Annotated in this window: 54 protein-coding genes, 1 tRNA gene and 1 pseudogene (1 of these 56 cut by a window edge); 32 read left to right on the top strand and 24 right to left on the bottom strand. The window is 63.5% G+C overall.

Annotation, left to right across the window (positions count from 1 at the left end; translation table 11 throughout):
- Positions 1–61: 61 nt before the first annotated feature.
- From UB31_RS07280 to UB31_RS07235, 10 genes are all read left to right on the top strand, one after another.
- Entirely contained in the window at positions 62–1,225 is a 1,164-nt protein-coding gene (locus UB31_RS07280; protein ID WP_045010373.1) for a PspA/IM30 family protein, read from the top strand.
- A gap of 10 nt (positions 1,226–1,235) precedes the next feature.
- A complete protein-coding gene (locus UB31_RS07275) occupies positions 1,236–1,895 on the top strand; it encodes an OB-fold-containig protein (RefSeq protein WP_045007278.1) in 660 nt (219 codons plus the stop codon).
- A gap of 22 nt (positions 1,896–1,917) precedes the next feature.
- A complete protein-coding gene (locus UB31_RS07270; protein ID WP_045010372.1) occupies positions 1,918–3,621 on the top strand; it encodes a flotillin family protein in 1,704 nt (567 codons plus the stop codon).
- Between the two features lie 212 nt (positions 3,622–3,833).
- Complete coding sequence (locus UB31_RS07265) at positions 3,834–4,202, top strand: hypothetical protein (protein WP_045007280.1); 369 nt, start codon at positions 3,834–3,836, stop codon at positions 4,200–4,202.
- 135 nt (positions 4,203–4,337) lie between these two features.
- Positions 4,338–4,412: transfer RNA gene (locus UB31_RS07260), tRNA-Asn, on the top strand.
- Between the two features lie 190 nt (positions 4,413–4,602).
- A complete protein-coding gene (locus tag UB31_RS07255; RefSeq protein ID WP_045007281.1) occupies positions 4,603–4,782 on the top strand; it encodes a hypothetical protein in 180 nt (59 codons plus the stop codon).
- A 140-nt stretch (positions 4,783–4,922) separates the two neighbouring features.
- Positions 4,923–5,585 (top strand): protein-L-isoaspartate O-methyltransferase family protein, encoded by a 663-nt coding sequence (locus UB31_RS07250; protein WP_045010371.1) that lies wholly within the window; start codon positions 4,923–4,925, stop codon positions 5,583–5,585.
- 205 nt (positions 5,586–5,790) lie between these two features.
- The gene (locus tag UB31_RS07245; protein WP_045010370.1) at positions 5,791–7,176 is read left to right on the top strand and encodes a TolC family outer membrane protein; all 1,386 of its coding nucleotides are present in this window, start codon (positions 5,791–5,793) and stop codon (positions 7,174–7,176) included.
- Positions 7,177–7,479: 303 nt separating this feature from the next.
- The gene (locus UB31_RS07240) at positions 7,480–8,268 is read left to right on the top strand and encodes a PopZ family protein (RefSeq protein WP_045010369.1); all 789 of its coding nucleotides are present in this window, start codon (positions 7,480–7,482) and stop codon (positions 8,266–8,268) included.
- A 130-nt stretch (positions 8,269–8,398) separates the two neighbouring features.
- Entirely contained in the window at positions 8,399–11,275 is a 2,877-nt protein-coding gene (locus UB31_RS07235) for a valine--tRNA ligase (RefSeq protein ID WP_045010368.1), read from the top strand.
- 2 nt (positions 11,276–11,277) lie between these two features.
- Here the strand turns inward: UB31_RS07235 and UB31_RS07230 are convergent, their stop codons facing one another.
- Entirely contained in the window at positions 11,278–11,880 is a 603-nt protein-coding gene (locus tag UB31_RS07230; RefSeq protein WP_045010367.1) for a DNA-3-methyladenine glycosylase, read from the bottom strand.
- A 130-nt stretch (positions 11,881–12,010) separates the two neighbouring features.
- Here UB31_RS07230 and lipA point away from each other — a divergent pair, with 130 nt between their 5' ends.
- Together lipA and UB31_RS07220 are read left to right on the top strand one after the other, a co-directional pair.
- Positions 12,011–12,967, top strand: a complete 957-nt coding sequence (gene lipA / locus UB31_RS07225; protein WP_045007287.1) for a lipoyl synthase — start codon at positions 12,011–12,013, stop codon at positions 12,965–12,967.
- 6 nt (positions 12,968–12,973) lie between these two features.
- Positions 12,974–13,444 carry a type II toxin-antitoxin system RatA family toxin gene (locus UB31_RS07220; protein ID WP_045010366.1) on the top strand — a complete coding sequence of 157 codons (471 nt, stop codon included), beginning with the start codon at positions 12,974–12,976 and terminating at the stop codon, positions 13,442–13,444.
- Here the strand turns inward: UB31_RS07220 and UB31_RS07215 are convergent, their stop codons facing one another.
- From UB31_RS07215 to UB31_RS07190, 6 genes are read right to left on the bottom strand one after another with little or no spacing between them, the layout of a single operon-like run.
- Complete coding sequence (locus UB31_RS07215) at positions 13,445–14,260, bottom strand: c-type cytochrome (RefSeq protein WP_045010365.1); 816 nt, start codon at positions 14,258–14,260, stop codon at positions 13,445–13,447.
- Positions 14,260–15,882, bottom strand: coding sequence for a b(o/a)3-type cytochrome-c oxidase subunit 1 (locus tag UB31_RS07210; protein ID WP_045010364.1), 1,623 nt, complete (start codon positions 15,880–15,882; stop codon positions 14,260–14,262). The genes UB31_RS07215 and UB31_RS07210 overlap by 1 nt, the downstream gene beginning before the upstream one ends.
- Complete coding sequence (locus tag UB31_RS07205) at positions 15,869–16,435, bottom strand: cupredoxin domain-containing protein (protein ID WP_045010363.1); 567 nt, start codon at positions 16,433–16,435, stop codon at positions 15,869–15,871. The genes UB31_RS07210 and UB31_RS07205 overlap by 14 nt, the downstream gene beginning before the upstream one ends.
- Complete coding sequence (locus UB31_RS42065; RefSeq protein WP_045007292.1) at positions 16,432–16,608, bottom strand: hypothetical protein; 177 nt, start codon at positions 16,606–16,608, stop codon at positions 16,432–16,434. Before UB31_RS42065 ends, UB31_RS07205 begins: the two co-directional genes overlap by 4 nt.
- A gap of 8 nt (positions 16,609–16,616) precedes the next feature.
- The gene (locus tag UB31_RS07195) at positions 16,617–17,867 is read right to left on the bottom strand and encodes a cytochrome c (protein WP_082078436.1); all 1,251 of its coding nucleotides are present in this window, start codon (positions 17,865–17,867) and stop codon (positions 16,617–16,619) included.
- Between the two features lie 11 nt (positions 17,868–17,878).
- Positions 17,879–18,586, bottom strand: a complete 708-nt coding sequence (locus tag UB31_RS07190) for a c-type cytochrome (protein WP_045010361.1) — start codon at positions 18,584–18,586, stop codon at positions 17,879–17,881.
- 435 nt (positions 18,587–19,021) lie between these two features.
- On the opposite strand from UB31_RS07190, the gene UB31_RS07185 reads away from it, so the two are divergent.
- Positions 19,022–19,201, top strand: a complete 180-nt coding sequence (locus UB31_RS07185; protein ID WP_045007612.1) for a hypothetical protein — start codon at positions 19,022–19,024, stop codon at positions 19,199–19,201.
- Between the two features lie 79 nt (positions 19,202–19,280).
- Here UB31_RS07185 and UB31_RS07180 read toward each other — a convergent pair whose 3' ends face one another.
- Positions 19,281–19,892 carry a CinA family protein gene (locus UB31_RS07180; protein ID WP_045007294.1) on the bottom strand — a complete coding sequence of 204 codons (612 nt, stop codon included), beginning with the start codon at positions 19,890–19,892 and terminating at the stop codon, positions 19,281–19,283.
- 3 nt (positions 19,893–19,895) lie between these two features.
- Positions 19,896–21,077, bottom strand: a complete 1,182-nt coding sequence (locus tag UB31_RS07175) for a bifunctional 2-C-methyl-D-erythritol 4-phosphate cytidylyltransferase/2-C-methyl-D-erythritol 2,4-cyclodiphosphate synthase (protein WP_045010360.1) — start codon at positions 21,075–21,077, stop codon at positions 19,896–19,898.
- A 279-nt stretch (positions 21,078–21,356) separates the two neighbouring features.
- On the opposite strand from UB31_RS07175, the gene dusB reads away from it, so the two are divergent.
- From dusB to ntrC, 3 genes are read left to right on the top strand one after another with little or no spacing between them, the layout of a single operon-like run.
- A complete protein-coding gene (gene dusB, locus UB31_RS07170; RefSeq protein WP_197090778.1) occupies positions 21,357–22,358 on the top strand; it encodes a tRNA dihydrouridine synthase DusB in 1,002 nt (333 codons plus the stop codon).
- Positions 22,355–23,530 (top strand): two-component system sensor histidine kinase NtrB, encoded by a 1,176-nt coding sequence (locus UB31_RS07165; protein WP_045007613.1) that lies wholly within the window; start codon positions 22,355–22,357, stop codon positions 23,528–23,530. The genes dusB and UB31_RS07165 overlap by 4 nt, the downstream gene beginning before the upstream one ends.
- A gap of 9 nt (positions 23,531–23,539) precedes the next feature.
- Positions 23,540–24,982, top strand: coding sequence for a nitrogen regulation protein NR(I) (ntrC, locus tag UB31_RS07160; RefSeq protein ID WP_045007297.1), 1,443 nt, complete (start codon positions 23,540–23,542; stop codon positions 24,980–24,982).
- A gap of 163 nt (positions 24,983–25,145) precedes the next feature.
- On the opposite strand, the gene UB31_RS41240 is transcribed toward ntrC, so the two are convergent.
- From UB31_RS41240 to UB31_RS40255, 7 genes are all read right to left on the bottom strand, one after another.
- The gene (locus UB31_RS41240; RefSeq protein WP_156175219.1) at positions 25,146–25,292 is read right to left on the bottom strand and encodes a hypothetical protein; all 147 of its coding nucleotides are present in this window, start codon (positions 25,290–25,292) and stop codon (positions 25,146–25,148) included.
- Positions 25,293–25,466: 174 nt separating this feature from the next.
- A complete protein-coding gene (locus UB31_RS07150) occupies positions 25,467–27,044 on the bottom strand; it encodes an adenylate/guanylate cyclase domain-containing protein (RefSeq protein ID WP_045010359.1) in 1,578 nt (525 codons plus the stop codon).
- A 135-nt stretch (positions 27,045–27,179) separates the two neighbouring features.
- Positions 27,180–27,620 carry a hypothetical protein gene (locus UB31_RS07145; RefSeq protein WP_045010358.1) on the bottom strand — a complete coding sequence of 147 codons (441 nt, stop codon included), beginning with the start codon at positions 27,618–27,620 and terminating at the stop codon, positions 27,180–27,182.
- A 12-nt stretch (positions 27,621–27,632) separates the two neighbouring features.
- On the bottom strand, positions 27,633–27,986 hold the full coding sequence (locus tag UB31_RS07140) for a cyclic nucleotide-binding domain-containing protein (protein ID WP_050032227.1): 354 nt from the start codon (positions 27,984–27,986) through the stop codon (positions 27,633–27,635).
- 85 nt (positions 27,987–28,071) lie between these two features.
- The gene (locus tag UB31_RS07135) at positions 28,072–28,494 is read right to left on the bottom strand and encodes a response regulator transcription factor (protein ID WP_045010357.1); all 423 of its coding nucleotides are present in this window, start codon (positions 28,492–28,494) and stop codon (positions 28,072–28,074) included.
- 71 nt (positions 28,495–28,565) lie between these two features.
- Positions 28,566–29,192 carry a response regulator transcription factor gene (locus UB31_RS07130; protein ID WP_045010356.1) on the bottom strand — a complete coding sequence of 209 codons (627 nt, stop codon included), beginning with the start codon at positions 29,190–29,192 and terminating at the stop codon, positions 28,566–28,568.
- A gap of 10 nt (positions 29,193–29,202) precedes the next feature.
- Complete coding sequence (locus tag UB31_RS40255) at positions 29,203–31,476, bottom strand: sensor histidine kinase (RefSeq protein WP_197090777.1); 2,274 nt, start codon at positions 31,474–31,476, stop codon at positions 29,203–29,205.
- Between the two features lie 296 nt (positions 31,477–31,772).
- Between UB31_RS40255 and UB31_RS41235 the strand changes: the two genes are divergently transcribed.
- The 7 genes and pseudogenes from UB31_RS41235 (at position 31,773) to hflX (ending at position 40,724) form a co-directional block, all read left to right on the top strand.
- Complete coding sequence (locus UB31_RS41235; protein WP_156163316.1) at positions 31,773–31,946, top strand: hypothetical protein; 174 nt, start codon at positions 31,773–31,775, stop codon at positions 31,944–31,946.
- Positions 31,947–31,974: 28 nt separating this feature from the next.
- Positions 31,975–32,949 carry a formylglycine-generating enzyme family protein gene (locus UB31_RS07115; RefSeq protein WP_045007304.1) on the top strand — a complete coding sequence of 325 codons (975 nt, stop codon included), beginning with the start codon at positions 31,975–31,977 and terminating at the stop codon, positions 32,947–32,949.
- Positions 32,949–34,654: pseudogene (locus UB31_RS07110) on the top strand (arylsulfatase). The gene UB31_RS07115 and the pseudogene UB31_RS07110 overlap by 1 nt, the downstream one beginning before the upstream one ends.
- Positions 34,655–35,057: 403 nt before the next feature.
- Complete coding sequence (locus tag UB31_RS07105; RefSeq protein ID WP_045007306.1) at positions 35,058–37,454, top strand: sensor histidine kinase; 2,397 nt, start codon at positions 35,058–35,060, stop codon at positions 37,452–37,454.
- 17 nt (positions 37,455–37,471) lie between these two features.
- On the top strand, positions 37,472–38,842 hold the full coding sequence (ntrX, locus tag UB31_RS07100) for a nitrogen assimilation response regulator NtrX (protein ID WP_045010354.1): 1,371 nt from the start codon (positions 37,472–37,474) through the stop codon (positions 38,840–38,842).
- Positions 38,843–39,081: 239 nt separating this feature from the next.
- Positions 39,082–39,330 carry an RNA chaperone Hfq gene (gene hfq, locus UB31_RS07095; RefSeq protein WP_007591126.1) on the top strand — a complete coding sequence of 83 codons (249 nt, stop codon included), beginning with the start codon at positions 39,082–39,084 and terminating at the stop codon, positions 39,328–39,330.
- 11 nt (positions 39,331–39,341) lie between these two features.
- Positions 39,342–40,724 carry a GTPase HflX gene (gene hflX / locus UB31_RS07090; RefSeq protein ID WP_045010353.1) on the top strand — a complete coding sequence of 461 codons (1,383 nt, stop codon included), beginning with the start codon at positions 39,342–39,344 and terminating at the stop codon, positions 40,722–40,724.
- 139 nt (positions 40,725–40,863) lie between these two features.
- On the opposite strand, the gene mazG is transcribed toward hflX, so the two are convergent.
- Positions 40,864–41,718 (bottom strand): nucleoside triphosphate pyrophosphohydrolase, encoded by an 855-nt coding sequence (gene mazG, locus UB31_RS07085; RefSeq protein ID WP_045010352.1) that lies wholly within the window; start codon positions 41,716–41,718, stop codon positions 40,864–40,866.
- 125 nt (positions 41,719–41,843) lie between these two features.
- On the opposite strand from mazG, the gene queC reads away from it, so the two are divergent.
- On the top strand, positions 41,844–42,560 hold the full coding sequence (gene queC / locus UB31_RS07080) for a 7-cyano-7-deazaguanine synthase QueC (RefSeq protein WP_045010351.1): 717 nt from the start codon (positions 41,844–41,846) through the stop codon (positions 42,558–42,560).
- Positions 42,561–42,691: 131 nt separating this feature from the next.
- On the opposite strand, the gene UB31_RS07075 is transcribed toward queC, so the two are convergent.
- From UB31_RS07075 to nthA, 3 genes are read right to left on the bottom strand one after another with little or no spacing between them, the layout of a single operon-like run.
- Positions 42,692–43,072, bottom strand: coding sequence for a nitrile hydratase accessory protein (locus UB31_RS07075; protein ID WP_045010350.1), 381 nt, complete (start codon positions 43,070–43,072; stop codon positions 42,692–42,694).
- A complete protein-coding gene (gene nthB, locus UB31_RS07070) occupies positions 43,072–43,731 on the bottom strand; it encodes a nitrile hydratase subunit beta (protein WP_045010349.1) in 660 nt (219 codons plus the stop codon). Before nthB ends, UB31_RS07075 begins: the two co-directional genes overlap by 1 nt.
- Positions 43,728–44,360, bottom strand: coding sequence for a nitrile hydratase subunit alpha (gene nthA, locus UB31_RS07065; RefSeq protein WP_045010348.1), 633 nt, complete (start codon positions 44,358–44,360; stop codon positions 43,728–43,730). Before nthA ends, nthB begins: the two co-directional genes overlap by 4 nt.
- Positions 44,361–44,498: 138 nt before the next feature.
- Between nthA and UB31_RS07060 the strand changes: the two genes are divergently transcribed.
- The 4 genes from UB31_RS07060 to UB31_RS07045 all read left to right on the top strand — a co-directional run bounded on the left by UB31_RS07060 (position 44,499) and on the right by UB31_RS07045 (position 48,920).
- Positions 44,499–45,305: an enoyl-CoA hydratase/isomerase family protein gene (locus UB31_RS07060; RefSeq protein WP_045007314.1), complete on the top strand. Its 807-nt coding sequence runs from the start codon at positions 44,499–44,501 to the stop codon at positions 45,303–45,305.
- A 114-nt stretch (positions 45,306–45,419) separates the two neighbouring features.
- The gene (locus tag UB31_RS07055) at positions 45,420–46,895 is read left to right on the top strand and encodes a DASS family sodium-coupled anion symporter (RefSeq protein WP_045010347.1); all 1,476 of its coding nucleotides are present in this window, start codon (positions 45,420–45,422) and stop codon (positions 46,893–46,895) included.
- 251 nt (positions 46,896–47,146) lie between these two features.
- The gene (locus UB31_RS07050) at positions 47,147–48,265 is read left to right on the top strand and encodes a methionine ABC transporter ATP-binding protein (RefSeq protein WP_045010346.1); all 1,119 of its coding nucleotides are present in this window, start codon (positions 47,147–47,149) and stop codon (positions 48,263–48,265) included.
- Positions 48,255–48,920 (top strand): methionine ABC transporter permease, encoded by a 666-nt coding sequence (locus tag UB31_RS07045; RefSeq protein ID WP_045010345.1) that lies wholly within the window; start codon positions 48,255–48,257, stop codon positions 48,918–48,920. The genes UB31_RS07050 and UB31_RS07045 overlap by 11 nt, the downstream gene beginning before the upstream one ends.
- 6 nt (positions 48,921–48,926) lie before the next feature.
- Here the strand turns inward: UB31_RS07045 and UB31_RS07040 are convergent, their stop codons facing one another.
- Positions 48,927–49,916: a helix-turn-helix domain-containing protein gene (locus tag UB31_RS07040; RefSeq protein ID WP_050044726.1), complete on the bottom strand. Its 990-nt coding sequence runs from the start codon at positions 49,914–49,916 to the stop codon at positions 48,927–48,929.
- 173 nt (positions 49,917–50,089) lie between these two features.
- Between UB31_RS07040 and UB31_RS07035 the strand changes: the two genes are divergently transcribed.
- Positions 50,090–51,280, top strand: a complete 1,191-nt coding sequence (locus UB31_RS07035) for a serine hydrolase domain-containing protein (RefSeq protein WP_045010431.1) — start codon at positions 50,090–50,092, stop codon at positions 51,278–51,280.
- 21 nt (positions 51,281–51,301) lie between these two features.
- Positions 51,302–53,296, top strand: coding sequence for a primary-amine oxidase (locus tag UB31_RS07030; protein ID WP_045010344.1), 1,995 nt, complete (start codon positions 51,302–51,304; stop codon positions 53,294–53,296).
- Between the two features lie 118 nt (positions 53,297–53,414).
- Here UB31_RS07030 and UB31_RS07025 read toward each other — a convergent pair whose 3' ends face one another.
- Entirely contained in the window at positions 53,415–53,972 is a 558-nt protein-coding gene (locus tag UB31_RS07025; RefSeq protein ID WP_045007618.1) for a helix-turn-helix domain-containing protein, read from the bottom strand.
- 228 nt (positions 53,973–54,200) lie between these two features.
- Here UB31_RS07025 and UB31_RS07020 point away from each other — a divergent pair, with 228 nt between their 5' ends.
- Both UB31_RS07020 and UB31_RS07015 read left to right on the top strand, forming a co-directional pair.
- On the top strand, positions 54,201–55,028 hold the full coding sequence (locus UB31_RS07020; RefSeq protein WP_045010343.1) for a hypothetical protein: 828 nt from the start codon (positions 54,201–54,203) through the stop codon (positions 55,026–55,028).
- A gap of 125 nt (positions 55,029–55,153) precedes the next feature.
- The gene (locus tag UB31_RS07015; protein ID WP_045007320.1) at positions 55,154–55,624 is read left to right on the top strand and encodes a hypothetical protein; all 471 of its coding nucleotides are present in this window, start codon (positions 55,154–55,156) and stop codon (positions 55,622–55,624) included.
- Between the two features lie 28 nt (positions 55,625–55,652).
- Here UB31_RS07015 and UB31_RS07010 read toward each other — a convergent pair whose 3' ends face one another.
- On the bottom strand, positions 55,653–56,852 hold the full coding sequence (locus UB31_RS07010; protein WP_045010342.1) for a M24 family metallopeptidase: 1,200 nt from the start codon (positions 56,850–56,852) through the stop codon (positions 55,653–55,655).
- Positions 56,853–57,007: 155 nt separating this feature from the next.
- Positions 57,008–57,120, bottom strand: the 3' portion of a protein-coding gene (locus UB31_RS07005) for a LysR family transcriptional regulator (RefSeq protein ID WP_045010341.1). The gene runs 850 nt beyond the window's last position; only the last 113 of its 963 coding nucleotides appear in the window; its start codon lies off the right edge, out of view; the stop codon is at positions 57,008–57,010.

Raw genomic sequence — 57,120 nt, 5'->3', positions numbered from 1 at the left:
CATAAGGATCAGTGGAATGTGATCGACCTTCCCCCTTGTAAAGCACCAAAATGGTGCTTTAGTGCTTTCCATGAGCCCGTCGCCCCGAAATGCGCCATCGGCGCTTCGATACAGGCTTGCCCCTGACCCGGCCGCCAAGGCCGCGATGGAGGCGACGTTTAGGGCTTATGACCGCATGATGGAGATTCTGGACGAGGTCGCGCGGAGCCATAACGTCGGCTCCAACGTCGTCCTGCTGCATGCCCATGCCTATGAGCCGATCCGGAGAGAAACCGCGCTGCCCTCGCGCCTGGTGACCCTGGGCCTGCGGGACCGCGCCGACTATCGCGCCGCGCAAGGCCGCCGTCTGCCGCTCGACGACAAGCTCGCCAAGATCAAGGGGCCCGCCACCATTTCGATTGCGACCGTGCAAGGGCGCTTCAGCGTGCCCTTCGACTATGCCGGCTACGCGGAGGGCTGGGGGCAGAGCGCGCCCGCGCACCTCATCCGCACCGACGACGGTTTCGAGGTTCACTACGGCGTAACGCCGAACAGTCTGCCAGAGGAGGAGAACGCCATGGATACCATCGCTGCCGCTCCCGAAAACTTCCTGTCACGGGTCGGACGTCTGATCGCCGGGATCGCCTATGACGCGATCGAGCAGGCGGAGGGCAAGAACAAGCTTGGAGTGGTCGGACAGGCCATCCGCGAGATCGAACGTGCGGAAGGCGAGGCGCGTGACGCGCTCGCGTCTGCGCGGGCCGAAGAATACCGTCTCAACGCCAGGCGCACCGAGATCGAGCGCGAGATGACGGATCTCGCACCCAAGATCGAAGGTGCTGTCGCTGATAGCCGCGACGATCTCGCGCGCGCCGGAATCGCACGGCAGATGGACCTGGAGGCGCAGTTCGAGGTGCTCTCCCGCGCCATCGACGAGAACAACGAGAAGATCGAGAATAGTGTCACCTCGCTGCGCGCCGTATTGTCGGCGCTCCAGGACGCCGAGCAGCGCCGCGCCGATCTCGAAAAGAGCGAGGCTGCCGCAAGCCACCAGGCCTCGACGTCACCCCGGAAGCCCGGCGGTGCATCGGCCGCGGCGAAGGCGCTGCGCGCGGGCAGGGCGGTGGCACGCGCCACCGGCGTTCCCGCAGCTATCCCGTTTTCAAGCGACATCGACGAGCTCAGCACGTTGCATCGCGACAAGGAGATTGCAGCGAGGCTGGCCCGGTTGAAGTCGCGCTCCTGAGTCATGTGTCATGAGCGCAATGCTCGAACACGTCATGTCGCCGGAGGTCAGGCCGTTCGCGATCGCAGCGGCCATGATCCTCATCGTCGGCTCCGTCGAGGTGGTCTCGATGCTGGTCGGGGCCTCGCTGAGCGAGCTGCTCGGCACCAACATCGATTTCGGCCACCCCAGCGACAACGGCGTCATCAACGCCATTTCCTGGATCAATGTGGGTGGCGTGCCGCTTCTGATCTTCCTGTTGCTGGTGCTCGGCGCCTTCTCCATCACCGGCTTCCTGATCCAGGACATCGCACGGATGGTCGCCGGTCCGTTGCCGGCAACCATCGCCTCGGTCGGGGCGATCGTGGTGTCGGTTCCGCTGGTCCGTGCCGCCAGCGGCGCCATCGCGCGGGTCATTCCCAAGGATGAAAGCTATGCGGTCGGCCTCGGCGATCTCGTCGGCCGCGTCGGCGAGGTCGTCATCGGTCCGCTCGACCAGGGTCCGCCGGGCCGGGTCAGTGTCGCCGATGTCCACGGTAACAGGCACTTCGTCTGGGCGGTCGCGGCGCCCGCATCGGGACCATTGCCGCAAGGAACCCTGGTCCTTCTGGTCGATCGCGTCGGCACCCGCTTCGTGGCGGTCAAGGCCGACGATGAACTCAAGCCGTCCAAGCCCACTCTAAGCAGTTAGCAAGTCATTATTGGAGAAAGTCATGTTCGACATCGCAGTCCCGGCCATGATCGGCGTCGCGCTGATCGTCGTCCTCGGGATCGTCTTCACCATCCTCTACAAGCGCGCCACGCGCGACGAGGCCTTCGTGCGCACCGGCCTCGGCGGCAAGAAGGTCGTGCTCGACGGCGGCGCCATGATTCTGCCGATCTTCCACTCCTACGCCAGCGTCAATTTGAAGACGCTGCGGCTCACCGTCGAGCGCAAGGAGCGGGAATCCCTGATTACCAAGGACCGCCTCCGCGTCGACATCGTCGCCGAGTTCTACGTGCGCGTCCGTCCCGACGATGAGAGCATTGCGCTCGCGAGCCAGACGCTGGGCGCGCTGACGAATGACGCCGAAGCCCTGCGTAACCAGGTCGAAGCAAAATTCGTCGACGGCCTGCGTTCGGTGGCGGCCACCATGAGCATCCTGGAGCTTCAGGAAAAGCGTAGCGATTTCGTCAAGCACGTGCAGGCGACCGTGGAGTCCGACGTGAAATCCAATGGTCTCGAGCTTGAATCGGTGTCGCTCACCAAGCTCGACCAGACGGATGTCAAATTCTTCAATCCGGAAAATTTCTTCGACGCCGAAGGCCTGACCCAGCTCAAGACCGTCACCGAGACGCGCCGGCGCGACCGCAACTCGATCGTGCGCGACAACGAAGTGGCGATCGCGCAGAAGGACCTCGAGGCACGGCAGCAGACCCTGACCATCGAGCGCACCAAGAAGGAGGCCGAGCTGTCGCAGGAGCGCGACATCGCCAACAAGACCGCGAGCACGCGCGCCGAAGTCGCGACTGCGACGCAGACCGCCCGCCTCACCGAGGAGAACGCCCGCATCGATACCGACCGGGCGGTCGCCGAGAAGGAGGCCGGCGCCAAGCAAGTCAAGGAAACGGCCGTCATCGAGTCGGATCTGGCGATCAACAAGCGCAAGACCGACGCCCAGCGCGAGATCCAGATCGCGACGCAAGAGAACGAAATCCAGATCGCCTCCAAGAGCAAGCAGACCTCGGAGGCCGTCGCCGAAGCCAAGACCGCGGAAGCCATCGCTGTCTCCGCGGAGGAAAAGGTCGTGACAGCCCGCGCCGTCGAGGTCGCCGATCGTGCCCGTCTCACGCAGGTGCTGGCCGCGCGAACCGAGGCCGAACGCAAATCCACTGAGGTGATCGTCGCGGCCGAAGCCGAGAAGAAGGCGGCGCTCGACCGCGCCGAGGCCACCAAGACAGCGGCCACCGCGGAGGCCGAGTCCAACAAGATCAAGGCGGTCGGCGTCAGGAACATCGGCGAGGCCGAGGCTGCAATCATCACGCTCAAGAATGAGGCGCAGAACAAGCTTGGCGCCAACGTCATCGACTTCGAGCTCGCCAAGAAGCGGATCGAGACCATGCCCTCGGCGCTGGCTGAGATGGTCAGGCCGATCGGAAACCTCAAGGACGTCCGCATCCTGCACACCGGCGGCGCATTCGGCGGCAATGGCGGGGCGGGCGGCAATGTCGGCTTCGGCGAAGGGCTCGCCGGCGAGCTTCTCAAGGTGCACGCGCTGCGTCCGATGATCGACGAGATCCTGCGCCAGAGCGGCTTCGCACCGGGCGAGGATCCCGTGAAGACACTGGTCGGCGCCGTCACCGGCAAGGGCAACGGTGCCGCGGTAACGCCGGTGGCTGCACCTGCTCCGGAGAAAACAAACGCCGCCGATCTATGAATGCCCATTCATTGCTGCGGAGAATTCGAATCGGTAAGAACTGGCTTGTTGCGCGTCTCGCGTCGCGCAACGAGCCGGAGTGCAGGTCGATCGCGTGTTGAACCTTTCGATCGCGCTCCGGACGAATCTCTGAGGCAACGCCATTTGTTGTCGCGGCGCCGGCGTAGATCGACGTCAGCCGCCGGAAGCCGTTTTCGATCGGGGGAATTTACATGAAGTATTTTCTGTCTGGACTGATCGCCGTGGGTCTTTCACTCGCCGCCACGGCGTCCTTCGCGGCTGACGCCCGCAACGTCACCGTCGTCAACGAGACCGGCTATGCCATCAAATTCCTGGGCTTCAACGCACCGGACGATGGCCTGGACGAATGGGACAACGAGCTCGACAAGGTCTTGCAGAACCAGGCCTCGACCTATGTCGAGTTCGACGATGATGGCGAGGGCTGCGTCTGGAACATCCGCGTCGACTGGCAGAACTATGACGAGACCGTGCTGTGGAAGAACGTCAACCTCTGCAAGTTTACGGCTCTGCGGCTGCGCTACGACTCCGGCACCAAGACCACGTCGTTCATCGCCGAGTAATCTTGCCTTCGATGGCCGGGAGGAGGGGCCGCACAGGCCCTTCCTCGATGCGTTGCGGAAGATGACGAATTCGTCCTTTGCAAGCGCAAGCGGCTTTGTTATACGCAGCCGCGCGCGAACGACTAGTTCGCCTTTTCCTCGGTAGCTCAGCGGTAGAGCATCCGACTGTTAATCGGATGGTCGCTGGTTCGAATCCAGCCCGGGGAGCCAACTTTCACCGTATTTTCAATGGCTTGCATTTAGACTCTGATCTGACGCGCGATCTCGTTGCGGCAAGTTCTCAAGCGCAAGTTCTCAAGCGGATGTGTACGGTGGGGCTATCGCTGCCGCCGGGGTGACGCCAAATCGACTCAATTCGAATCGAGCTTCGCAGCGCCGGGCCTTCACGGAGCTGATTCCCATGCGAGACATCCAGGTCGACCGTTCCCAATTGGCCCCCTCTATTCTGCCGGCCGACATTCCCGAGCTCAGCGACGATCAATGCCTGGCCTGTCTCGCGCGGGCCGTCGAGGCACCCGATTCGGCGCGGCTGGATGAAGTCGCTGCATTGATCGGCCGCCTTGCGGTCGCGATCGAATAGGCCCATCTCGCTTCCGATGCCGTAACTTGCGGAGCCCGTAGGCCCGCCCGGGCCAACGGACGTGTTGCGTTTTCGCGGAGCCTGCTCCAAAGATGCCGCAACTTTCGTCCGCGGCGTCGTCCGCATTGCAGGGTTCGCAAATGTCCGGTTTCTCGACCGCGCGCCAAAAAATGGTCGATGGCCAGGTGCGCACCACTGACGTCACCGATCGCCGCATTCTCGACGCCATGCTCACGGTTCCGCGCGAGGCCTTTGTGCCCGCGACCAGGCAGGCCCTGGCCTATCTCGACCTCGACCTCGACGTGAGCGAGGGGGCCGCCAAGCGGTACCTCATCAAGCCGGCGCTGACTGGCAAGCTGCTCCAGGCCGCCGAGATCGGTGAGGGCGACAACGTGCTGGTCGTCGGCTGCGCCACCGGCTACCTCGCGGCGCTGACCGCGAAGCTGGCGCGCCATGTCACTGCGACGGAATGCGATTCGGCACTGGCGGCGAAAGCCAAGGATGCCTGCGCCGCGATCGGGCTCACCAACGTGACCTGCAAGGCCGCCGCCTGCGCCGACGGCGATTCGGCTGCCGCTCCCTATGACGTGATCGTCCTCAACGGCGCCACCGAGGTGACGCCGGAAGGGTTGTTCGACCAGCTCAGGGAGGGCGGTCGTCTGGTGGGGGTCTCCGCCGAATCCAGGCCGTCGCGGGCCATGATCGTGACCCGGTCCCATGGCGAATTCGGCTATCGGCCGCTGTTCGATGCCGCAGCCCCGGTGCTTCCGGGGCTGGAACGGGCCGCCGCCTTCGTCTTCTGACGGCCGAAACCCTGTTAAAATACCGTTCTGAATCAGAAGTGTGGCCGGGATGCTGCACGTGAAGAGTTTCCACTGAGAACCACTCAGAGGTAGTTCCGTCGCGCTTGACCGCGTCCTATGTTGCGGCGGGGCAACGACTCCACTTGGATACGGTAACCAGGCTCGCGGGCACGAGCCTGACGTGAGAATGAACGGAATTTCAGGGATGCATGGGGTGAAGCTCTTCACCGGAGTTGCGGTTTCGGTCCTGCTGACGGCGCTTGCCGGGCCGACGCCTGCCTTGGCGGACACGATCGAGGCTGCGCTGGTGCGCTCCTATCAAAATAATCCGCAGCTCAACGCGCAGCGCGCCCAGGTGCGCTCGACGGACGAGAACGTGCCGCAGGCGCTGTCGGGCTACCGCCCCAAGGTCAATGTGACCCTCGGCACCGGGTATCAATATCAGGATATCCAAGCAGCGCAGAAGGCCTCGCCGATCAATGGCGTCCCCCAGTCCAACAGCGCCAGCCTGAACGTGACCCAGACGCTGTACAACGGCAATCAGACTGCCAACAAGACGCGTGCGGCGGAGAGCCAGGTCTCGGGCTCCCGCGAGGCGTTGCGCGTGCTCGAGCAGACGGTCCTGCTGCAGGCCGCCACCGTCTACATGGATTATCTGCGCGATGCGGCGACGCTGGAAGTCCAGCGCAGCAACGTGCGCGTGCTGGAGCAAACGCTCAAGCAGACGCGCGATCGCTTCAATGTGGGTGAGGTGACCCGCACTGACGTCGCCCAGTCCGAGGCGCAGCTGGCAGCCGGCAGGACGCAGGAGCTCACCGCCGAATCGAATCTGACCACCACGCGCGCAAACTTTCGCCGCATCATCGGCAATGAGCCGGTAGCCCTCGCCCCGGGTTCGCCGGTCGACCGCTTCCTGCCGAAGACGCTTCCCTCTGCGGTCAGTCTCAGCTTGGTCGAGAATCCCAACGTCACGGCCTCCATGTACGGCATCGACGTCAACTATCTCCAGGTCAAGATCAACGAAGGCGCGCTGCTGCCGACGGTCACGGTCCAGGCTGCTGTCAGTACGGCCTATCAACAGACCCTGACGGTCTTCCGAACGAATACCGCGTCCGCCATCGCGACTGCCTCCATTCCGATCTTTCAGGGCGGCGCAGAATATTCGCTGATCCGCCAATCGAAAGAGAACCTGGCGCAGCAACGCCTGAATCTTGAAACCACCCGCGATCAGACCCGTGCCAACCTCGTGCAGGCCTGGGGCCAGCTGGAAGCCGGCAAGGCGCAGGTGCAGTCCGCGCAGGCTCAGGTCACGGCGTCCGAGATCGCGCTGAACGGCGTGCGCGAAGAGGCCAAGGCCGGTCAGCGCACCACGCTCGACGTGCTCAACGCGCAGCAGGCGCTGGTCAACGCGCGCGTTGCGCTCGTCACCGCGCAGCACGACCGCGTGGTCGCGTCTTATTCCGTGCTCAGCGCGGTTGGCCGCCTTGCACCGCAGGTGCTCGGCCTTAACACCACGGTTTACGATCCGAGCGTGCACTACCAGCAGGTCCGCGACAGCTGGGTCGGCGTGCGCACGCCTGACGGACGCTGATTGCCGTAGTTCTCCGGTCGGCCTCGCAAACAGTCGAGGCCGACTGGCGCTTTGCTTGCAATCATCAAAATCCCTGACATAGCCTTGCCAAGACGTTGCGGGTCGATTCGCCCCGCATTCGATGTTGCGTGCGTAATGCTGGAGTGACGGGGCAGGGGCGCACCGCCGCACGTTGAGCCGTGATCTGGGGACAAGTCTGGCTGTCACGACGAAAATGTCGGGCCGCCCGTCCGGAACCGGCCAATCCTGTCGTGCTTGGTGTAAAACAACGCATGCGAGGGCGTTGATGATGTGGAGTCGGAGATGACGCAGCCTGCAAAGGTCACAGAACCCTCTATGGAGGAGATTCTGGCCTCGATCCGGCGCATCATTGCCGACGATGAGGCCAAGCCGCCGCCGGCCGAGGCCGCGAAGCCAGCCCCCGCCGCGCCTGCGCCGAAGCCGCAGGCGATGAACGACATTCCACCCTCCAAGGTTGCCCCGGCTGCGAAGCCTGCTGCTGAGAGGCCGGCGCCGCCGCCCGCCGCGGCCAAGCCGGCGCCCCCTCCGACCCCTGCTGCGGTTGAATCCAACAACCAGGACGATATCGACGCGCTGCTGGCTGGCCTAGATGGCGCCACCGCGGCGCCGGAGGTGCGGGTGCCCGAACCGGAGCCTGAGCCCGAGCCCGAGCCCGAACCTGACGTTCTCGAACTGACCGACGAGATGGCGGTCGAGGTTCCCGCGCCGACGCCGTCGCCCCCGCCGCCGAGCTTCCGCAAGGTCGAGCCACGGGACGATCTTGAGTTCGCTGAGCAGCCGGCCCCGCCGCGCCGTGCGGCCCCGCCGCCGTCTTACGAGCCGGTTGATTACGATGCGCCGCCGTTGCCCCCGCAACAGCCGATCCTGGCGCAAACGACGGTGTCGGCGGTCGAATCCGCCTTCAATTCCCTGGCCCACACGGTGCTCAGCAGCAATGCGCGGACGCTGGAGGATCTGGTTAAGGAAATGCTGCGCCCGATGCTGAAGTCCTGGCTCGACGACAATTTGCCGGGGCTCGTCGAACGCATCGTGAAGGCCGAAATCGAGCGGGTTTCGCGCGGCGGCAGGTAGGGTGGGCCGCACCGGCCCCGATAAAGGCCTGCTCTTGTGTCATATTCGGCTGGCCGGTCGGGTCGGAAAGCCCTTTTGCCGCTGAGCTTTCCGTTGACTTGAACCCCGCACGCGGCTTTCTAGCAGCCCCATGATCGAGAAAAATTACCAGCCCGCCGATATCGAAGCCCGCATGTCTGTTGTGTGGGAGGACAGCCTTGCCTTCAAGGCCGGCCGCCCCGACCGCCGCGATGCAGTGCCCTTTACCATCGTGATCCCGCCGCCGAATGTGACGGGCTCGCTGCACATGGGCCACGCCCTCAACAACACGCTCCAGGACATCCTGTGCCGGTTCGAACGCATGCGCGGCCGCGACGTGCTGTGGCAGCCCGGTACCGACCATGCCGGCATCGCCACCCAGATGGTGGTCGAGCGCCAGTTGATGGAGCGCCAGCAGCCCGGCCGCCGCGAGATGGGCCGCGAGAAGTTTCTGGAGCGGGTCTGGCAGTGGAAGGCCGAGAGCGGCGACACCATCATCAACCAGCTCAAGCGGCTCGGCGCCTCCTGCGACTGGTCGCGCGAGCGCTTCACCATGGACGAGGGCCTGTCGAAGGCCGTCGTCAAGGTGTTCGTCGAATTGCACCGCGACGGCCTGATCTACAAGGACAAGCGGCTGGTGAACTGGGACACCAAGCTGCTGACCGCGATCTCCGATCTCGAGGTGCAGCAGACCGAGGTCAAGGGCAGCCTCTGGTATCTGCGCTATCCGATCGAGGGCAAAGCGTTCAGCCCCGAGGATCCCTCGAGCTTCATCGTCGTCGCCACCACACGCCCCGAGACCATGCTCGGTGACACCGGCGTGGCCGTGCATCCGGACGACGAGCGCTATCAGAAGCTGGTCGGCAAGCACATCATCCTGCCGCTGGTCGGCCGCAAGGTGAAGATCGTCGCCGACGACTATTCCGATCCCGAGAAGGGCTCGGGCGCGGTGAAGGTGACGCCGGCGCATGACTTCAACGATTTCGAGGTCGGCAATCGCCACGGCCTGCGCCGCATCAGCGTGCTCGACAAGGAAGGCTGCCTCGATCTCCTAGATAACGAGGATTATCTGCGCGACCTGCCTGAGGGTGCGTCGCAACTCGCCGAGGAATTGCACGGCGTCGACCGTTTCGCCGCGCGCAAGCGCATCGTCGAGCGGTTGGAGAATTTCGGCTTCGTCGAGCGCATCGAGCCGCACACCAACATGGTGCCGCATGGCGATCGCTCGAATAGCGTGATCGAGCCGTACCTGACCGACCAGTGGTACGTTGACGCAAAGACACTCGCAAAACCCGCGATCGCGGCGGTGCGCTCGGGCGAAACCACTTTCGTGCCGAAGAACTGGGAGAAGACGTACTTCGAGTGGATGGAGAACATCCAGCCCTGGTGCATCTCGCGCCAGCTCTGGTGGGGCCATCAGATCCCGGCCTGGTACGGTCCGGACGGCAAGGTCTTCGTCGCCGAGACCGAGGAGGAGGCCGTCAGCCACGCGCTCGGCTATTACGTCGAGCAGGAAGTGATCACGGTCGAGCAGGGGCGCGAGATGGCGCTCGACCGCAACAAGCGCGAGGGCTTCATCACCCGCGACGAGGACGTGCTCGACACCTGGTTCTCCTCGGCGCTGTGGCCGTTCTCGACGCTCGGCTGGCCCGACGACACGCCGGAAGTGAAGCGCTACTACCCGACCAATGTGCTGGTCACGGGCTGGGACATCATCTTCTTCTGGGTGGCCCGAATGATGATGATGGGCCTTCACTTCATGAAGGAGCCGCCGTTTTCGACCGTCTACATTCATCGTCTCGTTCGCGACGAGAAGGGCGCCAAGATGTCGAAGTCGAAAGGCAACGTCATCGATCCGCTCAACCTCATTGACGAGTACGGCGCTGACGCACTCCGCTTTGCGTTGGCACGCGAGGCGGCCCATACGCATGACATCAAGCTGTCGTCGCAACTCGTCGAGATCAATCGCAATTTTGCGACCAAGCTCTGGAACGCCTGTCGCTTCGCGGAGATGAACGATTGCATCTTGCCCGAAGGCTTTGAGCCGGCGAAGGCGAAGGAGCCGCTGAATCGCTGGATCGCACACAAGACTGCGGAGGCCACTCGCGAGGTGACGCAGGCTCTTGAAGCTCACAGCTTCAACGATGCGGCGAGCGTAATGTACCGGTTCGTCCTAAACGTCTATTGCGACTGGTATGTCGAACTCGCAAAGCCTGCGCTGCTCGGGGCAGACGGCCCGCTCAAGGCCGAGACCCGCGCCATGGTTGCGTGGGCGCGCGACGAGGTGCTGAAGCTCCTGCATCCCTTCATGCCCTTCATCACCGAAGAGCTGTGGGAGGTCACCGCCAAGCGCGACGGCTTGCTCGCGCTGGCGCCATGGCCGCTGAAGCCGGACGTGCCGACGCCGGAGCAACTCGCCATGCTCGCCGCAGCGGTCGGACCGACCGATCCGCTCATCTCGCCGATGTTGGTCATGCCGATCTTCGATCATGCCGATTTCACCGATCCCAAGGCTGAAGCCGAGATCGGCTGGGTGATCGATCTCGTCACGCAGATCCGTTCGGTGCGCGCCGAGATGAACATCGCGCCGGCAACGCTGACCGCGCTGGTGCTCGCGGGGGCCTCGGCCGAGACCAAGGAACGGGCGCCGCGCTGGACTGACGTCGTCAAACGGATGGCGCGGCTCTCCGACATCTCCTTCGCCGATCGCGCGCCTGACGGTGCGGTTCAGCTTCTCGTGCGCGGCGAAGTGGCCGCATTGCCGCTGAAGGGCGTGATCGACGTCGCCGCCGAGCGCACGCGTCTCGACAAGGAAATCGGCAAGGCCGATGCCGACATCAAGCGCGCCGAGTCCAAGCTCGCCAACGAGAAATTCGTCGCCAACGCGGCCGAGGAGGTCGTCGAGGAGGAGCGCGAAAAACGCGAGGCCGCGCTGGGGCGCAAGGCCAAGCTGCTGGAGGCGATGGAACGGCTGAAGCAGGCGTCGTAGGCCTATTTCGGAAACGGCTTGCTCAAAAATTTCGAGCCCTTGACGCCATAGCGCCAGGGCAGCTCGACCGCCTTGGTGAGGCCGATCCGGATGCCCGTCGCGACCTCCACGTCCTCCGTCCGCGCATGCAGCGCAATCGGCGGCCGATCCAGCGGCAGGGCGTTGTGGGCGATGGTGATGCCGAGCGCTTCCGTCAGCTTGCCCGGGCCCGAGCAGAGCGCATGCACATCGACCGCGTGACGGCGGCGGCGCATTTTGGCGATGCCATGGGTCGGCTCCAGGGCGCGGATCAGCACGGCGGCGGCCGAACCTTCCTCCTCGCAGACGAAGTTGATGCACCAGTGGATGCCGTAGGAGCGGTAGACATAGACGTAGCCGGGCGGGCCGAACATCACCTGGTTCCGCGGCGTCGGGCCATTGTAGGAGTGCGCCGCCGGCTCGGTATGATGATAGGCCTCGACCTCGACGATGAGGCCGCCGACGCCGTCGACCAGCAGGGTGGCGCCGATCAGGTCGGGCGCGACCTCGTGGACGCTGCGTCCGAAAAAGGCACGCTTCAGGGCCTTGCCGAGCCGCGGTTTGGAGCCGTTCGATGCTGGAGCCATTCGAGATGAGAATCGCTTGAGAACAGAGCAAGATATTGCCCATATCTGCCATGTTCCCTGAAGCGGCGCGAGCCGGGTTGCGATGGCGAGCGAGACCGATTAGGTAGGACCTGAACAGACCGGACACCCCATGGTCGTTATTGTCGACACCATCTCGAACCCGCTGCGCCCGCGTCACCCCGAAAAGGTGAATCGCCCCGACTCCGCTTCGCCGCCGAAGCCGGACTGGATCCGCGTGCGCGCGCCCAACACCCGCGGCTATGCCGACACGCGCAACATCGTGCGCGCCAACGGCCTGCACACGGTATGCGAGGAGGCGGGCTGCCCGAATATCGGCGAGTGCTGGGACAAGAAGCACGCGACCTTCATGATCATGGGTGACACCTGCACCCGGGCCTGCGCCTTCTGCAACGTCAAGACCGGCATGCCGAATGCGCTGGACGCAGCCGAGCCGCACAACGTCGCCGAGGCCGTGGCCAAGCTGGGCCTTGCCCATGTCGTCATCACGTCCGTCGATCGCGACGATCTCGCTGACGGCGGCGCCGAGCATTTTGCCCAGACCATCCGTGCCATCCGGGTTGCGTGCCCCTCGACCACGATCGAGATTTTGACGCCCGACTTCCTGCGCAAGGAGGGCGCGCTGGAGGTTGTCGTGGCCGCCAAGCCCGACGTCTTCAACCACAATCTCGAGACCGTGCCGTCGCGTTACCTGACGGTGCGGCCCGGCGCGCGCTACTTCCACTCGATCCGGCTGTTGCAGCGGGTCAAGGAGCTCGATCCCGCGATTTTCACCAAATCCGGCATCATGGTCGGCCTCGGCGAGGAGCGCCACGAGGTGCAGCAGGTGATGGACGATCTGCGCTCTGGCGACGTCGACTTCCTCACCATCGGACAATACCTCCAGCCGACCCGCAAGCACCACGCGGTGATGCGCTATGTGCCGCCGGATGAGTTTTCGTCCTATGAGAAGGTCGCCTACACCAAGGGCTTCCTGATGGTGTCGGCGAGCCCGCTCACCCGTTCGTCGCATCATGCCGGCGAGGATTTCGCAAGATTGAAGGCCGCACGGGCCGCGACCGCCCGCTGAACCGCTATGCCTAAATTTTCGAGCAAGCGCCGTGTCCATCACAGCGCATCCGAGATGTTTGATCTGGTCGCTGATGTCGAGCGCTATCCGGAATTCGTGCCGCTATGCAGCGCGCTGAAGATCCGTCAGCGCATGCCGAAGCCCGACGGCACCGAGGTGCTGGTCGCCGACATGACGGTGTCGTTCAAGCTGGTCAAGGAATCCTTCACCAGCCGGGTGACGCTCGATCGCGCCAACCTGAAAATCCTGGTCGAATATCTGCAAGGTCCGTTCAGTAATCTCGAGAACCGTTGGACCTTCGAGCCCAAAGGCGATGATGTCTGCGACGTCGGCTTCTTCCTCGCCTATGAGTTCAAGAGCCGCATGCTGGCGCTGCTGATGGGCTCGATGTTCGACGCAGCGTTTGCGCGCTTCTCCACCGCGTTCGAAAAACGCGCGGATGCGGTCTACGGCCGGCCGAAGCTGGCGTCGACCTGATCAATCCACCGCCTTCACGATATCCGGCGGCTGCGAGGCGTAATACGCCGCGGCCGCTTCGATCTCCTGCGGGGTCAGCGCGCGTGCGATATTGCGCATCTGCTGACTGATGTCGTTGCGCCGCTCGCCGCCGGCAAAGGCCTCGAGCTGGGCCTTCATATAGGCCTCGGACTGGCCTTCGAGCCACGGGCTGCCGGTCTTGTTGTCGAGACTGCCGTGGCACGCGCCGCAGGGCGCAATCCCGCGCATCGGTGCGCCATAGATGACGATGTTGGGCTTGGGCAGTTGCGGTGTCGGGTGATAGGCCGGAAGCCGCGGCAGATAGGCGTAGTAGTTCGAGAGATCGGCGATCTCTTCGTCCGTCAAATTCACCGCAAACGGCGACATCACCGCGTTGGTGCGCGCGCCGGATCGGAAATCGTGCAGCTCCTTGTAGATCACGGCCGCATACTGGCCGGCGAGGTTTGGCGAGTCCGCGCGGCTGATGCCGGTCGGGCCATGGCAGATTGCGCAGCGCTGGGCGAGGGTGGCGCCACGGCCGATCGCCTCCTGGCTCGGGCGCGACAGTGTGTGCGAGGTCAGCACGACCTCCGACAGGCGTTTTGTCTGTTCGGGCGCCGTCACGTTTGCCGCGCGTTGCGGCACGCCGGCGGCGCTACAGATCGCGTCCCAGAAATTGGCGAACTGAACCCAGGGCTGCGCGAACGGCAGCACGATGAAGCCGGCAATCGCCGTCACGATGAGCATTGCGGCGATGATGCCGACGCCCGCGGTGAAATGGCGATTGCGGAAGGTGAAGAGGTCGCGCGCGCTCATCACTGCGCTCCCACATAGACGGCCGGCACCGACGTGCCCTCGGTCAACGCCAGCGTCAGGATCGGATAGCCGTAATTGGTGATGGTGAGCACGATCATCAGCGCCACCCATAGGGCATGCGTATTGAGCGCGACCGGCACGGTCGCCGGCTGGTGCACGGCGATCGCAAAGCGGTACGGTCCGGCATCAGCCTGCGGCGCGCGCATGCCGCGGGCCAGGATGACCAGGAACAGCAGGCCCGAGGTCAGCAGGATGAAGCCGCCGAACGCCGAGAATGTCACCGAGAGCGCCTGCGGCGCGATGGCGGGATGGCCGAAGTCGAAATAGGCCATGCGGCGCGGCATGCCCAAAATACCGACCCAATGCCAGGGGAACGTCGTGACGATCATGCCGATGAACCACAGCCAGAGCTGGGTGCGGATCAGACGGAGATCGATCAGCTCGCGGCCCGTCAAATGCGGCCACAGATCATAGGCGATCGCAAAGTACATGATGACGATGGCGCCGCCGAAGATCAGGTGGAAATGGCCGGTGATCCACTGCGTGTTGTGGATGGAAGCATCGAGCTGATAGCTCATGTTGATGAGGCCGCCGGCGCCGCCGAGGCCGAGCATCACGAAGGAGAAGGCGAGCGCCAGCATCATCGGATTGTCCCAGGGCAGCGCTCTGATCCAGCCGAACATCCCACGGCCGCCGCGCAGCCGCGCGGCGATCTCGACCGAGGCGCAGATCGTGAAGACCGTCAGCAGCGTCGGCAGCGCAACCAGCGCCGTAAAGGCCGAATGGATGAACTTGAAGCCGGCGCCGACCTGCGGATCGGCGAAGGTGTGATGCATGCCGATCGGCATCGCCACCACCAGGAACAGGATGAAGGAAATCCGCGCCATCGTGTCGGAATAGACCCTGCCGCCGATCGCGCGCGGCACGATGGTGTAATAGGCGATGTAAGTCGGCATCAGCCAGAAATAGACGATGGCGTGCAGCGTCCAGGAGAAGAAGACGCGGGCAAGACCGGCGTCGATGGTCGCCTTCAGCCCGACCGACACCGGGATGATCTGCAACAACAGCTCGAGCGCCGCACCGACCGCGGTCCAGGCCCACAGATAGGAGCCGGCGACATTGGCGAACATCGCGAGCGGCACCGGTGCACCGGGATGGGCCTTGCGCCAGACTCGTAGATTGATCGCCATCAGCGCGACCCAGATCCAGGAGCCGACCACGACCAGCACGACGCCGATGTAATAGAACGGGCTGCCGATCAGCGGCGGATAAAATGTGTAGAGCACCGAGGCGCGGCCGAGCGCGATTGGGATGATCGCCATGACGCTGCCGAGGACGATCAGCCAGAACCCGGCCCAGGCCCAGCGCACCCCGACCAGGCGCTGCTCCAGCGCGGCCTCGCTGATGGCATAGCCAAACCCCATCGCGACCAGGGTCGGGAACACGTAGCCCATCACCGTGCCGTGCGCGGTCAGCGAACGGTAATAGAGTTCGGGATTGGACAGCCATGTGCCGATCGGGCTGCGGATGAACATCTGCCAGGCGCCGAGCGTGAGTGCGACGCCGAACACCGAGAAGGCAAACCAGAAATGCGCGAGGATGAGCTTCCTATTGGCCAACACAGCTCAGCCTCCCGCCGCCCTTCGCGCGATTGGCGAAGTCGGCCTTGTCGATCACCCGGACCTTGCCCCACATGCCCTCATGCCCGAAGGAGCAAAACTCCTGGCAGGGCATCAGATAGTCGCCGGTCCTGGTAAAGCGCATGAGCTGCTCGGAGATGTAGCCGGGCACCAGCATGGTGTTGACGTTGGTGCCCTGAATCAGGATGCCGTGCACGACGTCGGCGCTGGTGGCGCGCAGCGTGATCGGCGTATCGACGGGCACCACGATGCAGGCCGGCGTGAAGGAATATTGCTGGCCGATCGCGCGCACGATCACGGCGCCGTTAGCCTCCAACACGCTGCCGAGATTGCTCTCAACGAATTCGCCCGCCAGATGCAGCCGCGACGGATCGGTCGTCTCGACGCGCGGCTGCGGCATGGTCGCGCGATGAATGCCGGCGAACGCCGCCAGCAACGCCATCATCACGACGATGATCACAGCGATGGTGGCCCAGCGCCGCTCGACGCGGGCAGCGACCTCGGCGCTGCGATGACCGTCCTCCTGAGCGCTCATTGCAGCGACCCGCGCGGCAGGAAGACGAACAGATAGAATGCAAACCACATCGCGACCACGCAGGCCGTGGCGATGCCGGCGACTGCAATGGCACCGGACGGGCCCTGGGCTACGACCTCCTCGACGGCCTGATCGGCGGCAGCGGGGCTGGTCGGCGGGTCGGAATTGAACATGGCGCCTCTCAGTTCAGCGGTGCGGAGCGCAGCTCGTTGGCCTCGCGCGCCGAGACCGGCGTGCCGCGATTGCCCCAGGCGGTGCGGATGTAGGAGACGACGGCGGCGACCTCGTTGTCGGACAGGAGGCCAGCGAAGGGCGGCATGCCGTAGGGCATCGGATTGCCCTTGGTGCCCGGCGGATAGCCGCCATTGAGCACCATGCGGATCGGATTGACCGCGGACTGCATCTCGATCGACTGGTTGTTGGCGAGCGGCGGCCAATGCGGCGGCCTGCCTTCGCCCTGCGTGCCATGACAGCTCGCGCAATTCTTGTCGTAGACGGTCTTGCCGAGGCTGATCAGCAGGCTGCTCTCGGTGGTCGGCAGCGCCGAGCTCGGCGGCGGCGGAGCCGAGGCCTCTGCGATACCCTTGAGGTACACCGCCATCGCCCTGGTGTCCTCGTTGTTGAGATATTGCAGGCTGTTGTGCACGACCTCGGCCATCGGGCCGTAAACGACGCCACGCGTGGAGACACCGGTCTGGAGCAGATCGGTGATGTCCTTGATGCTCCAGTCGCCGAGCCCCGCCTCGCGATTGGAGGTGAGGGACGGCGCGTACCAGTTCTGCATCGGGATCAGGCCGCCCTTGAAGGCGTCCGATTGCGAGGTGCCGCCGAGCGCGTTGATCGGCGAATGGCACATGCCGCAATGGCCGAGGCCCTCGACCAGATAGGCCCCGCGATTCCATTCGGCCGATTTGGATGCGTCCGGCTTGAACTCGCCCTCGCTGAAGAACAGCGTGCGCCAGCCAAGGATGAGCTGGCGGTTGTCATAGGGGAAGCGCAGCTCGTGCGGCTTGTTCTTCTGGTTCACAGGCTGAATCGAGCGCAGATAGGCGAAGATCGCATCGCTGTCGGCGCGCGTGACCTTGGTGTAGGACGCAAACGGCATCGCCGGATAGATCAGCCCGCCGTCCGGGAAGCGGCCATTGTGCATGGTCCGGTAGAAGTCGTCGGCGCTCCATTTACCGATCCCCGTCTCCGAATCCGGCGTGATGTTGGAGGTGTAGATCGTGCCGAACGGGGTCGGCATGGGGCGTCCGCCAGCGAACAGGCGGCCTTCCGACGCGGTGTGGCAGGCGGTGCAGTCGCCGGCGCGGGCGAGGTATTCGCCGCGCGCGATGATATCGCTGGTCTTGTCGCTTGTTTTGTCCTGCGCTTGGACAGCCGTCGTGAGTGCGGCGAGAGCGAGGAGCGTGATCGACAGTCTCAAGCCCATCATCCGCCTCATCAATTCGGCTGGCTGCCGCAGCCGAACGGCAGCGCGTAGGTGCCTTTCGGTACGGGGACCGGGTTGGTAGGCGCCGGGCGCGTCGCGAGCCAGGCCGCGACTGCGGTGACGTCGGCCTCGGTCAGGTGGCCAGCGACGAGCTGCATGCAGTCGGGCGACTTCGCCGTGCGGGTGCCGTAGCGCCAGGCGCCGAGCTGGGCGCTGACGTAAGCGGCGCGCAAGCCGAGCAGGCCGGGGATGCCGGGCTGCATGCCCGTCAGCTCCGGGCCGTGGCAGCTCACACAGGCTGGAATGTTGCGGTTCGCATCGCCGCTGGTGGCGAGCAGCTCGCCCTGCGCCAACACGTCCTTGCTGACCTCGCTCGGCGCCGGCTGCGGCAGCGGGGGATGCTCGCTGGCAAAATACTCGGCCATCGCCTCGAGATACGGATCGGGCAGAAACTCCAGCAGATAGTTCATCGGCGGGTATTTGCGCCGGCCACTGCGGAAGGCGAGGAGCTGGTTGTAGAGATAGCCGGCCGGCTTGCCGGCGAGACGTGGAAAGTAGACGTCGCTGGTGCCTTCGCCCTTGTTGCCGTGACAGGGCGTGCAGGCCTCCACCCGCGCCGCCATCGTGTCCGGCGGCTGGTTGGCCGTTTGGGCGGCCGCACCATCAATAGCGACGAAGGTGGCGATGGCAGCGAGTGAAGCTACGGTACGAGCGAACACAGTGTCGCCCTCCAGAGGGCTGGGCCGGTTGATTCCTGGCCACAACGTAAAGCGGCGTTGTTGCGCCAGTATAGGCGTGCAGAAGCTCTGAAGGGAACAAAGACGTTTGGTCGCGCCGCGGCCTCGCAGATCATGATCGATTTCGACAAATCTGCGTGCAATTTGAAAAGCAAGTGCGACGTCGTGGTCTCGCGGCGCTTCTCACTCGGCGCAGCATAAGGAAACGTAGCTGGCGACGGCATCGCAAGCTCTACGCACAACCGTCAATTTGAACTCGGCGCTCCCGGGAGTGACAAGTGCAGTTTGTGCCAAAATACGATGTGCTGACAGAACACCCCTTGCCATCGGCGGCACACGTAGAACGGCTGCATGTCTGGTGCTGATCAACTACAATACGAGTCGGGCGCGGGGGCTTGTATGGCGGGACCAGGGGACATGGCACGCTGGAAGCAATCGTGGAGTGAGGAAGACCTCAGGAGGCTGAAGACACTCGCGGGCACCAAGCCGATCACGATGATCGCAAAGGAGCTCGGCCGGACCACGGGAACGGTGCTTGCGAAGGCGATCGAGCAAAAGCTCCCTGTCATGTATCGGATCACGCAGACGCAACAATGATCGGGACACCGCAACGCCGATGCGGTCAAGCCGCGCGCCCGGTCATGCAAGTGCGTGGCTTGCGACGGTGCGAGGCGCTTCAGCCTCGCGGCGACCGCGGCGGCCTGCGCTTTGCAGCGTGCCGTCTCGGCGTCCGCGTCACGCGCGGGCGCAGGCGGGTTGCGGCGGCAGCACGGCGCGGCTTGACCTGGGCTTGCGGGCCGCGGGCGAGATCCATCAGCATGCGCAGCGCCTCGACCACGGAGCGGGCGCGCACGGCAGAGCGGCCGATCGCGCCAAAGCGCTGCTCGCGGTGGACGATGCGGCCATCGCGCGCGGCGACGGCGAAATGCACGAGCCCGACCGGCTTGCCGGGCGTGGCGCCGCCGGGGCCGGCAATGCCGGTGATGGCTACCGCAAGATCGACGCCGGCGCGCTCCAGCGCACCGACCGCCATGGCGGTCGCGGTTTCCTTGCTGACAGCGCCGAAATTCGTCAGCGTGCTGGCCTCGACGCCGAGCATGGCGCGCTTGGCATCGTTGGAATAGGTGACGAAGCCGCGGTCGATCACATCGGATGAACCGGGGATGTCGGTCAGCGCGCCGGCGACAAGTCCGCCGGTGCAGGACTCAGCGGTCGCGATCGTCAGCTTCCGCATGCGGCACAAATCGAGCAGCGAGCGGGAGAGGGCGCGTGCGTCGCTGCCGGCCATGGCCTAGACACCCCAGGGAAGGCGAATGGTGGCGCTCGCGGTGGCCGCGATGCCTTCCTCGCGGCCGGTGAAGCCCAGCCGCTCGCTGGTCGTCGCCTTCACCGCGACGCGGGAGATGTCGACGCCGGAAATCTCGGCAATGCGCGCGCGCATGGTGTCGCGCAACGGGCCGATCTTCGGCCGCTCGCAGATCATGGTCACTTCGAGATTGGCGACTCGGCCGCCACGTGCGGTCACACGCTCGATGGCGTATTTCAGGAACTGGTCGGAGGAGGCGCCCTTCCACTTCGCATCGCTCGGCGGAAAGTGCGAGCCGATGTCGCCGTCGGCCAGCGCGCCGAGAATGGCGTCAACCAGCGCATGCAGGCCCACATCGCCGTCGGAATGAGCCAAAAAGCCTTTCGTGTGCGGCACGCGCACCCCGCAGATCATCAGGTGGTCGCCCTCGCCGAAGGCGTGCACGTCATAGCCCGTGCCGGTCCTGATGTCGCCGAGCAGGCTGGCCAGGCGCGCTTCCTCGCGCACGAAATCTTCGGGAGTGGTGAGCTTCATGTTGGCAACATCGCCTTCAAAGGTCGCAACCGTCAATCCCGCCCATTCGGCGATCGCGGCATCATCGGTGAAATCGCTGCGTCCGTCCTTGGCCGCGCGACGATGCGCTTCGAGGATGACATCGAAACGAAAGGATTGCGGCGTCTGCGCGATGCGCAGCCGCGCACGGTCCGGCGTGTCCTCGACATTGCCGCCTTCGCCGATGAGCTTGATGGTGTCGGTCACGGCAATGGCGGGGATCGCGGCGCCGGTGCGGCTGGCCGCATCGATCGCGCGCGAGATCAGACCCTGCGAGACGAAGGGCCGCGCGGCGTCGTGGATCAGGACGATGTCCGGCTTGTGCCTGGCGAGCGCTTCGAGACCCGCGAGCACCGAGGCCTGACGGGTGGCGCCGCCATTGGTCGGCGGCTCGTGGCTGAGCCCTGCGACCGCTGCCGTGAACATGGCGCTGTCGTCAGGGTTCACCACCGGCTGCACGGCAAACACGTCCGGATGACGGCTGAAGGCTTCCATGGCGCGGAAGATCACAGGCTGCCCACCGATCTCGCGATATTGCTTCGGGCCGCCGGCACCCGCGCGCAGGCCACGTCCAGCCGCGACGAGAACGACTGCGGTGCGTTGTGATTTCGCCATAGGACTCAAATATTCAGTTGATGGTGAACAGTCGGGGAGTGGGTAATTGACGGCATGCCTCTAGCACGGCAGGCCCGCAAAAAAAGGGGGTTTCCCCGGATTGTGGGAAACAGCACTTTGCTGCACCGCACTTGAAAGATTTGCAGAACTGTCTAAAGTGTAGGCATGACGCTTGACTGCACAAGAATTGTGCGCAAGATAGGTCATGGCAGCGCGATCAAGCCCTGCCAAGTCAACGAGACCACCGTGACCGGCCCGGCAAGATCAGGCTCTAAGCCGTTGAAAATAGGCGACATTGAAATCGCGACCCCGGTCTTCCTGGCACCGATGTCGGGGGTGACGGACTCGCCTGTCCGACGGCTCGCAGCCGAGCTCGGGGCCGGTCTGGTCGTGTCCGAAATGACTGCCAGCGATGATCTCGTCAACGGCCATCCGATGTCGCGGTTGCGATGCGAAGCGGCTGGAATTGGCCCGCATGTAGTTCAGCTCGCTGGTTGTGAGCCGCACTGGATGGCGGAAGGTGCGCGGATCGCCGAAGCCGAAGGCGCAGATATCATCGACATCAACATGGGCTGTCCGGCCCGCCACGTCACCGGCGGCCAGTCCGGCTCGGCGCTCATGCGCGACCTCGACCATGCCGTCAGCCTGATCGAGGCGACGATCGCGGCGGTGAAGGTGCCGGTCACGCTGAAGATGCGGCTCGGCTGGGACGACCGTAGCCGCAATGCGCCGGAGCTGGCACGTCGCGCCGAAGCCGCCGGCATCAAGCTCGTCACGGTCCATGGCCGCACCCGCTGCCAGTTCTACAAGGGCGAGGCCGATTGGGATGCGATCCGCGCGGTGCGCGATGCCATCTCCATTCCCCTCGTCGTCAATGGCGACATCACGTCGTATGAGAAGGCGCTCGCAGCGCTCGAAGCGTCCGGCGCCGATGCCGTGATGATCGGCCGCGGCGCCCAAGGCCAGCCCTGGCTGCCCGGCCAGATCGGCCGCCGCCTCAAGGGCGGGGCGGCGGAAGCCACTCCGTCGCTCGAGAGCCAACTCCATTATGTCCGCACCCTCTATGAGGGCGTCTGTGCGCTCTATGGCCTGCGTGTTGGCCTCAGGCATGCACGCAAACATCTCGGCTGGGCGCTCGACGTCGCCGCCGATGTGAGCCGTGCGCCGGCTGAGAAGCTGAAAGCCTGGCGCCAGAAGATTCTGACCTCCGAAGATCCGCACCTCGTCCACCACTCACTGCAAGATGCCTTCGACGACTTCGCATGGAGCGCTGCTGCATGAGCTCAGCTGCTGAACATCGTCGGCCTGTTTTGTCCGACAGCGATGCGATCCTGGACGCTTTGCCCAATCCCGTGCTCCTGATCGGGCCGGACGGCAAGATCGTCGGCGCTAATATCGCCACCGAAGCCTTTTTCGAGATCTCGACGCAGTTCCTGAAGCGGCAGTCGCTGAAGGAACTGGTGCCGTTCGGCAGCCCCTTGCTGGCGCTGATCGACCAGGTGCGCTCGTCGAACTCGCCGGTCAACGAATACAAGGTCGATCTCGGCACGCCGCGCATGGGCGGCGACCGTCAGGTCGATCTCCATGTCGCCCCGCTCACGGAGCGGCCGGGCCATATCGTGGTGATGCTCCAGGAGCGCACCATCGCCGACAAGATGGACCGCCAGCTCACCCACCGCAGCGCCGCGCGCTCGGTGATAGCGCTAGCAGCAATGCTTGCGCATGAGATCAAGAACCCGCTTTCCGGCATCCGCGGCGCGGCACAGCTGCTGGAGCAACAGGCTTCCTCCGAAGACCGCATGCTGACGCGGCTGATCTGCGATGAGGCCGACCGCATCGTCACGCTGGTCGACCGCATGGAGGTGTTCGGTGATGAGCGGCCGGTGGTGCGCGGTCCCGTCAACATCCACTCCGTGCTCGATCATGTGAAGCGGCTGGCGCAGTCCGGCTTTGCCCGCAACATCCGCTTCATCGAAGACTACGATCCCTCGCTGCCGCCGGTGCTCGCGAACCAGGATCAGCTGATCCAGGTGTTCCTCAATCTGGTGAAGAATGCCGCGGAAGCCCTGATCGATGTCGCCGACGGCGAGATCCAGCTCACCACCGCGTTCCGCCCCGGCGTGCGCCTGTCAGTCCCCGGTCAAAAATCCCGGGTATCCCTACCGCTCGAATTCTGCGTCAAGGACAATGGACCAGGCGTGCCGGACGATCTTCTGCCCAACCTGTTCGATCCCTTCGTGACCACCAAGCAGACCGGCAGCGGTCTCGGCCTGGCGCTGGTCGCAAAGATCGTCGGCGATCACGGGGGCATCATCGAATGCGAGTCTCAGCCACGCAAAACCACCTTCCGCGTGCTGATGCCGATGTACTCGACATCGGTCAAACATGCCGATCACAGCAGTCGCGACGGCTCTGCCGGGAAGTCGTCGTCTGCATCACAGGGGGCAAAATGAGGATTAACGATGCCCGCAGGTAGCATTCTCGTCGCTGATGACGATACCGCCATCCGCACGGTTCTCAACCAGGCACTTTCCCGCGCCGGCTATGAGGTCAGGCTTACCGGCAATGCCGCGACGCTGTGGCGTTGGGTCAGCCAAGGGGAGGGCGATCTCGTCATCACCGACGTGGTGATGCCGGACGAAAACGCCTTCGACCTGCTGCCGCGGATCAAGAAGATGCGGCCGAATTTGCCGGTCATCGTCATGAGCGCGCAAAACACCTTCATGACGGCGATCCGCGCCTCCGAACGGGGGGCGTATGAATATCTGCCAAAGCCCTTCGACCTGAAGGAGCTGATCGCCATCGTCGGCCGCGCGCTCGCAGAGCCGAAGGAGCGGGTCTCGACGCCGGACGACGACGCAGAGATGGAGGCAATCCCCCTGGTCGGCCGCTCGCCGGCGATGCAGGAAATCTACCGCGTGCTGGCGCGGCTGATGCAGACCGACCTCACCGTGATGATCACGGGCGAGTCCGGTACCGGCAAGGAGCTGGTGGCGCGCGCGCTGCACGATTACGGCAAGCGGCGCAACGGCCCGTTCGTCGCGGTCAACATGGCGGCGATCCCGCGCGATCTCATCGAGTCCGAGCTGTTCGGCCATGAGCGCGGCGCCTTCACCGGCGCCAACACCCGCGCCTCCGGCCGGTTCGAGCAGGCCGAAGGCGGCACGCTGTTCCTCGACGAAATCGGCGATATGCCCATGGAGGCACAGACCCGGCTGCTGCGTGTCTTGCAGCAGGGCGAATACACCACCGTCGGCGGCCGCACTCCGATCAAGACCGACGTGCGGATCGTTGCCGCCTCCAACAAGGATCTGCGCGTCCTGATCCAGCAGGGCCTGTTCCGCGAGGATCTGTTTTTCCGCCTCAACGTCGTGCCGCTGCGGCTGCCGCCGTTGCGCGAGCGGATCGAGGACCTGCCGGATCTGATCCGTCACTTCTTCGCGCTCGCCGAGAAGGACGGCCTGCCGCCGAAGAAGCTCGACGCGCTGGCGCTGGAGCGGCTGAAGCAGCACCGCTGGCCGGGCAACGTGCGTGAGCTCGAAAACCTCGCGCGGCGTCTCGCCGCGCTCTATCCGCAGGACGTGATCACGGCCTCGGTCATCGACGGCGAGCTCGCGCCGCCCTCGGTCAGCCCGGGTGCTGCGGTCCAGCAAGGTGTCGATAATCTCGGTGGCGCCGTCGAAGCCTATCTGTCCTCGCACTTCCAGGGCTTCCCGAACGGCGTGCCGCCGCCGGGCCTGTATCACCGCATCCTCAAGGAGATCGAGGTGCCGCTGCTGACGGCCGCGCTCGCCGCCACCCGCGGCAACCAGATCCGCGCCGCCGATCTGCTCGGCCTCAACCGCAACACGCTGCGGAAGAAGATCCGGGATCTCGATATCCAAGTGTATCGGAGCGGGGGTTAGTTTTTCCGGGACGGTGGCTCAGCTCCCCTACCAAAGGTGAGCTGAGCCGGTCCGGATTGCGCTGGCCTTTGTGACTCACGCGGTGAGCCAAAGTCTGCATCTGGCTGAATGTTCCGCTGGAACGCAAGAATTGGTCATGCATCCGCAGCGCGCGGCGTCGCACCTATCTGATCAGACGGGCTGAGACCGGCTGGATATTGGCCATTTGCGCCGTCTGGTCCTGCCTGCTTGGGCCGTTGACCAGGAGGTCGGAGGCCACGATCAGCAGCAGCACGGCCGAAACCATCATCGCGAGAAAGAACTTGTCCATGCCGGGTCAAGCCGGAATGGCGGGATTCCGTTCCCGGTCATCGGCGTCTGGTTGAGACGGCCTCCTGTGGATGCGCCCGTCCGTCGCGACGAGGGCGCCGCGGAATTGTCGCAATTCAGCAACTTTGAGGGTTCGAATTCAAGGATTACGGTGGGCCTTACGCGCGGATAATTCCTATTTCTTGCTGAATCGAATAATTCCGTCCCAACTCTCCGCGGGAGGCTCTAGCAGGAAGCCTGCCACACGATCCAGATAGATTCCGGCCAGCACGTCTTCTGGATAATCATCCGCAAACGTCTCGATGGCGTCGAGCGCACGTAACCAATCCTGGCTGGCATACACCTCGTAGACGTGGTCCCAGTCCTCGACGAGCTTCCTTATTGCCGGCGAGACGCGAAACTCGTCAGGACCGTTGATGGTGCCGAGCAGTTCAAAAATATCGATGGGTTTGTCGACACCCTTCGGCCGGCTGCGGTCGACGTGCCGAAACAGAAATTCATCCGAACAGACATCCGCGATCAGCCCGCTCGTCAGAATGCTGCTGCCGTAAAACTTATTCAAACCTTCCAGGCGAGCAGCGATGTTTACATTGTCGCCAACCGCCGTGTAATCAATTCGGTCGGATGATCCGACGTTACCCAGTACGGCTTCCCCGACGTGAATTCCAAACCTCGTGTGCCAGGCAGACAGCCCCTTGTCGACCCACTGCACATTCAGGCGTCTCGATGCGGCGCGACATTCCAGCGCCGCCATGCAGGCCACGTGTTCGTGGCGCGCGACCGCCAACGGCGCGTTCCAGAAGGAAAAAATGGCGTCACCGATGAATTTGTCGACCGTTCCGTTTGACCTGATGATCAGGGACGCCAAGTGTTCAAAGTACTCAGACATGTGGGCCATGAGGTTATCCGGCGACATGGCCCCGACAATCGGCGTGAAGTCCTTGACGTCAGTGAACAAGATGCTGACGCGACGGGTCTGGCCACCGACCGCAACCTCGCTCTCGCTTTCCAGGATGTCCTTCACAAGGGCTTTGGGCACGAACTTGGATACTTCGCGAATGGTCCCCTTCATGCCCGACATCGATCGGATCAGCGTGTTTACTTCATGTACGCGGGATCGCAGCTTGATCGGATCATCGAGCTCGAACGCACGTATTAGTTCCGCTTCTTTGGAGAGCTTGGCGAGCGGCATCGAGATCGATCGCGCGAGATAGATGATCGCGGGCAGCGTGAGGAAAAAAATCAGAAGTGCGACGGGAATGCTTCGACCGGCGGCGTCGGCCAGGCTGCCCTGGAAATCGGAAAGGGGCGCTGCGTACAACTGAAAGAACGCGCCGCCATCCCTGGCGACTTGACGGTCCACGGTGGCCAGATACGTCATGCCGGCCACCTTGAAGTCCGCCAGGCCATAGGCGCCCTTGTCGGAGAATATCCGTAGCGCTTCTCGGACCACCGGGTCCGTCAGGTCCGCGGTCGTCGCTAGATCGATCGCGGGAGCGTCGCGGAGGCCGGAGCGCTTGAACAATTGTTGTGGATCGAAGTGGGCCAGCAGGCGATTCTTGTCGTCGAATGCCATGAAGCGATGCGCGTCATTAGCTCTGATCGAGCGGATGTAGAGCATCAACCGATCAAGCGTGAGGTCGACCCCGACAACGCCGCCATGCTCGAGCGCCTGCGCCAGGGTCATCCCGACCTGCGACGTTGCCGCGAACAGATAGGGCAGGGTCCGGATGATCGTCTTCGGACGTTCCATGGCGTCACGATACCAGCCGCGGCTCCGAGGGTCGTATGGCGGCGACGGATTGGTGAGCGTTCCGATCTGTCGGGCCTCGCTATCGAAGAACAGTCATGTCTGCAAGCGAGTGCCATCGTCGCCAGCGCGGATTTCCTAAATGGCGAACCGGGTAAGAGGCGGCGCTTGTAGCTCTTCGAGGAAAGCCTTTTCCGAGTCGGAGAACGATAGTGCGTGAAAGAAATTGCCGTTCTCGTAGCCGACATAGATGGCCGAGATCTGCGGGTTGACCTTCAGGCTGCTCAAGATCAGTTGCCGAACTGCATCCTTGGATCCGGCTGACGATTGCAGAGAAGGCATGTTGCGAAGAACGTTGGTCAGCAAATAGGCTGGCGTAAAAAATGCAAGGCGCTGTTCGTTGATCCGGTTGATTGTACTTCGGAAAGTCTCCGCGGCGACTTTGAGGGCCGTCCTGCGGGTTTCGAAATAATTGGTGACCGTGACAGCGGTTCCGACCAGTAGAGCGACGATGAGAAACAGCGACAGAACCGTCGTGAAGAGTGTGAGGCGAGGTGGGCGGGGCTGCGACATGTCCATTACGCTGCTCAATCAAGCTGGCGCGGACAAATCGATAACGCGCTGCGAGAGATAGTCGACCCAGTAACGGAGAAAGGGATCGGCTTCCTCGAGCTTCTGCTTCAGCTTCGCCTCGCTCACCGCCAGCACCTCGCAGCCCTGTGTCGTCACCGCCGTGGCGGTGCGATTGGCTCCGGCCATCAACGCGTGCACACCGAACATTTGCCCGGACCTCAAGGTGGTGACCGTGCGCTGTTGGGGCGTGCCGAAGCCTATGAAAATCGTGGCATCGCCGCGAAGCAGGATGTAAGCAAGCGTGCCTACTTCGCCTTCGGCGAAAATGGTTGCTCCCGCAGCGAAGATCCTGCGGCTCAGATCCTTGCGCACCGACTGAACCGATCCTTGTGTAAGTCCGGGCTCCGAAGTCATCCCGGCACCCCGCTTGCTGGCAAGCACTGAAGCTCAGGCCGCGTCATTTTACTGTTCCGGGAGGTCTGTGCTGAGTTCGGGCGCTGGCCGCCCTGATCTCGCTGATGGCTGCGAGCAAGGTCGTGTCCTGTAACGGTTTCCGCAGATAGGCCTCGGCCCCCGCAGCAGCGCAGAGTTCGTGCATATCGCTGTCGGTATGGGCGGTAATCACGATGGTCGGAATCCGGATTCCCACGTGATTGAGATGACGCTGCAGTTCAAGACCGTTCATTTCCGGCATCTGCAGGTCGAGGATGAGGCATTCGGGCAACGCATCGGACGTTGCGTCGGGAAGCGCAGCAAGAAAGTCGCGGGCCGAGCCGTATGTTCTGGCCTCGATGGCGCGCGTCTTCAACAGCCGCGCCAAGGCTTTCAGCACCGGCGGATCGTCGTCAACGATTGCAATCCAGGGCGAGGGTTGCGTCATGGGGCGAACGATGGACCCCGCCACCACACGTTGTCGAGTTGGCCCTAGGGCCAACAGCGCGGCGTTGCGAATTATGGTCGGCTACCGTCAATTCCGGCTTTTTCTGCGAGGCGGACGAGGTCGGCGACGGATCGTACTCCGAGCTTGCTCATCACCCGGCCGCGATGGACTTTCACCGTCTTCTCGACAGTTCCGAGGTCTCCCGCGATCTGCTTATTGAGCCGTCCAGCAACCACATGAGTCATCACTTCGCGCTCACGCGGCGTCAGCATTGCCAATCTGGCCTGGATCGAGCCCAGGCTGGCGTTGGCGGAGCGGTGCTCCGCATCTTCCTTTTCAGCCCGTCCAATGGCCGCTAGTAGGTCCGTATCGTTGACCGGTTTAGTCAGAAAATCGATGGCGCCGGCCCGCATGGCGCGCACGCTGGTGGGAATGTCATCCTTACCGGTCAGGAAGATGACCGATCTCTGTGATCCGCCGGCGCTTAGCGCCTGCTGCAGTGCCAGTCCGTCCAGATCGGGCATTGAGACGTCGAGGATGGCACAACCGCGGATCAAGGCGTCGTGGCTGACGAGAAATGCCTGCGGCGAAGTGAATGACCGCACGTCGTACCCTCTCGCTCGCAATAGTCGACCAACTGCCTTCAGCACGCCGGCGTCGTCATCAACGAGAAAGACGGTGAATGCACTATCCATCATTGGGCCGCCATCAGCATGAGGCGAGCAGGCAGCGAAATCTCGGCAACAGCTCCCCCCGCGTCGTCATTTCTGAGGTTGAGGGTTCCGCCGTGCTTTCGAATAATAGACAGATCGTCAGGCCAAGCCCCAGGCCATGATGCTTGGTTGTGTAGAACGGCGTGAACACCTGCTTTTCATCGACCGGCCTGATCCCCGGTCCTTGGTCCTTCAGCCGAATCGCGATGTCTCCGTCGGGGGTCCGGCTCGTTCGAATGTTGACGCGGCGCTGCTCTACCGGGGTCGAGGCCATCGCGTCCATCGCATTGACGACGAGATTAAGGAGCACTTGCTGCAGTTGCACGGAATCGCCGAGCACGGTGGGAAGACCGGCAGCAAGATCAGTCTCGACCATAACGCGCCGGCGGATCAGTTCACTGCGCAGCAGTGTCGTCGTGGAATCGACCATCTCGTTGAGATCGATTCGCTCGGATCGGCTCTCACCCTTTTTGAGCAGGCCGCGCAGCCGCTGCACCACCTCGCCGGCACGATTGTCCTCCAGCACGATATCCCTCAGCGTGTCCCGCACCTCGGCGAGGTTAGGAGGATCCTGGTCCAGAAGATAAATCGCCGCCTGCGCGTTCGACAGGATCGCCGTCAGTGGCTGGTTGACTTCGTGCGCGATCGCCCCGGACAGCTCGCCCAATGCAGAGACCCGCATCAAATGCGTGACCTCCTGTCTCTGCAACTCCGCCTCGGACTCCGCCGCTTTCTGGTCGGTGATATCGACGAGCATTCCGCTGAGCTGATCTGGTGCTTTTATGCCGTCGAAAGGAGCACGCGCGCGAATCCTGAACCAGCGGATCTGGCCGTCGAGGCGGACAATGCGGATGTCAGTAACAGCGGCGTGCCCGCGCGATACCCCGCGCAGGGTCCGCACTGCGATGCGCCGATCTTCAGGGTGGGCCGCAGCGAGAAACGTCTCGCGTGTGAGAAGCGTATCGCTGGCAAGACCAAACATCGTCCGGCAATGATCGGTCGTCCATAGCTCGTCGGTCGTCCGATCGAACTGCCACAATCCGATATTCGCGGTTGCGGCCGTAAAGGTCATTCGGTCCTCGCTCTCCTTGAGCGAACGCTCGGCCTGCCGTCGCCGGCGCAGTTGAACCAGCAGGACAGCGACGCCCCCCATCAGCAAGGCAATGACCAGCGCCACCGCTGACGTGAGGTAGCGATGTTCCTCCCAGAGGCTCGGTTCCTCGAACAAAACATCCGTACCGGGCGGAAGATTGCCTTGCTTCAGGCCCCACCGCGCCATCGCTCTCGAGTCCACATGGAATGCTTGGGTTGGATTGACTTTCGGTGGGAGCGAAGCGGGATCTTTCCCGGCGCTGACTGCAAGAACCAGCTCGGCCGCGGCAGCCCCGTGCGATTTGAACGTCTCGAAAAATCCGCCCACGACCCCGGTGTCGAGGTAAGTGTTGTATGGTCCATAGATCGGGGCAGGGGAGATCCGGACGAGTTCGCGGGCTACCTCCCTGCCGACAAAAGCTTTTCCTGTACCATCAGCAAAGAAAGTCAAAAAGATAACAATCGCGTCGTTCGGTATTCGCGAGACCTCGCTGACGAGCGCATCGAAAGAAAGTCCAAAAAGATAAGTCGTTTCAAATTTTCTGTCATGTCGTTCGATGGCGCCGCGAGCCGCTTCGTGCCATCGACGGTCTTCGAGAGTAACATTGCTGCCGATTACAATGAGCCGGCGTGTGGTGGGCTGAAGCAGTTCAGCCAGATGGAGGGTTTTCTCAAAGTCGAGGCCGACGAGGACGCCAGTAACATTGGCAGGAGGATGCAGGGCGGAATAGGTTGCTTGCGAAACTCCGGCAAACACCACTGGAATCTGCGGAGCTACGACGTCGCGGTAGTTCATGATGAACTGGAGTGCCGTACCACCCACCACAACGAGCACGTCCGGCGGTCGCGCGGCATATTTTTCGCGCAGGAAGGTGGCCGTCCGCACCTCGTGCGCGTTATCGGCGACGCGCACGAGATCGAGAAACTCAGCGTCGATTGCGAGCTTTTGCGAGCTTCGTTCGCGAAGGCGACTTTCTATGCCGTCTATGACCTGAGTGGCTGCGGGAAACGTGTAGTTATAAGCGCTCAAGATAAGGATGCGCCGCGGTGCGTCGTCCGCGCGCGAATGTATGCCTGGCAAAGAGAGCGCAACAGCTATCAGCAGGAAAACACTGGCCAAGGTGCCGCCGCGATTCACTCTTGTTGTTGGTCGTTCAAATCGATCGACGTTTTTCACGAGTTGTGACCCAGCTTCGGGCACCAACGGTAAGCTAAAACCTGTGGTCGCAACTTGTCGAGTCCAGCGGATTGTAGCTGGCGCGGAACTGACCGGAGCCAAACCTCAAGACGATCTGCGCCATGCACTTTGTGCCATTTCGTCCGAGCGACTATGCAGTTTGTGCCAATTCGTCGAGAGGGCACTTGCACGCCGGCCTGGACCTAGGTCCAAGTTTGTACAGCAGCCTTGCGGGTTAACGTCCTCTGAGAATGCGTCTCGCCAGGTGTCACCCGGCTAAGACCCTCCGCGCCCAGGTGAGTGAACACAGCCTCATCGTCTACTGCAAGCAGCATCCCGAGATGAAGATCGTCGAGGCGATCGACGTGATCTTCAAGCGGCAACAGTGGACCAAGGTCCAACTAGGCTCATCGACGCTGCGCTTTAGATTTACCGCTCTGTCCGGCGATCATCATACGAACCGCTGCTGAGTGTGTTTACAAATACGGAGCATCCGACGTGAGCTTAGCGCACGCAACGGTCGCAGACGTCTGTGAAAACTGCCCGCCGAACTCGATCTTCATTCCGGGCGGAACGTTTCGTATGGGATCGGATCGGCACTATCCCGAGGAAGCTCCATCCCACAGGGTGAGCGTCGATGGCTTCTGGATTGACCGCACGCCGGTGACGAACCGGCAATTCAAGGAGTTCGTGCGCGCTACCGGCCATGCCACGTTCGCCGAGGTCGCTCCCAATCCGAAGGACTACCCGGACGCCCTGCCACACATGATCTTCGCAGGGTCGCTCACCTTCACGCCCCCGGATCATCCTGTCGATCTTCACGACTACAGCCAATGGTGGACACTGCTCAAGGGCGCCAACTGGCGCCATCCTGACGGCCCGGAAAGCAATATCAAGTCACTAGACGATCATCCCGTCGTGCACATCGCCCATGCCGACGCGCTCGCCTATGCCCGATGGGCCGGCAAGGATCTGCCCACGGAAGCAGAGTGGGAATTTGCCTCGCGTGGCGGCCTCGATGAGGCCGAGTACGCCTGGGGTGACGAGCTTGTTCCGGGCGGTGTCCATCAAGCCAACATTTGGCAAGGTCACTTCCCGTTCGAGAACCGGAGCGAGGATGGCTACGAGCGCACCTCGCCGGTATCGACCTATCCGCCAAACGGTTACGGCGTCTTCGACATGATCGGGAATGTCTGGGAATGGACCAGCGACTGGTGGGCGCCGAAGCACCATGCCGATGCAACGAAGGCCTGCTGCATTCCGCAAAACCCGCGCGGCGGCTCCGAACATGACAGCCACGATCCGTCGCTGCCACTCAGCCGGATACCGCGCAAGGTGATCAAGGGCGGCTCGCACCTCTGCGCGCCAAACTATTGCCGGCGCTACCGACCGGCTGCGCGCCATGCCGAACCGATCGACACGTCCACCAGCCACCTCGGGTTTCGCTGCGTCACACGTCCAGGGAGAAAGTGATGACTGAGAAGAAGACGACTGAAGACTTCAGCCGCCGCAAACTGCTTGCGGCCTCAAGCTCGCTTGCCACCATTGCCGCCTTCTCGGCAATGGCACCTGTCCAAACTGCTCAAGCGCAGGCGACCACGCAGCCATCGTCCTCGGCCGGCGGATCAAAGCCGAACATCATCCTTATCCTGTCGGATGACTTTGGTTATGGCGACTCCGGGCCCTACGGCGGCGGCGAAAATCGCGGCATGCCGACGCCGAGCATCGATCGTCTCGCGGCCGAAGGACTGCAATTTATGTCTTTCTACGCACAGCCGAGCTGCACGCCGGGGCGTGCCGCGGTACAGACCGGCCGAATTCCAAATCGTAGCGGCATGACCACTGTGGCATTCCAGGGGCAGGGTGGGGGCTTGCCGGCGGCGGAATGGACGCTTGCGTCGGTTTTGAAGACGGCTGGCTATAGGACGTTCTTCACGGGCAAATGGCATCTCGGCGAGGATGATTATGCGATACCGAACGCCCAGGGTTATGACGAGATGAAGTATTGCGGGCTCTATCATCTCAATGCTTACACATACGCCGATCCGACATGGTTTCCCGACATGGACCCTGAACTGAGGGCGATGTTCACGAAGGTCACCAAGGGCGCGCTGTCCGGAAACGCCGGCCAGCCCGCGAAGGAGGATTTCAAGATCAACGGCCAGTACGTCAACACGCCGGACAAGGGCGTGGTCGGCATCCCCTTCTTCGACGACTATGTCGAGAAGGCCTCGCTTGAATATCTGGATCGCAACAAGGCATCGGGCCCCTTCTTTATGAGCATCAACTTCATGAAGGTGCATCAGCCCAATATGCCGGCGCCCGAATTCCAGGGCAAATCGATGTCGAAGAGCAAGTTCGCAGACTCGGTCGTGGAGAACGACACGCGTATCGGCCGCATCATGGAAAAGGTGCGGTCCCTCGGGCTCGACAAGAACACTTATGTGTTCTGGACGACCGACAACGGTGCGTGGCAGGACGTTTATCCGGATGCCGGGTATACGCCTTTCCGCGGCACCAAAGGCACCGTTCGTGAGGGCGGCAACCGTGTCCCGTCCCTCGCATGGGGGCCCGGCATCAAGGCCGGCACGAAGAACTCCGACGTCGTCGGCGGTCTTGATTACATGGCGACTTTCGCGAAGCTCGCCGGCGTGAAGCTGCCGGAGAACGACCGCGAGGGTAAGCCCATCATCTTCGACAGCGTCGATATGTCACCGATCCTGTTCGAACCGGCAAGTCGGAGCGTAAGAACTGGTTCTACTTCACCGAGTCGGAGCTGACGCCCGGTGCCGCCCGTGTTGGCAATTACAAGGCCGTGTTCAATTTGCGCGGTGACAACGGTGCCCAGACCGGTGGCCTGGCGGTTGACACCAATCTCGGCTGGAAAGGACCGGAGTCCTATGTAGCGACGGTTCCTCAGGTTTTTGATCTCTGGCAGGACCCGCAGGAGCGGTACGACATCTTCATGAATAACTACACGGAGCACACGTGGTCCTTGGTTACGATCAATGCCGCGATCAAGGATCTGATGCAGACTTACGTGAAGTACCCTCCACGGAAGATTCAGAGCGAGACCTACGCAGGACCGATCACGATACAGCAGTACGAGCGATTCCAGTTCTTCAGGGATTCGCTCGCCAAGAACGGCTTCCAGATCGGCATGCCCAATGGCAACTGAGGTCAATCGACGGAACGGCCCCGGATCGCGGGGCCGTTCTGCTGTTCGGGCGCGAACTGAATTACAAGGGCCGAGGACCTATGAACGGAAGCTTCGTTGATCGTCGCATGATGCTGGTGGCTGCGGGGATGCTGTCGTGGGCGATAGCCATACGTCGAGCTGCGGGTGCCTCTGCTGTTCAACCTCCACCGCGCAAGATTCGAGAGAACTGAGAAAGCGGTCGAACACCGTCGAATCCCAAGCTCGGCGTTTTGATAAATCGTGGCAAAAACAAGAAGCTGAATTTGGTAAGCCACTGAGATCGCGTGGCTATTTGACACTGTCGCGTCTCGGCAACAATGTGGTACGAATACATCAGTATCCGCCGCCGCCGCGGACCCGTTTTCAGCACCCCATTGCCGGAATGACCAGCGCAGACACCTCGGCCGCATCCTTTGACACGGCCCCAGCCGAAGAGCCCCGGCGCTGGTCGGTGCGACGCTGGCTGGCGCCGTTTGCCGTGGCGCTGGCGCTGCTGTCGGCCTTCCTGACCTTCCTGGTTCTGACCGGACTGACAAGTATCGACCCGACGCCCGAGGTCGTCCGCTCGTTCTATCTGATCAATGCAGGCACGATCCTGCTCCTGGTCGGGATCATCATCCGCGAGCTCTGGCAGCTGATCCTGGCCCGCCGGCGGGGCCGGGCGGCGGCGCGCCTCCACGTCCAGATCGTCAGCCTGTTCTCGATCGTGGCGGTGCTGCCTGCGGTTCTGGTTGCCGTCGTCGCCAACGTCACCCTCGAGCGCGGCCTCGACCGGCTGTTCTCCGGGCCGACCAAGGAAGTGATCCAGAACTCGCTGACGATTGCGCGGGCCTACATGCAGGACCATGCGCAGCTGATCCGCGGCGACATTATCGGCATGGCCAATGACATCGCGCATGCGCGACCGCTCTACGACCAGGATCGCCGCTCGTTCCGTGAATTGCTGACCTCCAGCGCCAGCTCCCGCAATCTGCCGGGCGCGATGATCATCGACAAGAACACCAACATTCTGGAATCCGCCGACACCGGCATGCGGCTGGCCTATTCGCCGCCGGCGCCGGACTTCCTCAGCAACGTCAACGAATCCGAGCCCGAGATCGCGGTCCTGCCGGATGCGAACTTCGTCGCCGCGGTGATCCGGCTGCGCGCCTTCAGCGACACCTTCCTCTATGTCGCGCGTCCCCTTGATCCCAACGTCGTCAACCAGCTCAAACAGACCGAGGTGAGCGTTGCCGAATACGCCCAGATCGAGTCGCGCCGGCTCGGCATCCAGGTCGCCTTCGCGCTGATGTTCGCGGTGATCGCGCTGACCATTCTGATGGCCTCGGTGCTGATCGGATTGAACTTCGCCAACTCGCTGGTGGCGCCGATCCGGCGGCTAATGAACGCAGCGCATACGGTTTCGACCGGTGATCTCAACGTCAAGGTGCCGGTGCACCAGTCGGAAGGCGACCTTGCCCAATTGGGCGAGACTTTCAACAAGATGACGCAGGAACTGCGTAGCCAGCGCGACGAGCTCGTCAATGCCAGCGATCTCATCGACAGCCGCCGCCGCTTCATCGAGGCCGTGCTGTCGTCGGCGAGTGCCGGCATCATCGGCGTCGATACGTCCGGCAGCGTCGGCATCCTCAACCGCTCCGCCGAGAAGCTGATCGGGCACTCCGAGGCGGAGACGCTCGGCCATCCGCTCTCCGACGTGCTTCCCGAGCTCGACGAGATGATGAAAGCCGCGCGGGAAGGGACCCAGCGCCTGGTCCAGGGCCAGATCACGATCACGCGCGACGGGCAGGAGCGCAATCTCTCGGTCCGCGTCAGCGCCGAGAAGAACCAGCCGCACGACAGCTACATCATCACGCTCGACGACATCACCGAGCTCGTGTCGGCACAGCGCACCTCGGCCTGGGGCGACGTGGCGCGCCGCATCGCGCACGAGATCAAGAACCCGCTGACGCCGATCCAGCTCTCGGCCGAGCGCATCCGCCGCAAGTTCGGCAAGGATATCACCGAGGCCAAGGACAAGCAGATCTTCGAGCAGTGCACCGACACCATCGTGCGCCAGGTCGACGATATCAGGCGCATGGTCGACGAGTTCTCGCGCTTCGCGCGGATGCCCAAGCCGGTGATGGAGGGCGAGGACGTCGCCGACGCCGTGCGGCAGGCGGTGTTCCTGATGAAGGTCGCTCATCCCGAGATCGATATCGAGGCGGAGTTCAAGGAAGATCCGCTGCGCGCCCAGTTCGACCGGCGGCTGATCTCGCAGGCGGTCACCAATATCGTCAAGAACGCCACGGAGGCGATCGAGCAGGTCCCGCCGGAGGAACTCGGCCAGGACAACGGAAAAGGCCGCATCGACGTCGTGGTGTCGCGCGAGGGCGAGGACGTGCTGATCGATGTTATCGACAACGGCATCGGCCTGCCCAAGGTCGCGCGCTCGCGCTTGCTGGAGCCCTATGTGACAACGAGGGCCAAAGGCACCGGCCTTGGGCTAGCGATCGTCGGCCGCGTGCTGGAAGACCATGGCGGCCGCATCGAATTGAAGGACGCCTCCGACTTCCGGGAAGGCCAGCGCGGCGCCTGGATGCGGATGCGCTTTGCGATCTCCGGCACGCCGGCGAAGGCTGAGGGGACCGAGCTGGCACCCGCCGCCAAAGCAACCGTCACGGAAATCGCCAAGGAAATCGTCAAGGATACGGCAACAAAAGAGCCGGTAGCCGAAACCAAAGAGCCGGCTGAAAAGACTAATGATTCAACGAAGATCGAAGCCTCAACAGGCATCTGACAAGACAGGCGCGTCCCATGGCAAGTGAAATTCTGATTGTCGATGATGAGGCCGATATTCGGGATCTCGTTGCGGGCATTCTCGAAGACGAGGGCTTCGTGACCCGGACCGCGCGCGACAGCGATACGGCGCTGGCCGAGATCGGCAATCGCAGGCCGCATCTGGTGTTCCTCGACATCTGGCTCCAGGGCTCCAAGCTCGACGGCCTCCAGTTGCTGGAGCAGGTCAAGAAGGACAATGCCGATTTGCCGGTCGTGATGATCTCCGGCCACGGCAACATCGAGACCGCGGTCGCGGCGATCAAGCGCGGCGCCTATGACTTCATCGAAAAGCCGTTCAAGGCCGACCGGCTGATCCTGGTCGCCAACCGTGCGCTGGAGAACTCGCGGCTCAAGCGTGAGGTCAAGGAGCTGAAGCAGCTCGCGCCGAGCGCAAGCTCGCTCGTCGGCCGTTCGCCGAGCATGAACCAGCTGCGCCAGACCATCGACCGAGCGGCGAAGGCCAACAGCCGCATCCTGATCGTCGGCCCCGCCGGCGCCGGCAAGGAGTTGACCGCGCGCACGCTGCATACGGCCTCGGGCCGCGCCGATGGCCCCTTCGTCGTGATCAATGCGGCCGCGATCACGCCGGAGCGCATGGAGCACGAGATGTTCGGCGTCGAGCAATCCAACGGCGAGCACGCGCGCAAGCCCGGCGCGCTCGAGGAAGCCCATGGCGGCACGCTGTTCATCGACGAGATCGCGGACATGCCGCGCGAGACCCAGAACAAGATATTGCGCGTGCTGGTCGACCAATCGTTCCAGCGTGTCGGCGGCACCGGCAAGGTGCAGGTTGACGTGCGTATCATTTCGTCGACCGCACGCAATCTCGAGGAGGAGATCGCGGCCGGCCATTTCCGCGAGGACCTTTATCATCGCCTCTCGGTGGTGCCGATCCGTGTGCCGGCGCTGTCGGAGCGGCGCGAGGACATCCCTGAGCTGATCGACTATTTCATGGAGCAGATTTCGGCGGGAAGTGGCCTGCCCAAGCGGCAGATCGGCCAGGATGCGATGGCGGTGCTGCAATCGCATGTGTGGCCCGGCAATGTGCGCCAGCTCCGCAACAACGTTGAGAGAGTCATGATTCTGGCCGCAGGCGGGCCGGAGGTGATCATCACCGCGGACATGCTCCCGCAGGACGTCGGCTCGATGGTGCCGGCGATGCCGACCAGCAACAATGGCGAGCACATCATGGGCCTGCCGCTGCGCGAGGCGCGGGAAGTGTTCGAGCGCGACTATCTGATCGCCCAGATCAGCCGCTTTTCCGGCAATATCTCGCGCACTGCGGAGTTTGTCGGCATGGAGCGCTCGGCGTTGCATCGGAAGTTGAAGGCGCTCGGCGTCGGTTGACGCCGCCCAACGGTCACATCACGCGAGGAGAAATCACCGATTTCCGTAGTTTTTCGGGGCAGTTCGGCGGGTTCTGCCGCTTGAAGCGGCTTGCCTAATAAGCCGACCTGTCCTCTAATCATACCGCTGTCCCTCCGAGGGGGATCTCATGAGGGACGGCAACCGGAAGAGGCTCCAAAATTTTCAAAAGAGGGCCGCAACCGGTGCAATAAAAAGAAACTCAAAGCGAGAAAAAAACAATGGCGGCAGACCGCGCACAAAACCTACAGGACACCTTCCTTAATCACGTTCGCAAAACCAAGACGCCACTGACGATCTTTCTGGTCAACGGAGTGAAGCTCCAGGGCATCGTGACCTGGTTCGACAATTTCTGCTTGCTGCTTCGGCGCGACGGTCACTCGCAGCTTGTCTACAAGCACGCGATCTCAACCATCATGCCGGGCGCTCCGATCCAGCTGTTCGAAGGCGGTGAGGATCAGCCGGCTTGAGAGTGATCTGATTGGAACCCCGGAATTTCGACGGGGATGCCGACCGTCCGCGGCCGGCAGGGGCTAAGCAAACGGGGCGGGTGCTTGTCATCGGCCCCTATTTGCGGGTGCGCGCAGGCGATGCCGACGCGCAATCGGAGAGTCATGTCGTGCGAGACGTCGAAGCCCGGCTCGACGAAGCCGCCGGCCTCGCGCGCGCGATCGATCTCGTTGTTGCCGACGCCATCATCACACCGATCAGCCAGATCCGCCCCGCGACCTATATCGGCAAGGGCAAGGTCGAGGAGATCGCCGCGCTGGCCAAGAGCCTCGACGTCGAACTCGTGGTGATGGATTGCGCGCTGGCGCCGATCCAGCAGCGCAATCTCGAGAAGGAGTTGCACGCCAAGGTGCTCGACCGCACCGGCCTGATCCTGGAAATCTTCGGCCGCCGCGCCAAGACCAAAGAAGGCTCGCTCCAGGTCGAACTCGCCCATCTCAACTACCAACGCTCGCGCCTTGTCCGCTCCTGGACCCATCTCGAACGCCAGCGCGGCGGCTTTGGTTTCATGGGCGGTCCCGGCGAAACGCAGATCGAAGCCGACCGTCGCCTGATTCAGGAGCGCATCTCCAAACTCGAGGGCGAACTGAAGAAGGTGCAGGCGACGCGCCGTCTGCACCGCGCCGGCCGCCAGCGCGTGCCGTACCGCGTCGTGGCACTGGTCGGCTACACCAATGCCGGCAAATCGACGCTGTTCAACCGCTTGACGCGCGCCGACGTGCAGGCCGCCGACATGCTGTTTGCAACGCTGGATCCGACGTTGCGCGCGCTCACCCTGCCGCATGGCGGCAAGGCGATGCTGTCGGACACCGTCGGCTTCATCTCCAATCTGCCGACGCAGCTCGTCGCCGCCTTCCGCGCCACGCTGGAAGAGGTGCTCGAGGCGGACGTCATCCTGCATGTGCGCGACATCTCGCACGAGGATGCTGAGGCGCAACAGAGCGACGTCGACGCGGTGCTGCGCCAGCTCGGCATCAATCCTGATGACTCTGGCCGCATCATCGAAGTCTGGAACAAGATCGACCGTTACGACGCCGAACAGCGCGAGGAGCTGCTCAACATCGCCGCGCGCAGGCCCGAGGATCACCCGGCGATGCTGGTCTCGGCCGTGTCAGGCGAGGGGATCGACGCACTGCTCGCCACCATCGAGGAACGCCTGGCTGCAACGCGCACCACGCTCGATCTCTCCATCGACGCCGCCGACGGCGCCGGCATCTCCTGGCTGCACCGCAATTCCGAGGTGCTGGCGAAAGAGCTGCACGACGGTCGCTTCGACATGACGGTGCGGGTGGATGAGACCAAGCGCGATATCGTGGTCAACCGCTTCGACGCCGTACCGCGTCTGTCCGCGTAGTTGGTGTCGTCCCGGCGAAGGCCGGGACCCATACCGCGTGATCTTTCGATTGCGATTGGTAGAAGTACAGAACGACGAGTCTTCGCCAAACTCCTCCCTGTGGTTATGGGTCCCGGCCTTCGCCGGGACGACAATGGAGTTAGCGGTGAGCTTCCTTGCGTTCTTTTGACACCGACTTCTCATCCCCCTTCGCCGCATTCCACAGCGCATCCATCTCCGCCAGCGACGCCTGCTCCAGCGTCCGCCCCTGCGCCTCCAGCGCGCGCTCGATGAAAGCAAAGCGGCGCTCGAATTTCACGTTGGTCGCGCGTAGCGCTGCTTCCGGATCGGCGTCGACATGGCGGGCGAGATTGACCAGGGCGAACATCAGGTCGCCGATCTCTTCCGCAACCTCCTGCTTGTCGTTGCGGTCGAGCGCGGCTTCGATCTCGTCGGCTTCCTCGCGGATCTTTTGCAGCACCGCCCGCGGGTCGTTCCAGTCGAAACCGACTGTGGACGCCTTGCGCTGAAGCTCCATGGCGCGGGTCAGCGCCGGCTGGCCGGCCTTCACGCCCGCGAGCAGGGACTTGTGCGACGGCGTTGCTTCCGGCGGTCGGCGCGCGGCGCGCTCGGCTTTCTCCTCGGCCTTGATGCGGTCCCAGACTTCCTTGACGTGGGAGGAGGCGAGGTTGCCGTTCTTGTCGGCGAAGACGTGCGGATGGCGCCGGATCATCTTGCGGGTAATGGCCTCGACGACGTCGCCAAACGCAAAGGCGTTCTGCTCCTCGGCCATCTGGGCGTGGAACACGACCTGCAACAGGAGATCACCGAGCTCCTCGCGCAAATCGTCGAGATCGCCGCGGTCGATGGCGTCGACCACCTCATGGGCCTCCTCGATCGTATAGGGCGCGATCGTCGAAAAATTCTGCTCGAGGTCCCAGGGGCAACCGGTCTTCGGCGTGCGCAGTGCCGCCATGATCTCGATCAGGCGGGAAATGTCGCGGGAAGGGGTCATCGCGGGCAGTCTCCTGGGTCCAAAACCTTATGCCAAAAGCCGGCCGCCGTTCCCAGCGCCGGCATGCGGAACAGGCCGATTTCCACCGATTGGCGCGCAGGTCGCGCAGTGCTAAAGCGCGGGCCATGAGTGACGCATTTTCATCACAAACCGCGCTGGTGCTGTTTTCCGGCGGTCAGGATTCCACCACCTGCCTCGCCTGGGCACTGAGCCGCTTCGCGCGCGTGGAGACACTCGGGTTCGACTACGGCCAGCGCCACGCGGTCGAGCTTGCCTGTCGCGACCGGCTGTTCGACGGCATCAAGGGCCTGCGCGCGGATTGGGCTTCCAGGCTCGGCGAGAGCCACACGCTGTCGATCCCGACTCTGGCGTCGATATCGGACACGGCGCTGACGCGCGACGTCGCCATCGCCATGGGCGCCGACGGCTTGCCGAACACGTTCGTGCCTGGCCGCAACCTGGTGTTTCTGACCTTCGCCGCGGCGCTGGCCTACCGGCGCGGGATTACGCACATCGTCGGCGGCATGTGCGAGACCGACTATTCCGGTTATCCCGATTGCCGCGACGACACCATCCGCGCCATGCAGGCCGCGCTCTCGCTCGGCATGGCGAGATCGTTCGAGCTGCATACGCCATTGATGTGGATCGACAAGGCCGCGACGTGGAAGCTCGCGCATGACCTCGGTGGCGATGGGCTGGTCGACCTCATTCGCGAGCAATCACACACCTGCTATCTCGGCGAACGCGGGGCGCAGCATGATTGGGGGTATGGATGCGGGGAGTGCCCTGCGTGCAGCCTGCGGGCGAAGGGGTGGCGGGAGTATGTGGCGGGACGCAAATAGCACTCCAACCTCTGTCGTCATCGCCCGCGAAGGCGGGCGATCCAGTATCCCAGAGACTGTGTTTGAGCCGAGACGCCGCGGCGTACTGGATTCCCCGCCTTCGCGGGGAATGACAGCGGTGTTTGGAGCGACTACCGCGCAAAATCCTCAGGCCGCAACTCGATCGGCTTGCCATGCGGCGTGCGGTCCGCGGCGTGATCCCAGGCGTCGCGATAGCGGTGCAACGTCTCCGTCGACGCGACGCCCTTACGGGCGACCAGCCCTTCCAGCGTGGCGAGCCAGTGCAGATAGTAGGTCTCGCCGGTATCGGGATCGCCGGCGGCTTGCGCGCGCTTGATCTCGGAGGCCAAGGCCGCGGCCCATTCCGGCCAGGTGAACACGCCGCGGTCATGCAGTGTCAGCGTCATCGCGAACGCGTGTGCCTCCCAGGGCGCGCGGAACACCGGGCCGTCATCGTCGCGGGGAATGCTTGGAATAGCCGCCGTTGCGGCAGCAGCAAGCGTGGCGCTCATCACGCGGGGTCCAGATACGGCTCGAACGCATCGATCGAGACTTTCAAGGTCGGATCACCGTCGGCGCCCCAGAGATCGCGGCCTTCGAACACGACCGTGTAGAGCCATTGCGGATTTTCGCCGAGCTCCATCGCCGCCGAATCCGGAAACACGTGGCAGCCATGGTTGAGCTCGACGACACCGACATGGCCGCGCACATAGCGCGGCAGCCTTGTGTGCGTGCTCGGATGAATGTTCTTCGCGCGTACGCGATCGCCGATCTTGAATTTCGCCGGCGCCGGAGCAGGGCGGGCGAACTTGCCGCGCACCATGCTGCGCTCAAGCCCGGCAAGCTCCAGCTTGCCGGGCTTGAGCGCCTTGGCCGGCTGCACCGCGTGACCGGCGGCGACGTCCTCCCGCGAGATATAGCCCTTCTCGACCAGCATCTCCTCAAGCCCCAGAAACCATTTCTTGTAGTAGGAGCTCGAGAGATAGACATGCGGCGGCAGCGTCTCGCGATAGAAGCGCGAGGTGTCGATGTTGAAGGCGCCGGCAGCGCCCATCGCGCGCACCATTGCCAGCACGCGACCTTCCCACGCCGCGTGGAACACCGGCTCGTTCGGCTCGGGCTCGACCTTGCCGAACCCGTCCATGCCGCCCATGTCGTGCACGCCGTTCATGACGCCGCTCCAGGCGTTTTCGCAAAGCCGGTGCCAATCATGGAATCGCGCGTGACGAGTTCGGCGAGCTGTTCCTCGCTCCAGCCTTCGGTGCCCTCGGGTCGCATCGGCAGCACGAGGAAGCGCGTCTCGGCGGTGGAATCCCACACCCGGATTTCCATGTCCTTCGGCAGCGTGACGTCGAAATCGGCGAGCACGCCGCGCGGGTCTTTCACCGCGCGCGAGCGATAGGGCGAGGCCTTGTACCAGACCGGCGGCAGCCCGAGCATTTCCCAGGGGTAGCACGAGCACAGCGTGCACACGACCATGTTGTGCCGCTGCGGCGTGTTCTCGACCACGACGAGATGGTCGCCGACGCGGCTGACATGGCCGAGCGTGCCGATGGCTTTCGAGCCATCCTCCAGCAGCGCCGCCTTGAAGGCTGGATCGGTCCATGCCTTGGCGACGACGCGCGCGCCATTATGCGGACCGATCTTGGTCTCGTAGGCCTGGATGATGGCGTCGAGCGCGGCCGGCTCGACATAGCCTTTTTCGGTCAGGATCGTCTCGAGCGCGCGCACGCGCAGCTCGGTCTCCGACAATTCCGAATGATCGTGGTCGTGGTCGTGATGGTCGTGATCATGGCTCATGGGCGAAAGATTAAGCGAATCTTTCCCTGCCTGTCGAGGGTTCGTTGCAGCGCAATCCAGCCACGTATTCGTGACGCCGTTTGTGCGCTAACATCAGCGAAAATCAGCTTCGGCAAAAATAAGCTTCGGAGAGGCCTGATGAAAGAGTTCGTCAAGATCGAGAAGGGTCACGGGCCCGAGGGGCGGATTGCGGTGGTGCGGTTCGACCGCCATGACGGCATCAACGCATTGTCTCCGGAGGTGCTGCGCCAGCTCACTGCGGCAGCGCGCAGCTTTGAGGATGACGCGACGACGTCCGTCGTGGTGCTGACGGGCAACGCGGGCGCGTTCAGCGCGGGCTTCGACCTGAAGGATGCCGAAGGCCGCTCGCGCAAGGAGATGGATCTTGGCACGCTGCGGCGGCATCTCAAGCTGGGGCCGCGGCTGACCCATGCCTGGCAGGAGATGGAGCAGGTCACGATCGCTGCCATTGAAGGCTTTTGCGTCGGCGGCGGCGTCGCGCTTGCGGTCGCGCTCGACTTTCGCATCATGGGCAGCGATGCGCATCTGCGCGTGCCCGAGATCGGGCTCGGCATGAACATGAGCTGGCAGAGCATCCCGCGCATGCTGCATCTGATCGGGCCTGCCCGCACCAAGCAGGCGGTGATTTTGGCCGACGAGCGCATCAGCGCGGACGAGGCCTACGAATGGGGCCTGGTGGAGCAGGTCGTCGACCCCGGCAAGGCATTCGATGCCGCCATGGATCTCGCCCGGAAGGTGGCCGTGCAGCCGCCGCTCTCCGTCGCCATGACCAAGCTCACCGTCAACCGGCTCGCGCATGCACTGGATGATCTCACAAGCCACATGGACCTCGACCAGTTCGCGCTGGCGAGCCTCTCCGAGGATCACAAGGAGGGCGTCGATGCGTTCCTGGGCCGCCGTAAGCCGCGGTTCAGGGGACGATAGAACGCACCCCAGGCCATTGATCGCGCCTCGGACAGTCCTTATACGCCGCGGCAGGGACAAAACGGCTCGGCCAACGGGCCGGCAAAATGCGATGAAAACTGAGGGGGAGGGCTCATGACCGCCAACACGCAGGCGCCCGAAGCGAAGGGGTTTCGCTGGAAACTGATCGCGCCGCTCGTGGTGTGGCTGGCGATCTATTTGTCGCCGGTGCCATCAGGGCTCAACGTCAACCAGTGGCACTATTTTGCAGTTTTCGCCGCGGTCATCACCGGCCTCATTCTGGAATCAATGCCGGTCGGCGCGGTCGGCCTGATCGGGCTTACGGTCGCCGGCGTCGGTGGCTATATCGATCCCGATCCCAGCAAGTCGCTGCGCTGGATGCTGTCCGGCTTTGCCGAGAGCACGGTCTGGCTCATCGTCGGCGCTTTCGTATTCTCGATCGGCTATCGCAAGAGCCAGCTCGGCCGACGCATCGCGCTGGTGCTGGTGCGACGCCTCGGCAGCAACACCCTTGGTCTCGGCTATGCGGTCGCAATGTCGGACTTTCTGCTCGCGCCGGCGACGCCATCGAACACCGCACGCAGCGGCGGCATCGTCTATCCCATCATCAGCAACATCCCGCGCATCTACGGCTCCGAGCCCGGCCCGACCGCGGGCAAGATCGGCACCTATGTGATGTGGACCGCGTTCGCGGCGACCGCGATCACCAGCTCGCTGTTCTTCACTGCGCTCGCGCCCAATGCGGCCGCACTTGCGATTGCCAAGAAGACGGTCGGGGTCGATGTCAGCTGGGGCCAATGGTTCATCGGCTTTGCGCCGCTCGGCCTCCTGCTGATGATCCTCGTTCCGTTGCTGAGCTACGCAATCTGCCGGCCGGAGGTGAAGCACAGCCCCGAAATCCCGGAATGGGCGGCAAAAGAGCTCGCGGAGATGGGCCCGATGTCGCGCAACGAGTGGATCATGCTGGCGCTCATCATCCTCGCAATGTTCCTGTGGATTGCGGGCTCAAGCCCGGACATCCACGTGCCTTTGCTCGGCTCGAACTTCGTCAATGCGACCACCGTCGTGTTCATCGTGATCTCGCTGATGCTGGTCACGGGCGTGATCGAGTTCGTCGACATCGTGAGCGAGAAGAGCGCCTGGGAGGTATTCTTCTATTTCACCTCGCTACTCACGCTGGCCTCAGGCCTCAACGACATCGGCTTCATCAAATGGTTTGCGAACGAATTCGCAAAGCCGCTCGTCGGGCTGTCGCCATCGACCGCGATGATCCTCTTGGTCGCGCTGTTCTTCTGGATCCACTATTTCTTCTCGAGCATCACCTCGCATGCGGCGGCCGTGCTGCCGGTGGTGCTGGCGGTCGGCTCGGGCATCCCTGACCTGCCGGTCACGACGCTCGCGATGCTCTGCATGTATTCGCTGGGCCTGATGGGCGTGATCTCGCCTTACGCGACCGGGCCGGCACCGATGTATTTCGGCAGCGGCTATATCGGGAAGGGGCAGTTCTGGGGCTTTGGCCTGATCTTCGGGCTGCTCTATTTTGCCGGGCTGCTGGTGATCGTGATGCCGTGGTTGCAGATGGTTCGCTAGGCTCGGCCGCAGGCTGATCCCCCCAGCAGATAAATCTTCTTCGCCGGGGCGGGATTGGGAAAACTTCGTCCTACGCCCCGCAAATATCTGAAATTGCAGGAAAGTCCGGATTGGGCGATGGTGTACTGCAGTGCAGCGCGCCTGACCGGAGCGACCTGCCGCTGTTCCACCTCCAGTCGCTTGGATAGCGGCCCGGGTCTCGTGCGCTTTTCGGGCGGGCGAGCTAATGATCGTGAATGAAAGCCGCTTCCATGAACGCGCACCCATCGCTGGTGGTCGGAGAACCGATCGAGACCCGAGACGCCCCTGCCACGGCTGAGCCGGACGCGATGGTCCGCTTCGAAGGCATCTCGAAAACCTATCCGGCCTATCGCGGCAAGCCCGGCGTCAATGCGCTCGAGGGGATCGACTTCGCGATCGCGCGCGGCTCGATCACCGGCGTGATCGGCCGCTCCGGTGCGGGCAAGTCGAGCCTGGTCCGGCTGATCAACGGGCTGGAGAAGCCGACCACGGGCCGCGTCGTCGTCGACAACAGCGATATCTCTGCGCTCGCAGGCCGCGAATTGCGGCTGGCGCAGCGTTCGATCGGGATGATATTCCAGCACTTCAACCTGCTGTCGTCGCGCACCGCGGCTGCCAATATCGCGCTGCCGCTCGAGATCGCCGGCTGGTCCAAGGCCGCCATCAAGGCACGCGTCGCCGAACTGCTCGACCTTGTCGGGATCGCCGACAAGCACGACCGCTATCCGTCAGAGCTCTCCGGCGGCCAGAAGCAGCGCGTCGGTATCGCCCGCGCGCTGGCGACGCGGCCGAGCGTGCTGCTGTCGGACGAGGCGACCTCGGCGCTCGATCCGCAGACGACCCGCGCCATTCTCGATCTGCTTGCCAACATCAATCGCGAGCTCGGGGTGACCATCGTGCTGATCACCCACGAAATGTCCGTGGTACGCCAGCTCGCCAAGGAAGTCGTCGTGCTCGATGCCGGCCATGTCGTCGAGAGCGGCCATGTCGCCGACATCTTCACCCATCCAAAACATCCGATCACCCAGTCCTTCCTGGCCGAGGTGATCGGCGACAGTCTGCCGGTCTCGCTGGCGAGCCGGATCGTGCCGGAGCCGGTTGTGGGCAGCCGCGCCGTGATCCGCGTCCAGGTGCGCGGGGCAGGGGCCGGCGACACGCTGATCGCGCGGCTTGCCCGCGAGCTCGGCCTCGACGTCTCGCTGTTGTCGGCGCGCATCGACGAGATCGGCGGCCAGCATGTCGGCTCGCTGGTGCTCGGCATTCCCGGTGGCGAAAGCGCGGCGACGCGCACCCTCGCATGGCTGTCTCAATATCAATTCTCGGCGGAGCGTCTCGGCTATGTCGCCTGAACTCATCAATCTGATCATCCAGGCCACCTTCGAAAGCCTGTACATGGTCGGGGTCGCGGCGCTGCTCGGCACCGCCCTCGGCCTGCCGCTCGGCGTCTTTCTCGCAACCAGCAGGAAGGGGGAGCTGTTCGCGGCGCCCGCTGTCAATCGCGTGCTCGGCATCGTCGTCAATGCGACGCGTTCCACACCCTTCATCATCCTGGTCGTGGCCATCATCCCGTTCACGCGGCTGGTGGCCGGCACCTCGATCGGTTCGACCGCGGCAATCGTTCCGCTGACGATTGCCTCGACGCCGTTCATCGCGCGCCTCGTGGAAGCCGCGATCCGCGAGGTCGATGGCGGCCTGATCGAAACCGCGTCCTCGTTCGGAGCATCGCCGCTCCAGATCGTGTTCAAGGTGCTGATCCCGGAGGCGCTGCCCGGCCTGCTGCTAGCGCTGACGCTCGCGGTGGTCAGCCTGCTCGGCTACTCCGCCATGGTGGGCGCGGTCGGAGGCGGGGGCCTCGGCGATCTCGGCATCCGCTATGGCTATCAGCGTTTCATGCCGGAGATGATGCTGGCCGTCGTCGTGGTGCTGATCGCGCTGGTGCAGATCGTCCAGAGCGCCGGCGACTATCTGGCGCGCCGGGTCAACCGCCGGCTGCGGCATCGCTGAGACAGGTCAGGCAGCTAACCTCGCGCGGCGCAGCGTCTCCGAGGGCAGCTCCGAGAAGTGCCGTTTGTAATCCAGAGAGAACTGGCTGAAGTGCCAAAAGCCGTGCTGCACGGCGACGTCATAGACGGATGTCTCGCCAGCACCGGCGCGCTTGAGGTCGCGCCGCACGCGGTTCAGGCGCATCGCGCGCCAGTAATGCATCGGGCTCGTGCCCAGCACCTCCTGGAAGCAATAGCCGAGCTTGCGCGGGCTGGCGCCGACCGCCTTGCAGACTTCCAGCAGCGAGAGCGCGCGATCGCCGCTGCCATACATAAGTTCGCGGGCACGATCGACCGTGCGCTTGCGCGCGGTCGCGCTGCGACCGGGATCACTCGGCCGCGCTGTTGGCAGCATGTCCATGATTTCGACGAGGAGGGCGTCCTCCAACGCCTGCCGCGCGGCCGGGTTGCCGAACCGTTCGGGCGCGGTGGTGATGGTCTCCTGGATGGCGGCAAGATGGGCGCGCAGCCGCGCGACCGGCGCCTCCGCCATCTCGATCACCCGCATCTGGTGCCAGACCGCGCGCGGCAATTCGATATCGAGACGTGAAGCCAGCTCCTCGATCAGCGCCGCGCTGGTGACGACGCCGCGGAGCTCGAACGCCTTCGGCGTGCACATGTCGACTTCGGCATCGATGCAGGCGATGACGTTGGCGCCGGTGGCGCTCGCGCCGTTGCAATTGATCTCGCCGTCGCCGTGCCAGGGTAGGCCAATGCCAAAGCTGCCGGCGCCGAGCTGGCCATATTGGCGCACCTGCTGGCTGGTGATCTCACGGAACACTTCGACGCGGGGTAGCGAAAGCTGGGTAAAGCTGCCTTGGAACGCGCCGGCGCTGATCTGGTCGTAGCTCAGCCGCCAGCGGCCGAGGCCGGCGCAGTGCTCATCGACATCGCTGCTGCTGGCCTGGAACAGGTTGGCAGCCGAGTCTTGAATCGGAAGAGTTGCGCTTAAGGCCATGACAGCACGTCGGAATTCTTAGGCCGAACGATCAGCAAGAACCCTGCCAGACTGGCATGGCCATGGCTGGTGTCCAGCAAAATATTGCGGGATTTCGATAACGCCCGATGGCGTCGAGATGCAGTGTCCTCCTTCTCGACATCGGCGTCGAGATTGCTTCGCGGAGGATCGAGATGCGACCGACCGAGATCATGCGCGGCAGCCCGGCCGCGCCCGAGGCCCAGGTGACCCGCGCCAACTGGCGCAGCTTTCCCGCGATCCACTGGGGCTTTACCCACACCCGCGAAGTGCTGCCGACCGCGGAGGTTCGCCGCTCATCCCATCCAACGCCGATCACGAGTGCCCCGCGTGAACTGGCCAAGCTCGGCTTTACCGCGCCCGACGGCAAGCCAACCACGATCGAGGCGACGCTGCGCGAGACCTTTGGCGATGCGCTGCTCGTCATGCACCGGGGCACGCTGATCCACGAATGGTACGGCGACGGCATGAGCGTGACGACGCCGCATCTGATTTGCTCCATCAGCAAGTCGGTCGCAGGCACGCTCGGCGGCGTGCTGGCCGCGCGCGGGCTGGTCGATCCGGAGGCGAGGGTGGTGCGTTACGTGCCGGAGCTCGAGACTTCGGTCTACGGCAACTGCACCGTCCGCAACGTCCTCGACATGGCGGTCGCCATCAAGTTCGAGGAGGACTACGAGGATCCCGCCGGCGACGTCGCGCGCTATCGCTTCTCCTCGGGCTGGGATGTGCCGCCGCCTGGTGTCGAGGCCGGCCATCAGCGCGCCTATCTCACCACGCTGCGCGGCACCGGCAAGCCGCACGGCAAGGTGTTTCACTACGTCTCGACCAACACCGAGGTGCTGGGCTGGGTCTACGAGCGCGCCTGCGGCATGCCCTATACGCGCATCCTGTCCGAATATCTGTGGCAGCCGATGGGTGCGGAGGAAGACGGCTCCATGACGCTCGACAGCCACGGCATGGGCCGCATCGCCGGCGGGCTTTCGGTCACCGCGCGCGACCTGTTGCGCTTCGGCGAGATGATCCGCTGCCGCGGCGTCGTTGGCGGACGACAGGTGGTGCCGGGTTGGTGGATCGACGACATCCACGAGAACGGCGATCCCAAGGCCTGGGCCGACGGCGACCTCGCCGAGTTCTTCCCGGACGCGCGCTACCGCAGCAAATGGTACACGCTGGATCCGTCACGCAACGATCTCGCCGGGATCGGCATCCACGGCCAGTGGCTCTATATCGACACGGCCTCCGACACCGTCATCGTCAAGCTCGCGACGCAGCCGAAGGCGATGGACGTGCCGCTCGACCATCGCTGGCTCGCCGCCTTCCACGCCATCACCGCGCATCTCGCTTAGCGCTGAACCTCGGACATCATCATGCTCGATACCGTCAAAGCCAAATCACAGACCGTTACGCCACATGCGCTCGATCCGCTGACGGCTGAAGAGATCACCGCGGCCTGCACGCTGGTGCGCGCTGCAGCGACTTCGCCAGGAAATTGCCGCTTCCCCACAGTGCGGCTGGAAGAGCCGACCAAGCAGGAGCTTGGCAGTGGGGAAGGGCTGCCGCGCCGCGCGTTTTTGCTGACGCTCGACGTGACCACCGGTGAGGCGATCGAGCATATCGTCGATCTCGGCCGCAACGAGATCGTCGCGCGCAAGGTCATTCCGAACCGCGAGGCGCCCTATGGGCAGCCGCCGGTGATGCTAGAAGAGTTCTTCAAGTGCGAGGCCGTGGTCAAGGCCGACCCTGGATGGCGAGCGGCGATGCAGCGGCGCGGGCTGACCGACAAGGATATCGAGCTGGTCCAGGTCGACCCGTTCTCCTCGGGCTTCTTCGACATGGAGTTCGAGCGCGGCGCGCGTATCGTCCGCGCCGTCAGCTTTTTCCGCGAGCACCTCCAGGACAACGGCTACGCCCATCCGATCGAGGGCGTGGTCGCGGTCGTCGACCTCATCGGGGGGAGGGTCATCGACCTCACCGACGAGGACCCGATAATCCCGATCCCGCGCAAGAAGCGGAACTACGGCGCCCACGAAGTCACCAACCCGCGCACAGACATCAAGCCGCTGCATATCGAGCAGCCCGAAGGCGCGAGCTTTCGCGTCGATGGCTGGAAGGTCGACTGGCAAAAATGGAGTTTTCGCATCGGCTTCACGCCACGCGAGGGCCTGGTGCTGCATCAGCTCGCCTACCAGGACGGCGAGCGAAAGCGCGCGCTGATCCATCGCGCCAGCGTCACCGAGATGGTGGTGCCTTACGCCGATCCGACCGCCAACCATTTCTGGAAGTCGGCGTTCGATGCCGGCGAATACGGGCTCGGCATGCTCGCCAACGCGCTCGAGCTTGGCTGCGACTGCCTCGGCAACATCCATTATTTCGACGTGCCCGCTGCCGACAACAAGGGCGAGCCCTTCGTCATGCAGAACGCCATCTGCATGCATGAAGAAGACTACGGAATTGCCTGGAAGCACTACGAATTCCGCAACGGCCTGTTCGAGGTCCGTCGCTCGCGCCGGCTCGTCATCTCGTTCTTCGCCACCGTCGGCAATTACGACTACGGCTTCTACTGGTATCTCTACCAGGACGGCACGATCCAGCTCGAGACCAAGCTCACCGGGATCATCCAGACTGCGGCCGTGCAACCCGGCGAGAAGTACAAATGGGGCGGCATGGTCGACGACAATCTGGGTGGACCGACGCACCAGCACTTCTTCAACGTGCGCCTACACATGGATATCGACGGCGGTGGCAACACCGTCAGCGAGCACGACTTCGTGCCGCGGCCCTGGGGCCACGACAATCCGCATGGCAACGTGTTCGACACCACCACGCGTGTGCTGTCACGCGAGCGCGACGCGGCGGCGATCGCCAATGGCGAGACCGGCCGGTTCTGGAAGATCAGCAATCCCAACCAGACCAACTCAGTCGGCAACGCGCCGGCCTACAAGCTCGTCGTCAATCCGAGCCCGCTGATGCTGGCGCAGGAGGGGAGTTACGTCCGCAAGCGCGGCGGCTTTGCCACCAAGCACGTCTGGGTGACCGCGTTCGATAAGGACGAAAAGTACGCCAGCGGCGACTATCCCAACGTCCATGCCGGTGACGACGGCCTGCCGCGCTATGCAGCCCAAAACCGCAACATCGAGAATGCCGACATCGTGCTGTGGCACTCCTTCGGCCACACCCATGTCTGCAAGCCCGAGGATTTCCCGATCATGCCGGTCGAATATACCGGCTTTGTCCTGAAGCCGACCGGCTTCTTCGCGGCGAACGCGGCTGGCGACATTCCGCCGGACCGCAACAGCCGCAGCGTGCTCGCGGGCGAGGGGAAGGGCGCCGGCGGCGGAGGGGCGTGCTGCCACAAGAGCTAGAACGGAATGAGGTTCACCTCTCCCCGTTAGGGAGGTCTGATATTTTGCCGCAAGACGTGACTCATCCTGAGGGCCCGCCGGAGGCGGGCGTCTCGAAGGATGGGCTGCAAGGCGACCTTTACTCAGCCACCAGTTCGACGTCGCTCAAGCGCGGCGGTCCGACCGACGCCGGGCCAGCAACGAGCTTTTTGAGGTCGACCAGCAACAAATCCGCAATGTGCGTGAGTTGGTGGAGGGGGATGCTCGTCTCACCGCTTTCGGCACGCGACACAAACTCGGGCGAGACGCCAAGCAGGTTCGCAATCTCGATCCCGGTATAGCCGCGCGCCTCCCGCGCGCCTCTCACCTGCGCGCCAATATGCTGCCTGTGCAGAGCCTGCTCTGCTTCGGTCATCATCAGGACCTGTTCGTCCGCGCTCGCAACGCCATCCGCGAACGCGATGCCGAGCAGCCGCCGCTTCTGCCATGCAACACGACAGGCCTTTCGTAAGCCGTCGGCAAAGATCAGCGTCGCCTCTGTCGGAAACGCCAGTGACCAGTCGAGCTTCAGTCTTGCTCCCGTGCCGGACACGTCGCTGATCGTGCACGGCACGCTCACGGTGCCCCTGGCGCCCTCAAACGCGATAATCCCGGTCCTGGCCGTGGATTGCCTGGTCGCAGCGCGCAATTCGCTCATGGATGTCGAACCCTGGATGTCCAGCACCCGCTGGCACAGAACGTTGCGGCCGTTCCGCATGATCAACGAAGACCCCGCAGATGATTTTACCTCCGGGGTTCCCTGGGCTCAATCAAACCCCGAGGGCATGGTGAAGGATTCGTTCTCCGCGCTCCCCTCGCGGATGAACCTTCCCGCCGCGGACCGGCACAAAGACTGGAGATCGCTCCCAGCCTTTCGGAAATCGCAATGAGATCGTTTGCCTTGCTCTGCCTGCTCGTGTTCGCCACGCCCGCGCATGCGGCCGCGCCCGAGCAGCACTATCTCGATCTGCGCGACCGTGGCATCGCCAAGTTCTCGAAGGCCGCGGAGAGCGATGAAACCTCCAAGCAGCACGACGCGGCGATCAAGGAGCTGACAGGCGTGTTGCGAAGCCTGATCGGGCCGATCACCATCAAGGGGCTGCCTGCGGAAGCAAAGTCCAATGTGGACACGCTGTACAAAGGAGACTCGGGCTTCGGCCATCTCGACGGGCTCGGTTTCGCGACGGAAGGCGACAAGCTTCAAGCTGTGGTGACCACCACCGCGCTGCTCAAGCATTGGCTTGCCGAGCACCGCGAGGACGGCATGCCGCAGGAGATCGACGCGGCGTTCAAATCGGACCGCTTCTACTATCAAGCGATCCAGGACTCCGCGTTCGGAAAATATGCGGAGCTGCCGATCACGAAGCCCGCATCGGCAAGTGTCGCGGTTGCCGTGCTGGGCCTGCGCGGCAATGGCGATATCAAGGGACCGCCGAGCGAAATCGACGTCGTCGCAATCCAGGGCGACAAGGTCTTCTTCCTCGCCGCCAGCGACGCCGTGAAGACGGCTGAAATCCCGGCCTGCGAGAAGGTCTGGAAGCAGATGATGGCAAAACCCATCAACAAGAAGGACCCGCGCGGCGACATGACCCGCGAAGACAACGCGATGACGGCGTTTACCGCGTGCTTCGCCAAGGAAGCGCCGAGCCAGGGCTGGTTCGCGGCAGCCGTCAAGAAGGCGCAAATCCAGCTCGACATGCTGCCGCTGCGCTGAGGCCGAGACTCCAGCCGCAGCCGCCTTCGCCAAATATCCCCTAGCTGATCTATTTCAGAGGGCGCCTTGACGGCAACGACCCTATGCTTTCAACTTGAGGTATAGACGACCGGGGGCGGGCGGCCATGGAAGCAAATAGCCACGAAGCTCTGGTGGGCGAGTTTCTAGCTGAGATCAACACAGCAATCGAAAATCATGGAAAGGCCTACACGTGGGATACCTTCTGGTATCAGTCCATCGTCGTGACCTCTGCCATTTGCGGAATCCTTTCGTTGATATTTGGAACGGCGGCGAACGACCCAAAGGTTGCCGGCATTTTCGGTGGGATAACCACAATCGGGACGGTTTTGACGCAAACATTGCATTGCGTGAAGGCTCAGGGCTGGCAGTCCGCAATGAAGACTGAGCTGGAAGCAATCAGACTTCAGCTCGTATATGAGCATGCTTCACCGCCGTCAGCCGAAGCGCTTGCTGATCTGTCGAAGCAGTACCGGGATCTGAAGTTGAGAATGGCTGCTGAATGGCAGCGACTGATAAGCTCCCAGCCCGGCGGCATCAATCTCAAGGGCAAGGGCAACAAGAACGCAGCCGAATAGCGGAAACAAGAGCCCTCCTGAGAGGGCCTTAACGCCTGCTGCCGCCCCCGAGATTCCAGCCGCGGCCGCCTTCGCCAAAGATCTCGTGGCCGGTCGGCGTCACCACCACCGTGTCCTCAAGCTTGATAAACCCGCGCTTGGGATGCTTCATCGTGGTCTCGATCGACACCACCAGGCCGGGCTCGAGCGGCAACCTTGCATCGACATCGTCGTAGGGCACCGGACCCTTGGCGGTCAGGCGAGGGGCCTCGTGGCTGACGAGGCCCATGCCGTGGGCCAAAAACTCCGTGCAGCCGTGTTGGCTGATCTGGGCGAGCTGGCGCTCGGCTGCGACGTAGATGTCGCCGCCCATGGCGCCCGGCCGGACTGCTGCAAAGGCGGCGCGCTGGACCGCTTCGATCTCGGCGAGACAATCCTTCAACTCGGTGTCCGGCTCGCCGAGCACGGCCATGCGCGCGAGATCGCCGATATAGCCGTGATAATTGCCGCCGGAGTCGAGCGACAGCACATCACCTTGCTCCCAGCGCTGAGATGACGGCGCGCGGTTATGGCTGCTGCCGCAGGCGAGCAGGCAATACTCGAACATCAGTCCGCGGTTGGCTTCGGCGACGCGCAACGCATCCGACAATTGCTGCTTGGTCGTGCCCGGGCCGTGCTGCGAGATCACCTCCAGCATCGAGGCGATCACAAGCTCCGAGGCTGTCTTGAGCTGTGCCAGTTCATCCGCCGACTTCACCGCGCGCAGCCGCTCCAGCACCAGCAGCGCGTCCTTGAGTTCAGCACCGGGCAGGGCGTCGGCCAGCGCCTTCCCTGCGTCCATCGGCAGGAACGCCATCTCGACGCCGACCCGCTTCAACGGCATGCCGGCATCCCGGATCAGCGCGACGGCCCGCGCGATGGCATCGACCGAGCCGTTGGACTCGGTGCGGACCTGCGGCACCCATGGCGGCGTCACGGCGCGCTGATGGGTCTCCAGCCGGTGGCCGATGTAGACGGCCTTGTCCGGCGCGCCCTTGGGATAGACCAGGACCGGCAGATAGCGGCTGACGCCCATGGCATCCATGTAGTCGAAGAAGATCGCGCGCTCGGCGCCAAGCAGGTACTGCACATTGTGCTTCGACGTCGCAACCAGGACGTCGAGGCCGGCGGCCTCCATGAGACGATCGAGCTTGGCGGCGTCGAATGGAATGGCGCGCGAGCTGCTCGCGCGGGCGACGTTCTCCTGCATGACGAAACCTCCCAATGGCGGCGCGGCTTGAACGCCTTCGTCCGCTTGTTGCCTTGGTTCTTGTCTTGATCGTTGTCCTAGGCTTCACCGCAGAGTCTGGAACGGGAGCGGGGGCCTGGCTAGCCTCGGATTTGGCCGGCCTGATCTGCACAAAGCTAGAGGCGGGACTTGCGGCGAGGGGTGGATGCCGCCGGCACGTGAATCCGGGCCCTGTCGGACGAAGGAACGTCCTTGATGTAATCGACAAAGGCGCGTAACGGCGCAGGCA

The organism is Bradyrhizobium sp. LTSP849 (assembly GCF_000938255.1).
In the GTDB taxonomy this organism is placed as follows: Bacteria; Pseudomonadota; Alphaproteobacteria; order Rhizobiales; family Xanthobacteraceae; genus Bradyrhizobium.
This window is presented reverse-complemented; position numbering and strand designations above follow the sequence as displayed.

Coding starts and splice junctions, on each gene's coding strand:
- UB31_RS07025 (WP_045007618.1), bottom strand. CDS start 53,972: ATGAGCGAATTGCGCGCTGCGACCAGGCAATCCACGGCCAGGACCGGG.
- UB31_RS07240 (WP_045010369.1), top strand. CDS start 7,480: ATGACGCAGCCTGCAAAGGTCACAGAACCCTCTATGGAGGAGATTCTG.
- UB31_RS07045 (WP_045010345.1), top strand. CDS start 48,255: ATGTCGCCTGAACTCATCAATCTGATCATCCAGGCCACCTTCGAAAGC.
- UB31_RS07020 (WP_045010343.1), top strand. CDS start 54,201: ATGAGATCGTTTGCCTTGCTCTGCCTGCTCGTGTTCGCCACGCCCGCG.
- mazG (WP_045010352.1), bottom strand. CDS start 41,718: ATGACCCCTTCCCGCGACATTTCCCGCCTGATCGAGATCATGGCGGCA.
- UB31_RS07205 (WP_045010363.1), bottom strand. CDS start 16,435: ATGAGCGCTCAGGAGGACGGTCATCGCAGCGCCGAGGTCGCTGCCCGC.
- UB31_RS07215 (WP_045010365.1), bottom strand. CDS start 14,260: ATGAGCGCGCGCGACCTCTTCACCTTCCGCAATCGCCATTTCACCGCG.
- UB31_RS42065 (WP_045007292.1), bottom strand. CDS start 16,608: ATGTTCAATTCCGACCCGCCGACCAGCCCCGCTGCCGCCGATCAGGCC.
- UB31_RS07180 (WP_045007294.1), bottom strand. CDS start 19,892: ATGGCCGGCAGCGACGCACGCGCCCTCTCCCGCTCGCTGCTCGATTTG.
- UB31_RS07145 (WP_045010358.1), bottom strand. CDS start 27,620: ATGGACATGTCGCAGCCCCGCCCACCTCGCCTCACACTCTTCACGACG.
- UB31_RS07270 (WP_045010372.1), top strand. CDS start 1,918: ATGTTCGACATCGCAGTCCCGGCCATGATCGGCGTCGCGCTGATCGTC.
- UB31_RS07040 (WP_050044726.1), bottom strand. CDS start 49,916: ATGGCCTTAAGCGCAACTCTTCCGATTCAAGACTCGGCTGCCAACCTG.
- UB31_RS07265 (WP_045007280.1), top strand. CDS start 3,834: ATGAAGTATTTTCTGTCTGGACTGATCGCCGTGGGTCTTTCACTCGCC.
- UB31_RS07195 (WP_082078436.1), bottom strand. CDS start 17,867: ATGGGCTTGAGACTGTCGATCACGCTCCTCGCTCTCGCCGCACTCACG.
- nthA (WP_045010348.1), bottom strand. CDS start 44,360: ATGAGCCATGATCACGACCATCACGACCACGACCACGATCATTCGGAA.
- hfq (WP_007591126.1), top strand. CDS start 39,082: ATGGCGGCAGACCGCGCACAAAACCTACAGGACACCTTCCTTAATCAC.
- UB31_RS07135 (WP_045010357.1), bottom strand. CDS start 28,494: ATGACGCAACCCTCGCCCTGGATTGCAATCGTTGACGACGATCCGCCG.
- UB31_RS07010 (WP_045010342.1), bottom strand. CDS start 56,852: ATGCAGGAGAACGTCGCCCGCGCGAGCAGCTCGCGCGCCATTCCATTC.
- UB31_RS07130 (WP_045010356.1), bottom strand. CDS start 29,192: ATGATGGATAGTGCATTCACCGTCTTTCTCGTTGATGACGACGCCGGC.
- UB31_RS07075 (WP_045010350.1), bottom strand. CDS start 43,072: ATGAGCGCCACGCTTGCTGCTGCCGCAACGGCGGCTATTCCAAGCATT.
- UB31_RS07220 (WP_045010366.1), top strand. CDS start 12,974: ATGCCTAAATTTTCGAGCAAGCGCCGTGTCCATCACAGCGCATCCGAG.
- UB31_RS07175 (WP_045010360.1), bottom strand. CDS start 21,077: ATGGCGAAATCACAACGCACCGCAGTCGTTCTCGTCGCGGCTGGACGT.
- UB31_RS07035 (WP_045010431.1), top strand. CDS start 50,090: ATGCGACCGACCGAGATCATGCGCGGCAGCCCGGCCGCGCCCGAGGCC.
- UB31_RS07050 (WP_045010346.1), top strand. CDS start 47,147: ATGAACGCGCACCCATCGCTGGTGGTCGGAGAACCGATCGAGACCCGA.
- UB31_RS07245 (WP_045010370.1), top strand. CDS start 5,791: ATGCATGGGGTGAAGCTCTTCACCGGAGTTGCGGTTTCGGTCCTGCTG.
- UB31_RS07185 (WP_045007612.1), top strand. CDS start 19,022: ATGGCACGCTGGAAGCAATCGTGGAGTGAGGAAGACCTCAGGAGGCTG.
- UB31_RS07255 (WP_045007281.1), top strand. CDS start 4,603: ATGCGAGACATCCAGGTCGACCGTTCCCAATTGGCCCCCTCTATTCTG.
- UB31_RS07105 (WP_045007306.1), top strand. CDS start 35,058: ATGACCAGCGCAGACACCTCGGCCGCATCCTTTGACACGGCCCCAGCC.
- UB31_RS07060 (WP_045007314.1), top strand. CDS start 44,499: ATGAAAGAGTTCGTCAAGATCGAGAAGGGTCACGGGCCCGAGGGGCGG.
- UB31_RS07275 (WP_045007278.1), top strand. CDS start 1,236: ATGAGCGCAATGCTCGAACACGTCATGTCGCCGGAGGTCAGGCCGTTC.
- UB31_RS07015 (WP_045007320.1), top strand. CDS start 55,154: ATGGAAGCAAATAGCCACGAAGCTCTGGTGGGCGAGTTTCTAGCTGAG.
- UB31_RS41240 (WP_156175219.1), bottom strand. CDS start 25,292: ATGGACAAGTTCTTTCTCGCGATGATGGTTTCGGCCGTGCTGCTGCTG.
- UB31_RS07030 (WP_045010344.1), top strand. CDS start 51,302: ATGCTCGATACCGTCAAAGCCAAATCACAGACCGTTACGCCACATGCG.
- UB31_RS07250 (WP_045010371.1), top strand. CDS start 4,923: ATGTCCGGTTTCTCGACCGCGCGCCAAAAAATGGTCGATGGCCAGGTG.
- queC (WP_045010351.1), top strand. CDS start 41,844: ATGAGTGACGCATTTTCATCACAAACCGCGCTGGTGCTGTTTTCCGGC.
- UB31_RS07150 (WP_045010359.1), bottom strand. CDS start 27,044: ATGGAACGTCCGAAGACGATCATCCGGACCCTGCCCTATCTGTTCGCG.
- UB31_RS07055 (WP_045010347.1), top strand. CDS start 45,420: ATGACCGCCAACACGCAGGCGCCCGAAGCGAAGGGGTTTCGCTGGAAA.
- UB31_RS07235 (WP_045010368.1), top strand. CDS start 8,399: ATGATCGAGAAAAATTACCAGCCCGCCGATATCGAAGCCCGCATGTCT.
- ntrC (WP_045007297.1), top strand. CDS start 23,540: ATGCCCGCAGGTAGCATTCTCGTCGCTGATGACGATACCGCCATCCGC.
- UB31_RS07230 (WP_045010367.1), bottom strand. CDS start 11,880: ATGGCTCCAGCATCGAACGGCTCCAAACCGCGGCTCGGCAAGGCCCTG.
- ntrX (WP_045010354.1), top strand. CDS start 37,472: ATGGCAAGTGAAATTCTGATTGTCGATGATGAGGCCGATATTCGGGAT.
- nthB (WP_045010349.1), bottom strand. CDS start 43,731: ATGAACGGCGTGCACGACATGGGCGGCATGGACGGGTTCGGCAAGGTC.
- UB31_RS07165 (WP_045007613.1), top strand. CDS start 22,355: ATGAGCTCAGCTGCTGAACATCGTCGGCCTGTTTTGTCCGACAGCGAT.
- lipA (WP_045007287.1), top strand. CDS start 12,011: ATGGTCGTTATTGTCGACACCATCTCGAACCCGCTGCGCCCGCGTCAC.